Annotated in this window: 53 protein-coding genes and 1 pseudogene (1 of these 54 only partly in view); 36 read left to right on the top strand and 18 right to left on the bottom strand. The window is 67.9% G+C overall.

What is annotated here, in order from left to right; translation table 11 throughout:
- Together WS45_RS36410 and WS45_RS10530 are read left to right on the top strand one after the other, a co-directional pair.
- Positions 1-366: pseudogene (locus WS45_RS36410) on the top strand (highly repetitive protein); the annotation flags it as partial.
- A 376-nt stretch (positions 367-742) separates the two neighbouring features.
- Entirely contained in the window at positions 743-1,141 is a 399-nt protein-coding gene (locus WS45_RS10530) for a carboxymuconolactone decarboxylase family protein (RefSeq protein ID WP_059699730.1), read from the top strand.
- Between the two features lie 40 nt (positions 1,142-1,181).
- Here the strand turns inward: WS45_RS10530 and WS45_RS10535 are convergent, their stop codons facing one another.
- From WS45_RS10535 to WS45_RS10545, 3 genes are read right to left on the bottom strand one after another with little or no spacing between them, the layout of a single operon-like run.
- Positions 1,182-2,168 (bottom strand): alpha/beta fold hydrolase, encoded by a 987-nt coding sequence (locus WS45_RS10535; RefSeq protein WP_059531914.1) that lies wholly within the window; start codon positions 2,166-2,168, stop codon positions 1,182-1,184.
- A 7-nt stretch (positions 2,169-2,175) separates the two neighbouring features.
- Positions 2,176-3,738 (bottom strand): flavin-containing monooxygenase, encoded by a 1,563-nt coding sequence (locus WS45_RS10540; protein ID WP_059699732.1) that lies wholly within the window; start codon positions 3,736-3,738, stop codon positions 2,176-2,178.
- A complete protein-coding gene (locus WS45_RS10545; protein WP_059689452.1) occupies positions 3,735-4,637 on the bottom strand; it encodes an SDR family NAD(P)-dependent oxidoreductase in 903 nt (300 codons plus the stop codon). The genes WS45_RS10540 and WS45_RS10545 overlap by 4 nt, the downstream gene beginning before the upstream one ends.
- An 88-nt stretch (positions 4,638-4,725) precedes the next feature.
- Between WS45_RS10545 and WS45_RS10550 the strand changes: the two genes are divergently transcribed.
- Positions 4,726-5,382 (top strand): TetR/AcrR family transcriptional regulator, encoded by a 657-nt coding sequence (locus WS45_RS10550; RefSeq protein ID WP_059699734.1) that lies wholly within the window; start codon positions 4,726-4,728, stop codon positions 5,380-5,382.
- Between the two features lie 63 nt (positions 5,383-5,445).
- Here the strand turns inward: WS45_RS10550 and WS45_RS10555 are convergent, their stop codons facing one another.
- On the bottom strand, positions 5,446-6,390 hold the full coding sequence (locus WS45_RS10555) for a LysR family transcriptional regulator (RefSeq protein ID WP_059699736.1): 945 nt from the start codon (positions 6,388-6,390) through the stop codon (positions 5,446-5,448).
- Positions 6,391-6,516: 126 nt separating this feature from the next.
- On the opposite strand from WS45_RS10555, the gene WS45_RS10560 reads away from it, so the two are divergent.
- From WS45_RS10560 to WS45_RS10615, 11 genes are all read left to right on the top strand, one after another.
- A complete protein-coding gene (locus WS45_RS10560) occupies positions 6,517-7,161 on the top strand; it encodes a glutathione S-transferase family protein (protein WP_059531899.1) in 645 nt (214 codons plus the stop codon).
- 31 nt (positions 7,162-7,192) lie between these two features.
- Positions 7,193-9,283: a pyridoxamine 5'-phosphate oxidase family protein gene (locus tag WS45_RS10565; RefSeq protein WP_059700552.1), complete on the top strand. Its 2,091-nt coding sequence runs from the start codon at positions 7,193-7,195 to the stop codon at positions 9,281-9,283.
- Between the two features lie 124 nt (positions 9,284-9,407).
- Positions 9,408-9,611: a DUF2970 domain-containing protein gene (locus tag WS45_RS10570; protein WP_059531896.1), complete on the top strand. Its 204-nt coding sequence runs from the start codon at positions 9,408-9,410 to the stop codon at positions 9,609-9,611.
- A gap of 608 nt (positions 9,612-10,219) precedes the next feature.
- Positions 10,220-12,451, top strand: a complete 2,232-nt coding sequence (locus tag WS45_RS10580) for a TonB-dependent siderophore receptor (protein ID WP_059699741.1) — start codon at positions 10,220-10,222, stop codon at positions 12,449-12,451.
- Between the two features lie 59 nt (positions 12,452-12,510).
- A complete protein-coding gene (gene pnuC, locus WS45_RS10585) occupies positions 12,511-13,122 on the top strand; it encodes a nicotinamide riboside transporter PnuC (protein WP_059531890.1) in 612 nt (203 codons plus the stop codon).
- A gap of 36 nt (positions 13,123-13,158) precedes the next feature.
- Complete coding sequence (locus WS45_RS10590) at positions 13,159-14,367, top strand: phosphotransferase enzyme family protein (protein WP_059699745.1); 1,209 nt, start codon at positions 13,159-13,161, stop codon at positions 14,365-14,367.
- A 228-nt stretch (positions 14,368-14,595) separates the two neighbouring features.
- The gene (locus WS45_RS10595; protein WP_059699746.1) at positions 14,596-15,900 is read left to right on the top strand and encodes a TolC family protein; all 1,305 of its coding nucleotides are present in this window, start codon (positions 14,596-14,598) and stop codon (positions 15,898-15,900) included.
- A 26-nt stretch (positions 15,901-15,926) separates the two neighbouring features.
- Positions 15,927-17,396, top strand: a complete 1,470-nt coding sequence (locus tag WS45_RS10600) for an efflux RND transporter periplasmic adaptor subunit (RefSeq protein ID WP_059699748.1) — start codon at positions 15,927-15,929, stop codon at positions 17,394-17,396.
- Positions 17,397-17,452: 56 nt separating this feature from the next.
- Positions 17,453-20,665 carry an efflux RND transporter permease subunit gene (locus tag WS45_RS10605; RefSeq protein ID WP_059699750.1) on the top strand — a complete coding sequence of 1,071 codons (3,213 nt, stop codon included), beginning with the start codon at positions 17,453-17,455 and terminating at the stop codon, positions 20,663-20,665.
- Positions 20,665-21,348: a heavy metal response regulator transcription factor IrlR gene (gene irlR, locus WS45_RS10610; protein ID WP_059466657.1), complete on the top strand. Its 684-nt coding sequence runs from the start codon at positions 20,665-20,667 to the stop codon at positions 21,346-21,348. The genes WS45_RS10605 and irlR overlap by 1 nt, the downstream gene beginning before the upstream one ends.
- Positions 21,345-22,772: a heavy metal sensor histidine kinase gene (locus tag WS45_RS10615; protein ID WP_059699753.1), complete on the top strand. Its 1,428-nt coding sequence runs from the start codon at positions 21,345-21,347 to the stop codon at positions 22,770-22,772. The genes irlR and WS45_RS10615 overlap by 4 nt, the downstream gene beginning before the upstream one ends.
- 94 nt (positions 22,773-22,866) lie before the next feature.
- Here the strand turns inward: WS45_RS10615 and WS45_RS10620 are convergent, their stop codons facing one another.
- The gene (locus WS45_RS10620) at positions 22,867-23,157 is read right to left on the bottom strand and encodes a DUF4148 domain-containing protein (RefSeq protein WP_059531872.1); all 291 of its coding nucleotides are present in this window, start codon (positions 23,155-23,157) and stop codon (positions 22,867-22,869) included.
- Positions 23,158-23,256: 99 nt separating this feature from the next.
- Here WS45_RS10620 and WS45_RS10625 point away from each other — a divergent pair, with 99 nt between their 5' ends.
- Positions 23,257-23,700 (top strand): hypothetical protein, encoded by a 444-nt coding sequence (locus WS45_RS10625; protein ID WP_257140330.1) that lies wholly within the window; start codon positions 23,257-23,259, stop codon positions 23,698-23,700.
- A 204-nt stretch (positions 23,701-23,904) separates the two neighbouring features.
- Here the strand turns inward: WS45_RS10625 and WS45_RS10630 are convergent, their stop codons facing one another.
- Positions 23,905-25,065, bottom strand: coding sequence for a porin (locus WS45_RS10630; RefSeq protein ID WP_059699756.1), 1,161 nt, complete (start codon positions 25,063-25,065; stop codon positions 23,905-23,907).
- A 246-nt stretch (positions 25,066-25,311) separates the two neighbouring features.
- Between WS45_RS10630 and WS45_RS10635 the strand changes: the two genes are divergently transcribed.
- From WS45_RS10635 to WS45_RS36070, 3 genes are read left to right on the top strand one after another with little or no spacing between them, the layout of a single operon-like run.
- Positions 25,312-25,656, top strand: a complete 345-nt coding sequence (locus WS45_RS10635) for a DUF4148 domain-containing protein (RefSeq protein WP_257140408.1) — start codon at positions 25,312-25,314, stop codon at positions 25,654-25,656.
- Positions 25,657-25,689: 33 nt separating this feature from the next.
- The gene (locus WS45_RS10640) at positions 25,690-26,187 is read left to right on the top strand and encodes a hypothetical protein (protein ID WP_257140331.1); all 498 of its coding nucleotides are present in this window, start codon (positions 25,690-25,692) and stop codon (positions 26,185-26,187) included.
- On the top strand, positions 26,187-26,312 hold the full coding sequence (locus WS45_RS36070; RefSeq protein WP_257140332.1) for a hypothetical protein: 126 nt from the start codon (positions 26,187-26,189) through the stop codon (positions 26,310-26,312). The genes WS45_RS10640 and WS45_RS36070 overlap by 1 nt, the downstream gene beginning before the upstream one ends.
- Before the next feature lie 35 nt (positions 26,313-26,347).
- Here WS45_RS36070 and WS45_RS10645 read toward each other — a convergent pair whose 3' ends face one another.
- The 4 genes from WS45_RS10645 to WS45_RS10660 all read right to left on the bottom strand — a co-directional run bounded on the left by WS45_RS10645 (position 26,348) and on the right by WS45_RS10660 (position 30,509).
- Positions 26,348-27,643, bottom strand: a complete 1,296-nt coding sequence (locus tag WS45_RS10645) for an O-acetylhomoserine aminocarboxypropyltransferase/cysteine synthase family protein (protein WP_059531860.1) — start codon at positions 27,641-27,643, stop codon at positions 26,348-26,350.
- A gap of 189 nt (positions 27,644-27,832) precedes the next feature.
- The gene (locus tag WS45_RS10650) at positions 27,833-29,056 is read right to left on the bottom strand and encodes an RtcB family protein (RefSeq protein ID WP_059699760.1); all 1,224 of its coding nucleotides are present in this window, start codon (positions 29,054-29,056) and stop codon (positions 27,833-27,835) included.
- A gap of 50 nt (positions 29,057-29,106) precedes the next feature.
- Positions 29,107-29,868: a class I SAM-dependent methyltransferase gene (locus tag WS45_RS10655; RefSeq protein WP_059699762.1), complete on the bottom strand. Its 762-nt coding sequence runs from the start codon at positions 29,866-29,868 to the stop codon at positions 29,107-29,109.
- A gap of 14 nt (positions 29,869-29,882) precedes the next feature.
- Positions 29,883-30,509, bottom strand: a complete 627-nt coding sequence (locus WS45_RS10660; protein WP_059531846.1) for a LysE family translocator — start codon at positions 30,507-30,509, stop codon at positions 29,883-29,885.
- A 207-nt stretch (positions 30,510-30,716) separates the two neighbouring features.
- Here WS45_RS10660 and WS45_RS34870 point away from each other — a divergent pair, with 207 nt between their 5' ends.
- Positions 30,717-30,839, top strand: a complete 123-nt coding sequence (locus WS45_RS34870; protein ID WP_373559425.1) for a hypothetical protein — start codon at positions 30,717-30,719, stop codon at positions 30,837-30,839.
- Positions 30,840-30,928: 89 nt separating this feature from the next.
- On the opposite strand, the gene WS45_RS10665 is transcribed toward WS45_RS34870, so the two are convergent.
- The 4 genes from WS45_RS10665 to WS45_RS10680 form a co-directional block, all read right to left on the bottom strand.
- Positions 30,929-31,426: a hypothetical protein gene (locus tag WS45_RS10665; protein WP_059531843.1), complete on the bottom strand. Its 498-nt coding sequence runs from the start codon at positions 31,424-31,426 to the stop codon at positions 30,929-30,931.
- A 213-nt stretch (positions 31,427-31,639) separates the two neighbouring features.
- On the bottom strand, positions 31,640-32,977 hold the full coding sequence (gene argG, locus WS45_RS10670; protein WP_059531840.1) for an argininosuccinate synthase: 1,338 nt from the start codon (positions 32,975-32,977) through the stop codon (positions 31,640-31,642).
- A gap of 329 nt (positions 32,978-33,306) precedes the next feature.
- Entirely contained in the window at positions 33,307-34,377 is a 1,071-nt protein-coding gene (locus tag WS45_RS10675; RefSeq protein ID WP_059699764.1) for an FUSC family protein, read from the bottom strand.
- A 150-nt stretch (positions 34,378-34,527) separates the two neighbouring features.
- The gene (locus tag WS45_RS10680) at positions 34,528-36,060 is read right to left on the bottom strand and encodes a GGDEF domain-containing protein (protein WP_059531833.1); all 1,533 of its coding nucleotides are present in this window, start codon (positions 36,058-36,060) and stop codon (positions 34,528-34,530) included.
- A 597-nt stretch (positions 36,061-36,657) separates the two neighbouring features.
- Here WS45_RS10680 and WS45_RS10685 point away from each other — a divergent pair.
- The 4 genes from WS45_RS10685 (at position 36,658) to WS45_RS10700 (ending at position 40,813) form a co-directional block, all read left to right on the top strand.
- On the top strand, positions 36,658-38,193 hold the full coding sequence (locus tag WS45_RS10685) for an amino acid permease (RefSeq protein ID WP_059531830.1): 1,536 nt from the start codon (positions 36,658-36,660) through the stop codon (positions 38,191-38,193).
- Between the two features lie 263 nt (positions 38,194-38,456).
- Positions 38,457-38,702, top strand: a complete 246-nt coding sequence (locus WS45_RS10690) for a DUF3717 domain-containing protein (protein ID WP_006761486.1) — start codon at positions 38,457-38,459, stop codon at positions 38,700-38,702.
- A 239-nt stretch (positions 38,703-38,941) separates the two neighbouring features.
- Positions 38,942-39,859, top strand: coding sequence for a LysR family transcriptional regulator (locus tag WS45_RS10695; RefSeq protein WP_059448822.1), 918 nt, complete (start codon positions 38,942-38,944; stop codon positions 39,857-39,859).
- Between the two features lie 111 nt (positions 39,860-39,970).
- Positions 39,971-40,813, top strand: coding sequence for an alpha/beta fold hydrolase (locus tag WS45_RS10700; RefSeq protein WP_059700554.1), 843 nt, complete (start codon positions 39,971-39,973; stop codon positions 40,811-40,813).
- A 51-nt stretch (positions 40,814-40,864) separates the two neighbouring features.
- On the opposite strand, the gene WS45_RS10705 is transcribed toward WS45_RS10700, so the two are convergent.
- Both WS45_RS10705 and WS45_RS10710 read right to left on the bottom strand, forming a co-directional pair.
- A complete protein-coding gene (locus WS45_RS10705; RefSeq protein ID WP_059531827.1) occupies positions 40,865-41,218 on the bottom strand; it encodes a hypothetical protein in 354 nt (117 codons plus the stop codon).
- Between the two features lie 253 nt (positions 41,219-41,471).
- On the bottom strand, positions 41,472-42,092 hold the full coding sequence (locus WS45_RS10710) for a TetR/AcrR family transcriptional regulator (RefSeq protein ID WP_059699767.1): 621 nt from the start codon (positions 42,090-42,092) through the stop codon (positions 41,472-41,474).
- 94 nt (positions 42,093-42,186) lie between these two features.
- On the opposite strand from WS45_RS10710, the gene WS45_RS10715 reads away from it, so the two are divergent.
- Positions 42,187-43,428 (top strand): glycosyltransferase, encoded by a 1,242-nt coding sequence (locus WS45_RS10715; protein ID WP_059699769.1) that lies wholly within the window; start codon positions 42,187-42,189, stop codon positions 43,426-43,428.
- A gap of 16 nt (positions 43,429-43,444) precedes the next feature.
- On the opposite strand, the gene hutC is transcribed toward WS45_RS10715, so the two are convergent.
- Positions 43,445-44,140, bottom strand: coding sequence for a histidine utilization repressor (gene hutC, locus WS45_RS10720; protein WP_059466626.1), 696 nt, complete (start codon positions 44,138-44,140; stop codon positions 43,445-43,447).
- 494 nt (positions 44,141-44,634) lie between these two features.
- On the opposite strand from hutC, the gene WS45_RS10725 reads away from it, so the two are divergent.
- From WS45_RS10725 to WS45_RS10750, 7 genes are all read left to right on the top strand, one after another.
- Positions 44,635-45,408 (top strand): ABC transporter substrate-binding protein, encoded by a 774-nt coding sequence (locus WS45_RS10725; protein WP_059531821.1) that lies wholly within the window; start codon positions 44,635-44,637, stop codon positions 45,406-45,408.
- A gap of 175 nt (positions 45,409-45,583) precedes the next feature.
- Positions 45,584-46,273, top strand: a complete 690-nt coding sequence (locus WS45_RS10730) for an ABC transporter permease (protein WP_059531818.1) — start codon at positions 45,584-45,586, stop codon at positions 46,271-46,273.
- Positions 46,270-46,983 carry an ABC transporter permease gene (locus tag WS45_RS10735; RefSeq protein ID WP_059531814.1) on the top strand — a complete coding sequence of 238 codons (714 nt, stop codon included), beginning with the start codon at positions 46,270-46,272 and terminating at the stop codon, positions 46,981-46,983. The genes WS45_RS10730 and WS45_RS10735 overlap by 4 nt, the downstream gene beginning before the upstream one ends.
- 33 nt (positions 46,984-47,016) lie before the next feature.
- On the top strand, positions 47,017-47,784 hold the full coding sequence (locus WS45_RS10740; protein WP_059511632.1) for an ABC transporter ATP-binding protein: 768 nt from the start codon (positions 47,017-47,019) through the stop codon (positions 47,782-47,784).
- Between the two features lie 69 nt (positions 47,785-47,853).
- Positions 47,854-48,288 (top strand): cupin domain-containing protein, encoded by a 435-nt coding sequence (locus WS45_RS10745; protein WP_059531811.1) that lies wholly within the window; start codon positions 47,854-47,856, stop codon positions 48,286-48,288.
- A 270-nt stretch (positions 48,289-48,558) separates the two neighbouring features.
- The gene (locus WS45_RS35630) at positions 48,559-48,696 is read left to right on the top strand and encodes an HHHH-motif protein (protein WP_167359252.1); all 138 of its coding nucleotides are present in this window, start codon (positions 48,559-48,561) and stop codon (positions 48,694-48,696) included.
- A gap of 68 nt (positions 48,697-48,764) precedes the next feature.
- Positions 48,765-49,232, top strand: a complete 468-nt coding sequence (locus tag WS45_RS10750; RefSeq protein WP_059531808.1) for a DUF3761 domain-containing protein — start codon at positions 48,765-48,767, stop codon at positions 49,230-49,232.
- Positions 49,233-49,355: 123 nt separating this feature from the next.
- Here WS45_RS10750 and WS45_RS10755 read toward each other — a convergent pair whose 3' ends face one another.
- A complete protein-coding gene (locus WS45_RS10755) occupies positions 49,356-50,714 on the bottom strand; it encodes a polyhydroxyalkanoate depolymerase (protein WP_059699771.1) in 1,359 nt (452 codons plus the stop codon).
- Positions 50,715-51,017: 303 nt separating this feature from the next.
- On the opposite strand from WS45_RS10755, the gene WS45_RS10760 reads away from it, so the two are divergent.
- The 5 genes from WS45_RS10760 to WS45_RS10780 form a co-directional block, all read left to right on the top strand.
- Positions 51,018-51,680 (top strand): glutathione S-transferase family protein, encoded by a 663-nt coding sequence (locus WS45_RS10760; protein WP_059700556.1) that lies wholly within the window; start codon positions 51,018-51,020, stop codon positions 51,678-51,680.
- 235 nt (positions 51,681-51,915) lie between these two features.
- Entirely contained in the window at positions 51,916-53,163 is a 1,248-nt protein-coding gene (locus tag WS45_RS10765) for a Crp/Fnr family transcriptional regulator (RefSeq protein WP_059700558.1), read from the top strand.
- A gap of 23 nt (positions 53,164-53,186) precedes the next feature.
- The gene (locus WS45_RS10770) at positions 53,187-53,951 is read left to right on the top strand and encodes a flagellar motor protein (protein WP_059699772.1); all 765 of its coding nucleotides are present in this window, start codon (positions 53,187-53,189) and stop codon (positions 53,949-53,951) included.
- Between the two features lie 18 nt (positions 53,952-53,969).
- Positions 53,970-54,647, top strand: a complete 678-nt coding sequence (locus WS45_RS10775; RefSeq protein ID WP_059699773.1) for an OmpA/MotB family protein — start codon at positions 53,970-53,972, stop codon at positions 54,645-54,647.
- A gap of 149 nt (positions 54,648-54,796) precedes the next feature.
- Positions 54,797-56,526 carry the 5' portion of a methyl-accepting chemotaxis protein gene (locus WS45_RS10780; RefSeq protein WP_059699775.1) on the top strand. 133 nt of this gene lie beyond the right edge of the window, so 1,730 of the gene's 1,863 nt are visible here — the first part of the coding sequence; it begins with the start codon at positions 54,797-54,799; its stop codon lies beyond the right edge, outside the window.

Consider the following 56,526-nt stretch of genomic DNA (forward strand, 5'->3'; position numbering starts at 1 on the left):
GTGCCCGACGTACCGGAGGTGCCCGACGTACCGGAGGTGCCCGACGTACCGGAGGTGCCCGACGTACCGGAGGTGCCCGACGTACCGGAGGTACCCGAGGTACCGGAAGTGCCCGACGTGCCGGAGGTGCCCGAGGTGCCGGAGGTACCCGACGTGCCGGAAGTGCCCGACGTACCGGAACTGCCTGACGTGCCGGAAGTACCCGACGTACCGGAACTGCCCGAAGTGCCAGAGGTACCCGAAGTCCCGGACGTACCCGACGAGCTCGGTTTGATCGACGGCGTGACCGGCCCGTCGACCGAGCCGCAGCCGTACAGCGAGAGCAGCGACAGGACGGCCAGCGATACGGCCGACTTCTTTAAGTAATGGTGCATGGAGGCCTCGACATTGGAAGTTGTGTCCGGGCCATTACTGCAAATTCCGCGCCATGACATCTTTCGCGAAACGCGCCAGCGCTTTGTTGCGGGAATCGGGAATATCGACGCGAATTAAACGGAGGAATGGCGCTTTCGCGAGACGGAGCCCCCGGACGTGCCGGCGCACTCGCCGTGATGTTCCCGTAAGGAACCGTAACGCCGGGCCGGATGTTACGTAGCGTTCGACCGACGTTCCGCATGTGACGTGGCCGGCCACGACCCGAGGACACGGTCTTTGACGAAACGCCCGCGCGCCGCGAACATGAAGCGGACCCATCCGGCCGCGGGCAACGCCGAAGCGGCCACGACTTCAGACAGGACACGACATGAGCGAACAGGACAGGGAACAGGGCAAGGCGCGCCGCACCGAGGTGATGGGCGAGGCGTTCGTCGAGCGTGCGATGCGCGACCTCGACGGTTTTTCGCGTCCGTTGCAGAACTGGCTGAACGAGCACGCGTGGGGCAGCACGTGGCAGCGCGGCGGGATCGACCTGAAGACGCGCAGCCTCTGTACCTGCGGGATGCTGGCCGCGCTCGGCCGCAGCACGGAACTGAAGGGCCACGTGCGTGGCGCCCTCAACAACGGCGCGAGCCTCGTCGAGATCCGCGAGGTGCTGCTGCACAGCGCGTTGTACGCGGGCGCGCCGGCGGCGGTCGAGGCGTTCCGCAGCGCGCGCGAGGTCATGACGGAACTCGGGCTGTCGCTGCCCGACGACGAAGGCTGACCGGCGCGCGGCGCGTCGCGGCCGGCAGGCCCGCGGCGGATCAATGCGCGACGTGCGCGCTCTGCGTTGGCGTCTCGACCGGCGCGGCGGCGACTTCGAGCAGCCAGTCCGCCGTTGCGTCCGGAATCGTGACCGGCAGCATGTGCCCGCCTTCGACGACTTTCAGCCGCACGCGCGCCGACTTCTGCGCGAGCGCCTCGCCGTGCGTACGCCAGTTCAGGATCGGATCGGCGCGACCGTACAGCACGTCGACCGGCAACGCGAGGTCCGCGTAGCGGCGCTCCATCGCGGGGAGGTCGACGGGCGCCGACAGCAGGTCCGTCGCCGTTGCGTAGAACACGTGCGGCCGCATCCCGAGCAGCCCGCCGCCCTTCACCGGGAAGTCGCGCGGCACGGCTTCCGGCGCGAACACCTGGCTCACGGCCTTGCGGCCGGTCAGGATCGTCAGCGGGATCGCGAAGGTCCACGACACGAAGCGGCGCACCAGCGGCGACGGCAGCATCAGCGGCTTGAACGGCGCCGGCGGCTCGGTCTGCTCGTGCGACAGCGGCGCGATCAGCGCAAGCCGGCTCACGCGCTCCGGATGGTTGAGGCCGACCGCGAGCGCGATCGCGCCGCCAAGCGAGTGGCCGACGAGCACGGGCCGATCGAGCTTCAGCGCGTCGATGAACGCGGCGATCGTGCGGGCCTGCGCGAACACGTTCGCCTGCGAACCGGCGCCGCGCAGCGAGCGGCCGGCGCCGGGCCGGTCGACGAGGATCACGCGATGATGCTGCGCGAGCCGCGTGAGCGGCAGGTACGCGAAGTTGCGCCATTGCCCGGCGAGCCCGTGCACGAACACGAGCGGCGGGCCGCTGCCGTATTCGACGTAATGGATGTGGTCGCCGCCGATGTCGACGAAGCGGCCTTCGGGCGGAAACGCGCGCGTCACGCGGCGCGCGACGTAGCCGGAAAACAGCGCAAGCGCGGCGAGCACCGCGACGACGCCGAGCAGCACGTTCTGGATCAGGTGGAGCGTATGGCTCATGTCGGCCTCAACGGGTTTCGAGTATGGGGTCGGCGACCGGCGCGGCGGCCGGGCCGGCTTTCGCGCGGCGTTCGAACTGCATCGCCGAATCGGCGAGCCCGCTGAACTTCAGCGACGCGAGATCGAGCACGTAGTTCTGATGGAATTTCCAGGGCTTGCGGTGCCCCTGCTTCGGCAGGATGCCGGCCGCGCGCTGGATGTAGCCCGAGCTCAGGTTCACCGCCGGCACGTCGCCGAGATCACCCGCGCCGAGCCGCGGCACGCAGGTGTCGTAGCCGTTCGCGCGCATGTGGTTGAGCAGCCGGCACACGTAGCGCGCGATCAGCTCGGCCTTCAGCGTCCACGACGCGTTCGTGTAACCGAACGACGATGCGAGGTTCGGCACGTCGCTGTACATCATTCCCTTGTAAGACACGGTCTGCGGCAGATCGACCGCGCGGCCGTCGACCGTGACGCGCGCGCCGCCGAGCATCTTCACCTTCAGTCCCGTCGCGGTGACGATCACGTCCGCGTCGAGCTGCTGGCCGCTCTTCAGCTTCAGGCCGGTCGGCGTGAAGCGCTCGATCTCGTCGGTGACGATCGAGGCGCGGCCCGCGCGGATCGACTTGAACAGGTCGCCGTTCGGCACGAGACACACGCGCTGGTCCCACGGCATGTAGCGCGGCGTCAGATGCTTCGCGACGTCGAAGCCGGGGCCGAGCTGCTTGCCGGCCGCGCGGATGATGAACCGTTTCGTCTGCTCGGGCTTGCGGCGCGACACGTTGTACAGGTACATCGTCAGCAGTACGTTCTTCATGCGCACGATCCGGTGCGCGAGGCTCGACGGCAGCACGCGGCGCAACGCGTTCGCGATCTTGTCGCGTGCGGGCAGCGACACGATGTAGGTCGGCGAGCGCTGCAGCATCGTCACGTGTTTCGCATCGGCCGCCATCGACGGCACCAGCGTGACGGCCGTCGCGCCGCTGCCGATCACGACGACGCGCCGGTCCGCGTACGACAGGTCCTTCGGCCATTGCTGAGGATGAACGATTCGGCCTTCGAACGATTCCATGCCGTCCCAGTCGGGCAGGTAGCCGCCGTCGTAGTCGTAATAGCCGCTGCACATGTAGAGGAAGCGGCACGTGTAGACCAGCGTGTCGACCGCGCCGTCCCGCGTGCGCTCGATGTGCACCGTCCAGCGCGCGCGGTTCGAATCCCAGTCGGCCGCGACCACTTTCTGGCCGTAGCGGATCGTCTGGTCGATGCCATACGCGCGCGCGGTGTCGCGGATGTAGTCGAGGATCGTCTGGCCGTCCGAGATCGCCTTGTCGCTGTGCCACGGGCGGAAGCTGTAGCCGAGCGTGAACATGTCGGAATCCGAACGGACGCCGGGATAGCGGAACAGGTCCCAGGTGCCGCCGATCGCGTCGCGCGCCTCGACGATCGCCACGCTCGCATACGGGCAGCGCCGCTTCAGGTGATAGGCGGCGCCGATGCCGGACAGGCCGGCGCCGACGATCAGCACGTCGAGGTCGCGGCTGTCGCCGCGGGCGGACGGCACGTCGCGCCGCTCGGTCGTCGTCGAGGTCATGCGGGATCCTTGGTCGGGGTGGTCGGGAGCGCGGCCGGCGCATGGATGCGCTCGAGATTGCGCGCGCGGGCGCGGCGCACGTGGCGCAGCACCAGCCGCTGGTAGCCGGCGCCGAGCAGGCGCGCGAGCTTGTCGAGGCGGCGGGCATCGGCGCCGACCAGCACGCGGCGCGCGTTGCGCTCGACGCCGGCGAGGATCTGCCGCGCGGCATCGTCGGCCGTCGTCGCGTTGATCAGGCGGTTCGCCTGACGGCGGTGGGTCGCTTCGTCCTGGCCCGTGAGCGCGTGGATGCTGGTGTCGACGCGGCTCGCGTCGACGATGTTGGTCGCGACGCCGCCCGGATGCACGCAGGTCGCGCTGACGGGCGCGCCGTCGAGTTCGAGCTCCATCCGCAGCGCCTCGGTGAAGCCGCGCACGGCGAATTTGGTCGCGTTGTACGCGCTCTGCGTCGGCATCGCGACGAGCCCGAACAGGCTCGACGTGTTGATCACGTGCCCGTCGCCCGACGCGCGCAGATGCGGCAGGAACGCCTGCGTGCCGTGCACGACACCCCAGAAATTGATGCCGACGATCCATTCGAGATCGGCGATGCGCGCGGTCTCGGCGCTCGCGGCCAGCGACACGCCCGCGTTGTTGAAGACCAGGTTGACCTTGCCGTGTTCGGCGCGCACGTCATCGGCCCACGCGAACACCGCATCGCGGTCGGCGACGTCGAGCCGCCGCGTGCTCGTGCGCACGCCGTGCTTCGCGCACGCGGCCGCCGTGCCGGCGAGCCCGACTTCGTCGACGTCGGCGAGCGCAACCTCGCAGCCGCGCCGCGCGAGCTCGACCGCGAGGCTGCGGCCCATGCCCGAGCCGGCGCCCGTGATCGCGGCGACCTTGCCGGAAAAACCCTTCATTCGTCGTTCCTCCCGTTCCGCTTGCGCTGCGTCGGCGGCGCGCCTATTGTGGTGTTATTCGTCACCACTTTAGTTTTCGGGTGTCCTGATGTCAAATAGCGAAATGGAGAAAGCACTCGAAACGGAAAAACGGGGCCGGGCATACGGCGGCGTGGCGCCCGAGGTGCGGGCCGCCGAGCGGCGCGATGCGCTGATCCGCGCGGCGACGCGCGTGTTCGGCACGGTCGGCTTCCGCAAGGCGACCGTGCGGTCGATCTGCCAGGAAGCGAAGCTCAACGATCGCTATTTCTATGCGGCGTTCGACAGTACCGAGGATCTGCTGCGCTGCACCTACCTGCATCACGCGCAGCAGCTGCACGACGCGGTCGCGCGGGCGGTGGCGGCGCGCGGCGGCGATCTGCGCGAGCGCATCGACGCGGGGCTCGCCGCGTTCTTCGGATTCCTGCGCGATCCGTGCGCGGCGCGCGTGCTGCTGCTCGAGGTGATGGGCGTGAGCGCGGATACCGACATGACGTACCAGCGGATACTGATCGACTTCGGCAAGCTGATCATGGCGATCGGCACGGCGCGCGAGGCCGTGACGCCTGCCGAGCGCACCGAGCAGCGGCTCGTCGGGCTCGCGCTGGTCGGCGCGATGACGAACGTCGGCGCGGCGTGGCTGCTCACCGGGTATCGCGACCCGGAGGCGCAGATGGTCGCGAGTTGCAGGAAGGTGCTGCTGGGGACGTTGCGCGAAGCGGGCTAGGATGCGGCGACGATCGGACTTGCGCGATTCTCATCCGGTTGCGTCGCGGAGCCATCCGACGCTTCAGCCCCTCGAGCGTTTCGATCGTGCCGGCGTCACCGACCGCGCTTCTCCGATTCTCGCCTTCATCGCATCGATGAACGCACGCACCTTCGGCGAAGGCAGCCGCGTCGACGGATACACCGCGTGAATCCCGGCCCGCGCCGAGCGCCATGCGGGTAGCAGCCGGACGAGCCGGCCGGCCGCGACGTCCTCCGCGATCGAGAAATCCGTCAGGAGCCCGAAGCCGCCGCCCGCGAGCGCGATCGCACGACAGGCCGTCGCCGTGTTCGACACGACGGGCGCGACGCAGCGCACCGACGCATGGCCGCCGCTCGCGTCGAGAAGTTCGAGCGTATGCGGGCGCGACAGCGTCGACAGCATCACGAACGGCAGCGCGGCGAGCGCATCCGGGGCGCGCGGCAGCCCGTGCCGCGCGACGAACGCCGGGCTCGCGACCAGCCATTTCTCGTACTCGCCGAGTTGCACCGCGCGATAGTTCGAATCCGCGAGGCGGCCGATGCGGATCGCGACGTCGAGATTGTCCGCGACGAGATCGACGACGCGATCGTTCGCGATCAGCTCGACGTCGAGCCCCGGATGCGCATCGCGCAGCGCGACGACGGCCGGCGCGACGACGAGCGCGCCGTAGTCGATCGGCACGCTCACGCGCAGCGTGCCGCGCAGCGGCCCCGCGTCGGACGACACCGCGTCGAGCGCGCTTTCGGTCGCGCGCACGATGTCGCGGCACGCGTCGTAGAACGCGCGCCCCGCATCGGTCACGCTCAGCCGCCGCGTGGTGCGCACCAGCAGGTTCGCGCCGACCTCGGACTCGAGCCGCTGCATGTGCGTGCTGACGACCGTCTTCGCGAGGCCGAGCCGCTCGGCCGCGGCCGTCAGCGAGCCGGCATCGACCACCGCGACGAAGATCGCCAGCCGGTTCAGGTTCACGTCGCGAAGATCGGCCATCGTCGATTGTCCTATGGAAAAGGATAATGTTTCAGCGATTATCCGTCTTCTGGACACGAACGGCGAGCGCTACGCTGGGGCCGTTCGTCGCCGATTCCCGGCGGCGCGAGATCCAGGAGCCTCTCCATGCCAGCCGCCAGCAAGCCCGCCCGTCCGGTTCGTGTCTATTCGTTCCCGCTGTCGGGGCATGCGCATCGCGTGCGGCTGTTCCTGTCGCTGCTGGGGCTGCCGTTCGACACCGTCGACGTCGATCTCGCGGCCGGCGCGCAGCGCGAACCCGCATTCCTCGCGCTCAATCCGCTCGGCCAGGTGCCGGTGATCGACGACGACGGCACCGTGCTCGCCGATTCGAACGCGATCCTCGTGTATCTCGCGAAGCGCTACGGCGACGCGCACTGGCTGCCCGACGATGCCGCCGGCGCGGCGACCGTGCAGCGCTGGCTGTCGTACGCGGCCGGGCCGATCGCATCGGGGCCGGCGGCCGCGCGGCTCGTCACCGTGTTCAGCGCGCCGCTCGATCACGACGCGGCCAAGCGCACGGCCGCGAAGGTGCTGGCCGTGATCGACCGGGAACTCGCCGGCAAGCCGTTCGCCGCGGGTGCGCAGCCGACGATCGCCGACGTCGCCGCTTACACATACATCGCACACGCGCCGGAAGGCGGCGTGTCGCTCGAACCGTATCCGCACGTGCGCGCGTGGCTCGCGCGCGTCGAGGCGCTGCCGGGCTTCGTCGCGATGCCGCCGACCCGCGCCGGCCTGCTTGCCGCCTGACGCGAAGCCGCGCCTTGACCGGGAGAACGCGATGACCACGCCGACCGCCGCCGTACCGGGCTGGGAACTCGACGTCGCGCCGTTTCACGCGGGCGAGCTTGCCGTGCAGCAGCGCGCGGGCGTGACGGAGGCCGCGGGCACGGCCGGCCGGCGCGGGATTCGCCGCTTCATGCCGGACCAGCACCGGACGTTCTTTGCGCAGTTGCCGTTCTTCGTGCTCGGCGGCGTCGATGCGCACGGCCAGCCGTGGGCGACGCTGCGGGTCGGGACGCCCGGTTTCGTGACGGCGCCGGACGCGCGCACGCTGCGCATCGACGGCGATGCGCTGCCCGACGATCCGCTGGCCGGCGCGTGGCAGCCGGGTGCGCCGCTCGGCGGGCTCGGGATCGAGTTCGATACGCGCCGGCGCAATCGCGTGAACGGCGTCGTGCGCGCGACCGACGGCGGCGCGCTGACGATCGCGGTCGAGCAGAGCTTCGGCAACTGTGCAAAGTACATCCAGGGCCGCAAACCCACGTTCGTCGCGCGTGAAGCCGGGGCGTCCATTGCGTCCGACATATCGGACCGGCTAAGCGACGCGGATCGCGCGCTGCTCGCGCAGGCCGATACGTTCTTCGTCGCGAGTGCGAACACGTCGGCCGACGCGGGCGCCGCGCGCGGCGCGGACGTGTCGCATCGCGGCGGCATGCCGGGCTTCGTGCGCGTCGACGACGCGCACACGCTGACGACGCCGGATTTCAGCGGCAACCGCTTCTTCAACACGCTCGGCAACCTGCAGCACGATCCGCGCGCGGGGCTGCTGTTCGTCGATTTCGACAGCGGCGATCTGCTGTATGTCGCCGCGCGGGCGGAGATCGTGTGGGACGGGCCGCTCGTCGCGTCGTTCGATGGCGCGCAGCGGGTCGTGCGGTTTCACGTGCGGGAAGTGCGGCGCATGCGCGCGGTGTTGCCGTTCAGGTGGTCGGCGGTCGAACGCGCGCCGCAGTTCGCGGCGATGGCGGCGGGCGCGGTTGCGGCGGGCGGGCAGGTGCCGTCCGCACTCGCATCGGCAACGGCACTCACGTCCGCGCCTTCATCGGCAATCGCATCGGCTCCCGCATGGCGCCCGCTGCGCATCGCGAAGATCGTCGACGAGGCGCGCGCGATCCGCTCGTTTCATTTCGAAGCAGCGGATGGCGACGCGTTGCCGACGTACGAAGCCGGGCAGCACCTGACGCTGCGCGTCGCGCTGCCGGGCAGCGACGCGCCGACGATCCGCAGCTACACGCTGTCCGATGCGCCGGGCGCGCCACGTTACCGGATCACCGTGAAGCGCGAAGGACGCGTGTCGGCGTGGCTGCACGATCATGCTCGGGCAGGCATGACGCTCGACGCGCAGATGCCGCGCGGCCGCTTCACGTTCGACGTCGCGAGCCCGCGTCCGGCGGTGCTGGTGTCGGCCGGCATCGGCATCACGCCGATGATCGCGATGCTGCGCCGCGCGCTGGCCGACGACAAGGCGTCGCGCCGCGTGGTGTTCGTGCACGGCGCGCGCTATACGGCCGACCGACCGTTTGCGGCTGAATTGACGCGCATCGCCGACGCGGACGCACGCGTGTCGCTGCACTGGTTCGACAGCCGGCCGCAGCGCGACGGCGCGGCGCGACCGGGGCGCATCGACATCGCGCAACTGAAGCGCATCCTGCCGTTCGACGACTACGATTTCTACCTGTGCGGGCCGTCCGCGTTCATGCGCGATTTGTACGACGGGTTGCGCGCGCTGAACGTGCCGGACGAGCGTATCCGTTTCGAGGCGTTCGGGCCGTCGAGCGTCGTGCGTAACACGACCCGTGCGGCAGCAGCGCCCCCAGTGGCGAGCGTGCCAGTCGTATTCCGGCGCACGGGCCGCGAAGCTGCATGGACACCCGCCGACGGCACATTGCTCGAATTTGCCGAAGGCCAGGGCGTGGCGGTGCCGTCCGAGTGCCGTTCCGGGTCGTGCGGCACGTGCGCGACGCGCATGCTGTCCGGTGCGGTCGATTACGTGCAGTCGCACGATGCGCCGGTCGAACCCGGCTGCGTGCTGCTGTGCGTCGCGCAGCCTGCCGAAGGGGCCGTGACGCCGCTCGTGCTCGAGCGCTGAACGCACCATGCGACATGCCGCCGCAGATGGCCTGCTGCGCGAAAAGCGCGCGCAACTGCTGCTTTTTTCGGATGCCGGTCGGGTCGACGATAGCGTCAACCGATTCGATGAAAGGAGCACAACCATGAAACTGCTCGGCATGATCAAGCTGGTCCTGTGGAGTTTCTTCGGCGTACGCAACAGCAAGGCGCACGCCGCCGATCTCGCGAACGTCAACTACACGTTGCTGCCGTTCGTGGCGATCGTGCTCGCGGTGCTGGTCGGCGCGGTGATCTACGGCGTGGTGCACCTGGTCGTCGATCCGACCGCGACGATGCAGGGGTTCTGACCGACCGCCGAATCGCGAGCGGGCGAACGTTCCCGCTCCGGTATCCGGCCGCGTGACCGTGCCGGCCATCGAGGTGCCCGCGCACGACGCCAGTCACGCGCACCTCGGCGCCGTCGCCGTGCCGCATGAATCGCGCGGTGTCCGTTCCCGCCTCCCACGCCTCCGATTTGCCCGATTCCAGGGCGGTCAGCCCCGCCCGGGGTAAAATGCGCGCCGCGCCGCGATGTCGCGCGCGACGGGCATGCCGCCGTTCCAGCGAACGGCGCGCGCAAGTACGTCGCGCCCGTAACGGGGCGTTCGAAGCTTCCCCCCGCATGACAAGCCGCGTGCGATGCAGCCGGCCGCCCGACACGCCCCCGACGAACCGGTCGGCGGCTGCGTCGGTGCCCGGCGCGTCACCGTCATCCGATGTCCCATCCAGCGCTTTCCCGATCGATCGGCACGCATGCTGCCCGATCGTCCGATTCGTCTGATGAATGTCGTGTCGACGTTCGCGCCCGGCGTCCGCTGGGCCGCCGCGGGTTCTTGCGCGAGGTCGCGCTTCGCGGCTGCATAACGCGTTTCGAGTGTTTCGACAGGATCGAGTGGCGAGTTTTCCATCCAGAACAATGACGGTGAATAGAACAACAGCGGCGCCCGCACGGCGGCGGCGCGCGAAGGTCGGGCTTGGCGTCGGTCTCAGCATCACGCTTTTCGCGGCGCAGGCCGCCGCGGCACAGGGCGACGCGCCGGCATCCGACGCCGATGCGGCCCGGGCCGCGACACTGCCGACGATCACGGTCAGCGGCGAGCGCGGCGGCTCGTTTCGCGTGCGCGAGGCGTCGGTCGCGGGGCTCGACGATGCGCCGCTGCGCGACACGCCGGCCTCCGTCAACGTCGTCACGCGGGCGCTGATCGACGACCAGCAGGCCAAGCGCCTGAGCGACGTGGTGCGCAACGATGCGTCGGTCGTCAACGACTATGCGCCGGTCGGCTATTTCGAAGGCTTCGCGATCCGCGGCTTTCCGGTCGATCTCGCGAGCGCGATCCGGATCGACGGGCTGACGGTGTCCGGTGAGCAGAACGTGCCGCTCGAGAACAAGGAGCGTGTCGAGATCCTGAAGGGACTGGCCGGCATCGACAGCGGCGTGGTCGCGCCGGGCGGCGTGATCAACTTCGTGACGAAGCGCTCGGCGAACGTCGCGAGCGTGACGACCGGCGTCGACAGCCGCGGCTCGACGTCGGCGGCCGTCGATCTCGGCCGCCGCTTCGGCCCCGACAATCAGTTCGGCTTCCGGATCAATGCCGCGAAGGAGAACATGCATTCGTACATCGACGGCACCAACGGGCGACGCACGTTCGGCTCGATCGCCGCCGACTGGGACATCAGCCCGCGCGCGAGCCTGCAGCTGAACGCGGAATTCCAGCAGTGGATCCAGCGCTCCGCGCCCGGCTACCAACTGCTCGGCGGCACCGTCGTGCCGTCCGTCAACACGACGTCGAAGGCGCTCGGCACGCAGCCGTGGGCGAAGCCGGTGACGACCGATGCGCTGAACCTGAACGCGCGCTTCGACTACCAGTTCAACGACGACTGGAAGGCCTACGTCGCCGCCGGCCGCAGCCGCACGATGATCGACGACAACAGCGCGTTCGCGTACGGCTGCTATTACGCGGCGAGCTGCGCGGCCGGCACGACGTCGCCGTTCTTCTTCGGCGCGAACGGCGACTACGACGTGTACGACTTCCGCAGCCCGGGCGAATACCGCCGCAACGACGACCTGCGCGCGGTGACGACGGGCAGGTTCGCGACGGGCCCGCTGCGCCACGAGCTGACGCTCGGCGTGAGCGTGCAGCGCCGCGTCGTACACATGGCGAACGCCGTGTACGACTACGTGGGCAGCGAGAACATCTATGGGCCCGACGTCGCGTTCACGCCGTCGCCGAACACGGCCGGGCCGTCGTATCCGCAGCTCGACGCGTGGCAGTACGGCGTGTTCGGGCTCGACCGCATCAGCATCGGCGAGCACTGGCAGGTGCTCGCGGGCGGCAAGGAAGTGCTGTTGCGCCAGCGCAGCTGGAACAGCCTCGACGGCGACGCGACGCACACCGACCGCTCGGTGTTCCTGCCGCAGGTCGCGCTCGTCTACAAGCCGGTGAACGTGCTGTCGCTGTACGCGTCGTACAGCAAGGCGCTGTCGCTCGGCGACCAGGCGCCGGTGCGCGCGACCAACGCGTATGCGTTCCTGCCGCCGGTCGAATCGCATCAGTTCGAACTCGGCGCGAAATACGACTGGCTCGACCGGCTGAGCCTCACGGCCGCCGTATTCTCGATCAGCAAGCCGTTCCAGTTCGCCGATCCCGATGCGTCGGGCACGAGCTATACGTTCGTGCAGCGCGGCACGCAGCGCCACCAGGGGATCGAACTCGGCGCGGCCGGGCGCGTGACCGAGCGGCTCGGGCTGACGGCCAGCGTCGCGGCGATTCGCGCGCGCGCGTACGATTCGGGTTCGCCGGCGTACGAGGGGCACCAGATCATCAACGTGCCGGCGCTGCGCGCATCGCTGTATGCGGACTACGCGGTGCCGGGCGTCGCCGGTCTGAACGTGCTCGGCGGCGTCGAGTACAGCGCCGCGCGCTATGCGAACGAGGAAGGCACCGCGCGCGTGCCGTCGTGGTTCGTGTTCAATCTCGGCGCGCGCTATACGACGAAGATCGCGGGCCATCGCACGGTGCTGCGCGTGTCGGTGGACAATCTGTTCAACAAGTTCTACTGGCGCGACGCGGGCGAGCAGCAGGGCGACGCGTACCTGTTCCCGGGCGCGCCGCGCACCGCCCGCGTATCGTTGACCTATGATTTCTGATCGTCCGGATCCGGCCGCGTGATGCGCGGCCCCGGCAGCCAACCAGGAGAGCACAGACGATGTCCCCACTCGAAATCGCCGGCGTGATCGTCAGCGCGCTCGCGATCTGGCTGACCGCGAAACGGCGCATGCTGTGCTGGCCGGTCGGGCTCGCGTCGGTCGCGCTGTACGGCTGGATCTTCTTCGACGCGAAGCTGTATTCCGACATGCTGCTGCAGGGCGCGTTCGCGGTGTTGCAGGTGTACGGCTGGCGCCGCTGGATCGCGCAGCGTACGCTGGAGGCGAGCGGCGGCGCGGCGCCGGCCGGCGATGTCGCGCCCGTCACTGGCGTGCGGCCGCGGCAGATGCTGCCCGACCTGATCGCGGCCGTCGTCGGCAGCGCGCTGCTCGGCGGGATGATGGCGCGCTGGACCGACGCGGCGCTGCCGTTCGTCGATGCGTCGCTGACCGCGTTCAGCCTCGTCGCGCAATACTGGACCGCGCGGCGCTACATCGCGTCGTGGGGGTTGTGGATCGTCGTGAACGTCGTATACGTCGGGATGTTCGTGTTCAAGGAACTGTATCTGACGGCCGGACTCTATGCGCTGTTCATCGCGCTCGCCGTCATCGGCTGGCGCGACTGGAGCCGGACGGCCGACGCGCTGCGCGCGACGGCGAGCCCGGCGGGCTGATTCACGGGCCGATTCAACAACGGAGCTGCGTCGTTCATGACATTTCCTCTCGAGCCGAACGCGCCTGCGTCGCGTGACGCCGTCGACGCGCGGGACGTCGCACCGCCGCAATTCGGCGTCGACGGCGAGCAGGCCGAACGCGACTGGCCGCTGATGACGCACGACGAAGTCGCGGGCGTGCTCGCGCGGATCGATGGCGTCGGCGCGCCGGCGCGGCTCACGTGGCACAGCCCGCGGCCGTTCTCGGCGGCCGTGCTGGTGCACACGACGGACGAGCGCACGCTGTTCGTCAAGCGTCATCACGTGAGCCTGCGTGATGTCGCCGGACTCGAGGAAGAGCATCGCTTCATCGCGCATCTGCGTGCACGCGATGTTCCGGTCGCCGACGTGCTCGCCGGTCGCGACGGCGCGACCGCGTTCGCATCCGGCGACTGGACCTATGAAGTGCACGTGGTCGCGCCGGGTGTCGATGCGTATCGCGGCGTGATGTCGTGGCAGCCGTTCACGCATCCTTCGCATGCATACGCGGCCGGCCGCGCGCTGGCCGAACTGCATCGCGCATCGGCCGGCTACGATGCGCCGGCGCGGCCCGTGCGCACGCTGTTGTCGAGTTTCCGCGTACTGTCGTCCGCCGATCTGGCGGGTGCGCTCGAACGCTGGGTCGATGCGCAGCCGCTGCTGGTGCGCGCGCTCGGCACGCGCGACTGGCGCGGCGACGTAGCGGATGCGATCGGCCCGTATCATGCGCGCCTCGTGCCGCTGCTTCCCGCGCTGCCGCCGCTGTGGACGCACGGCGACTGGCACGCGTCGAACCTGTTGTGGACCGATGCCGGCCCCGGCGCGCGGGTGCGCACCGTGCTCGACTTCGGCCTGTCCGATCGCACGTGCGCGGTGATGGACGTCGCGCTGGCGATCGAGCGCAATACGATCGACTGGATGGCGCTGGCCGATGCGCGCCGCATCGAATACGCGCACATCGATGCGCTGCTCGACGGCTACGAATCGCTCGAACCGCTGAGCGACGATGCGTATGCGGCGCTGGTCGCGATGCTGCCGATCGTGCATACGGAGTTCGCGCTGTCGGAAGTTGCGTATTTCGGGTGCATCATCGAGGCCCCGGCGATCGTCGACGTCGCGCACGACGGCTACCTGCTCGGGCACGCACGCTGGTTCGGCGAACGCGACGGACGACGACTGCTCGACTGGCTGGCGCAACGCCGGCGCGCGAAGCGGGGCAGCGTGTAAAGCTGCGCGCCGGCCGTCGTCGAGCCGGCAATGTTGTTTTCCTTCCGTGCGGCGATCGCACCGCACATTCACTGAAATCATCCGATCCACGAAGCGGACCCTGCTCCCGCAGGACGCCGCACGTCCGCACGTCGTCGCATCCAACATGACGGAAATGTCATCTTCGGCTCATGTTCGCACTGCACCCGATCCGTAGCATCGGTGCGAACCGTTATCGCAGAACCGAACATGCTCAAGCTCACCCTCGCCGTGGCCGTCGTCTTCGCGACGGCCGCGACGGCCAATGCGCAATCGCTGCAGGTCGCGGCCCCGGTCTTGGCCTCGACGGCTTCCGCTGTCGCACCGCCGTCCGACGCCGCTTCTTCCCCATTGCTGACGCTGTCCGACGCGCTCGCGGCAGCGGCCCGCAACAACCCGGCGTTGCGCGGCGCGCGCGCGGACGTCGACGCATCGGCCGGCGCGCTGATACAGGCCGGCGCGCGTCCCAATCCGGAAGTGTCGTTCCTGCAGGAAGGCTTCAGCCGTGCGGAGCGCACGTCGACCGCGCTGATCAACCAGACCATCGAACTCGGTGGCAAGCGCCGCGCGCGGCTCGATGTCGCGTCGTACGGCCGCGAGGCCGCGAACGCGTCGCTCGACGAGCAGGGCGCCGCCGTGCGCGCCGATGTGGTCGCGGCGTTCTACGGATTGCTTGCCGCGCAGCGGCAACTTCAGGTCACCGAAGAGTCGGCCGCGATCGCCGCGCGCTCGGCGGACCTCGCGGGCCGCCGCGCGCAGGCCGGCAAGGTGTCGCCGGTCGAGGCGACCAAGGCGCAGGTGGCGGCGGCCGGCGTCCAGATCGAGGTGGCGACCGCGCGCGGCCGTGTCGACGTCGCGCGCGAGAAGCTGAATGCGGTGATGGGTGAAGCGCGCAGCGACCGCCGCGTCGCGCTCGGCGATCTGGAAGTGGTGCCAGCGGTCGAGCCGCTGTCCGCGCTGACCGCGCAGCTCGACGACGCGCCGCTCGCCCGCGTCGCGCGCGCGCAGATGCTGCGCTCGAACGCGGCCGTGTCGCTCGAACGCGCGCGGCGCATTCCCGACGTGACGGTCAGCGCGGGCATGAAGCGGGTGACGACGGGCGGCGTGCCCGACAACCAGGCGGTGGTCGGGGTGTCGATTCCGATTCCGCTCTTCGATACGAACCGTGGCGCCTTGCTCGAAGCGACGCACAAGGCCGAGCGCGCGAATGCCGATCTCGACCGCGAGCGCACGCGGCTGCGGCTCGAACTCACGCAGGCGTACGCGAATTTCGACGCGGCCGCGCAGGAAGCGCGGCGGCTGAAGACCGACATCCTGCCCGGCGCGCGGCTCGCGCTCGATGCGATGTCGCGCGGCTACGAGCTCGGCAAATTCAGCTTCCTCGACGTGCTCGACGCGCAGCGCACGTTGTTCCAGGGGCAATCGCAATACGTGCGCGCGCTCGCCGACGCGCATGCGGCCCGCGCCGACATCGGCCGGCTCGTCGGCACGCCGCTCGCGGGCGTTGCGCAATAGCCGCGCTTCTTACCTGAAGGATCATCATGTCACGCAGCAGAATCTTCATCATTGCGGCGGCCGTGCTCGGCGGCGTCGGGATCGTGCTCGGCGCGCTCGCCGTCACGCGAGGCGGTGCGTCCGTGCCCGCGGGCACCGAAGCCGCGCAGGCGGCCGACGGCGTCGGCACCGGCTCGCACGGCGGCGTCGTGCTCACGCGCGGCACATTGTCCGTCGAGGTCGTGATGACGGAAAAACCCGGCGACGCGCGGCTCGTCGTCTATCCGTTCGTCGACGGCAAGCCTGCGACCAAGGGCGTTGCCGTGTCCGGCACGCTGGTGCGGTACGACCGCTCGCACGAACCCATGCGTTTCGACGCCGCGGGCCAGAAGTTCGTGTCGGCGCAATCGATCGCGAAGCCGCACGTGTTCGACGCGACGATCGACGTCAAGGCGGGCAACGAGGCCGCGTCGTTTCCGTTCGCGCGCGCGGACGGCGCGATCGCGCTGACCGATGAGCAGTTGAAGACGTCGAAGATCGCGCTCGCGAAGGCCGGCCCCGCGCAGATCGCCACGCCGTTCCAACTGCCGGGCGAGATCAAATTCAACGAGGATCGCACCGCGCACGTCGTGCCGCGCGTGGCCGGCATCGTCGAACAGGTGTCGGTGTCGCTCGGGCAGAACATCGCGAAGGGGCAGGTGCTGGCCGTGATCGCGAGCACCGATCTCGCGGACCGTCGCAGCGAACTGCTGACCGCCGAACGCCGGTTGTCGGGCGCGCGCGCGACCTATGAACGCGAACGCACGCTGTGGCAGGAGCGCATCTCGGCGGAACAGGATTACCAGCAGGCGCAGGTTCAGTTGCGCGAGGCCGAGATCGCCGTGCAGAACGCGCGGCAGAAACTGGCCGCGCTGAACGCGCCGGCCGGCGCGGGCGCGCTGAACCGCTACGAGTTGCGCGCGCCGTTCGCGGGCACGATCGTCGAGAAGCATGCGACGCCCGGCGAAGCGATCGCCGCCGACGCGAGCATGTTCGTGATCTCCGACCTGTCGACGGTGTGGGCCGAGATGGCCGTGCCCGCGCAGCGGCTGAACGACGTGCGCGTCGGCCGCGACGCGACGGTCAGCGCGACCGCGTTCGAATCGCGCTCGAACGGCCCGATCGCTTACGTCGGCTCGCTGCTCGGCGAACAGACGCGCACCGCGCCCGCGCGCGTCGTGCTGCCGAATCCGGACGGCGTGTGGCGGCCGGGGATGTTCGTGAACGTGTCGGTCGACGCGGGCAAGCAGGCCGTGCCGCTCGCCGTCGCGAGCGACGCGCTGCAGGACGTCGACGGCGTGCCGTCGGTATTCGTGCGCTCGCCGAAGGGCTTCGTCGCACAGGCCGTCGAGACGGGGCGGCGCGACGACCGTGCGACCGAAGTGCTGAAGGGGCTCAAGCCGGGCCAGGAATATGTGGCCGCGAACAGCTTCGTGCTGAAGGCCGAGCTCGGCAAGGGGAGCGCGGAACATGAATGAGCGTCACGTATCGAAGGCCCACGCAGTGGACGTTCCCCGCTTCGAGGAATCCCGCCATGTTTGAGCGCCTGATCCGCTTTGCGATCGCGCACCGCTGGCTCGTGATGCTGGCGATCGCGGCCGTGGCCGCGCTGGGCGTGTTCAGCTACCAGAAGCTGCCGATCGACGCGGTGCCCGACATCACGAACGTGCAGGTCCAGATCAACACGGCCGCGCCCGGCTACTCGCCGCTGGAGGCCGAGCAGCGCATCACGTATCCGGTCGAGACCGTGATGGCCGGCCTGCCGGGCCTCGAGCAGACGCGTTCGATTTCGCGCTACGGTCTGTCGCAGGTCACCGTGATCTTCAAGGACGGCACCGACATCTACTTTGCGCGGCAGCTCGTCAACGAACGCATCCAGGAAGCGAAGGACAAGCTGCCCGCCGGCATCGCGCCCGCGATGGGGCCGACGTCGACCGGCCTCGGCGAGATCTACCTGTGGACCGTCGAGGCCGACGCGGCCGCGCGCAAGCCCGACGGTACACGCTACACGGCGGCCGACCTGCGCGAGCTGCAGGACTGGGTCGTCCGGCCGCAACTGAGAAACGTGCGCGGCGTGACCGAGGTGAATTCGATCGGCGGCTACGTGAAGGAATACCGCGTCGCGCCGAACCCGGCGAAGCTGATGTCGTACGGGCTGACGCTCGCCGACGTCGTGCGCGCGCTCGAACGCAACAACGACAACGTCGGCGCGGGCTACATCGAGAAGCGCGGCGAGCAGTACCTGGTGCGCGTGCCGGGCCAGGCGCGCACCGTCGACGACATCGCGAACATCGTGCTGACCAACGTCGGGGGCGTGCCGGTGCGGATGAAGGAGGTCGGCCTCGTCGACATCGGCCGCGAGTTGCGCACCGGCGCCGCGACGTCGAACGGCGAGGAGGTCGTGCTCGGCACGGTGTTCATGCTGATGGGCGAGAACAGCCGCTCGGTCGCGAAGGCCGTCGCCGCGAAGATGGCGGACGTGAACCGCACGCTGCCGGCCGGCGTGAAGGCGATTCCCGTCTACGACCGCACCGTGCTCGTCGAGAAGGCCGTCGCGACGGTGAAGAAGAACCTGCTGGAGGGCGCGATCCTCGTGATCGCCGTGCTGTTCCTGTTTCTCGGCAACATCCGCGCGGCGCTGATCACCGCGCTCGTGATCCCGCTGTCGATGTTGATGACGTTCACCGGGATGGTCAACGCGAAGGTCAGCGCGAACCTGATGAGCCTCGGCGCGCTCGACTTCGGGATCATCGTCGACGGCGCGGTCGTGATCGTCGAGAACTGCGTGCGACGGCTCGCGCATGCGCAGGCCGTCGCGGGCCGGCCGCTGACGCGCGACGAGCGCTTCGCGGAAGTATTCGGCGCATCGCAGGAGGCGCGCCGCGCGCTGATATTCGGGCAACTGATCATCATGGTCGTGTACCTGCCGATCTTCGCGCTCACGGGTGTCGAAGGGAAGATGTTCCATCCGATGGCCGTCACCGTGGTGATGGCGCTCGCGGCGGCGATGGTGCTGACCGTCACGTTCATTCCGGCAGCCGTCGCGCTGTTCATCGGCGAGCGCGTCGAGGAAAAGGAAAACCGGCTGATGGGCTGGGCGCGGCGTGCATACGAACCCGTGCTCGCCGCATTCATGACGCGCCCCGCGCGCGTGATGCTCGGCGCCGGCGCGATCGTGCTGGCCACGCTCGGGCTCGCGACGCGGCTCGGCAGCGAGTTCATCCCGAGCCTGAACGAGGGCGATCTGGCGGTCGCCGCGCTGCGCATTCCCGGCACGAGCCTGTCGCAATCGGTCGAGATGCAGAAGGCGATCGAGAAGACGCTGAAGGCGCGCTTCCCGGAAATCGAGCGCGTGTTCGCGCGCACCGGCACGGCCGAGATCGCGGCCGATCCGATGCCGCCGAACCTGTCGGACGGCTACATCATGCTGAAGCCGACCGACAAGTGGCCCGATCCGAACAAGCCGCGCGATCAGTTCGTGCGCGAGATCGAAGAGGCGCTGGCGGAACTGCCGGGCAACGCGTACGAGTTCTCGCAGCCGATCCAGCTGCGCTTCAACGAGCTGATCTCGGGCGTGCGCAGCGACGTCGCGGTGAAGATCTTCGGCGACGACATGACCGTACTGAACCAGACCGGCGAGCAGATCGCGGCCGCGTTGCAGAAGGTGCCGGGCGCATCCGAAGTGAAGGTCGAGCAGACCACCGGCCTGCCCGTGCTGACCGTCAACCTCGACCGCGACAAGCTCGCGCGCTACGGCGTGACGGTCGCCGACCTGCAGGATACGGTGGCCGCGGCCGTCGGCGGGCAGAAGGCGGGGACGCTGTTCCAGGGCGATCGCCGCTTCGACATCGTCGTGCGGCTGCCGGACGAGCTGCGCTCCGACATCGAGGCGATCAAGCGTCTGCCGATCGCGCTGCCCGCGCCGGCCGCGGGTGCCAGCGCGCCGCTCGCGCAGGCGCCGTACGTGCCGCTCGCGGAACTCGCGACGATCGAGGTCGCGCCGGGCCCGAACCAGATCAGCCGCGAGGACGGCAAGCGGCGCGTCGTCGTCAGCGCGAACGTGCGCGGCCGCGACGTCGGCTCGTTCGTTGCCGATGCGCGCGAGCAATTGCAACAGGACGTGCGCGTGCCGGCCGGCTACTGGGTGTCGTGGGGCGGCCAGTTCGAGCAGTTGCAGAGCGCGAGCGAGCGGCTGAAGCTCGTCGTGCCGCTCGCGCTGTTCATGGTGTTCGTGCTGCTGTTCGTGATGTTCAACAACGTGAAGGACGGGCTGCTGGTCTTCACCGGCATTCCGTTCGCGCTGAGCGGCGGCGTGGTGTCCTTGTGGCTGCGCGGGATTCCGCTGTCGATCACCGCGGCGGTCGGCTTCATCGCGCTGTCCGGCGTCGCGGTGCTCAACGGTCTCGTGATGATCTCGTTCATCCGCAACCTGCGCGACGACGGGATGCCGCTCGACGCGGCCGTGCGCGAAGGCGCGCTCACGCGGCTGCGGCCCGTGCTGATGACCGCGCTCGTCGCGTCGCTGGGCTTCCTGCCGATGGCATTCGCGACCGGCACCGGCGCCGAGGTGCAGCGCCCGCTCGCGACGGTCGTGATCGGCGGTATCCTGTCGTCCACGGCGCTGACGCTGCTGGTGCTGCCGGTGCTGTACCGCGTGAGCCACGCGGTGTCGTGGCGCGCGGTATTGCGCGGCGGGTTCGGCGCGGGCGTGCTGCGCCGGCTGGGTTTCTTCAAGGGTAATGCGTGATGCGAATTCTGATTGTCGAGGATGAACCGAAAACCGGCGCCTATCTGCGCAAGGGCCTGACCGAAGCCGGCTATGTCGTCGACTGGGTGGAGGACGGCATCACGGGCCAGCATCAGGCCGAGACCGAGGAGTACGATCTGCTCGTGCTCGACGTGATGCTGCCGGGGCAGGACGGCTGGACGCTGCTGCAGAACCTGCGTCGCAGCAAGTCGACGCCCGTGCTGTTCCTCACCGCGCGCGACGACGTCGGCGACCGCGTGAAGGGGCTCGAACTCGGCGCCGACGATTATCTGGCCAAGCCGTTCGACTTCGTCGAACTCACCGCGCGCATCAAGTCGATTTTGCGGCGTGGCCAGCCGCGCGATTCGAACACGCTGCGCGTGGCCGATCTCGAACTCGACCTGACGCGCCGCAAGGCCACGCGGCAGCGCGACACGATCCTGCTGACCGCGAAGGAATTTGCGCTGCTGTGGCTGCTGATGCGTCGCGAAGGCGAGATCCTGCCGCGCGCGACGATCGCGTCGCAGGTGTGGGACATGAACTTCAACAGCGATACGAACGTCGTGGATTCCGCGATTCGGCGACTGCGCTCGAAGATCGACGACGCCTACGAACCGAAGCTGATCCACACCGTGCGCGGGATGGGCTACGTGCTCGAAGTGCGCGACGGCGCGGCCAAATGATCGCGCGCCTGCTGCCGCGCACGCTGCGCGGACGCCTGACCGCGCTGATCATCCTGTCGACGTCGGTGATCCTCGCCTCGAGCGGCGTCGCGCTGTACGAGGCGTTGAGCAATCGCATCGAGACGACGGCGGCCGAGCAGATGGCCGGTATTTCGACCGCGCTGGGCACGCACCTGGCGGAAGCGCGTTCGACGGCCGACGTCGCGCGCAACCCCGATATCTGGATCGACCAGTTGCATGGGCATCCGAACATGGACCTGGCGATCTACGATGCGGCCGGCACGCGCATCGTCGGCACGCCGGGATTCCGGACCTACGCGCCGCTGCTGTCGACGGACGCGGGCCGTATTCCGGTATTCGTCGCGCCGCCCGGCGTGCGGCATCAGTATCTGGTGATGACCGTGCCGCTCGCCGGCGCGGGCGCGCCCGTCGTGCGCGTCGCGGTGCAGTACGACCGCAGCGCCGACGTGCTGCTGCTGCGCACGCATGCCTATACGATCGTCGTGATCGAGGTGTTCGGCGTCGTGCTGGCGGCCGCGATCGCATACGGCATAGCGGCGCTCGGGCTGAGCCCGTTGCGGCGCTTCGCGGCGCGGGCCGAGCAGATGTCGACGAGCCGGCTGGCCCATCCGCTGCCGGAACTCGATACGTCAGGTGAACTGAAGGAACTGGAGCATGCGTTCAACGGGATGCTCGCGCGCCTGAACGAATCGTTTACGCGGTTGAGCCAGTTCTCGTCGAATCTCGCGCACGACATGCGCACGCCGCTCACGAACCTGCAGGCGGCCGCGCAGGTCGTGCTGTCGCAGCCGCGCGGCGCGGACGAATATCGCAGCGTGATCGAGTCGAGCATCGACGAGTATCAGCGGCTGTCGAGGATGATCGAGGACATGCTGTTCCTCGCGCGCTCGGAGCAGGCCGGCACGTCGATCGACGTGCGGCGGCTCGATGCGGCCGAGGAGGCCTCGCGAGTCGCCGGCTACTACGAGCCGCTCGCGGAGGACGCGGGTGTGTCGGTGAAGGTCGACGGCTACGCATGGGTCGATGCGGATCTCACGCTGTATCAGCGCGCGTTGAGCAACCTGCTGTCCAATGCGCTGGCGTATGCGCCGCGCGGCAGTGTCGTGACGATCGATTGTTCGGAACAGGCCGGCGCGACGACGATCGCCGTATCGGATACGGGGCCGGGCATCGATGCGCAGCACGTCGCGCGGATTTTCGAGCGCTTCTATCGCGTCGATCCGTCGCGGCACAATTCGGCGTCGGGGACGGGCCTCGGCCTCGCGATCGTCCGGTCGATCATGGACAACCATGGCGGCGAATGCGGGGTCGACAGCGTTCCCGGCCGGCGCACGACATTCTGGCTGCGCTTTCCGCAGCGGCCGCCGGGTGCGCCGAAGACGATGCCGGCGGCCCATGCTTGAGATCGCACGCCGGCACGGCCGCGCGTTCGCCGCGATACGGCGGCGCGCGGCACGCTGCCCGCGATCGCGCGGCAGCGCCCGCGCCTGACCGGCATCAGCGGGTCGCGAGGCTGTCGTGATTGTCGGCCTGCGGCGCCTTCTCGCCGGCATGCACCGAAATCCCGTGAAGCTCCTTGTTGCGCGCGACGATCTCGCCGGTCGGCGGGTACTGCGTCTTGCTCGTCGGCACCACGCCGTCGTGCTGCGCCTGCTTCAGTTCGTTGATGACTTCCGCGCGGGTCTTGCCCTGCATTTGTGTTTGCGTTTGCGCGAATGCGGCTTGCGTGGCGATGCCGAGCGACAGCGTCGCGGTGACGAACAGGGCAGCGAGTTTTACCGTTTTCATGGAGCTCTCCTTGATGAGGCCGCCGGGTGGCGATCCATGGAACCAGTATGCGAAAGCAGCCGAGCGTGACCGTGATCGGCAGATGAAAAATCCGTCAGATTGCGCGGCGGCGTGTCCAACGTGCGGGCCCTGGCCGACATGACGCGATCGTCATGTTCGGGTCATGCGTGCGATGAACGGAAAGCGGAGCATGTCGCTTGCCGACGGCCGATGGTGTCGTCGGCATGCGCGCCGTTCGCCGCGCCGGCATGGAAGGCGGCCGGCTTCGTTTCGACTTTCATTCCGGACCAAACAGTGGATCGTCCCGCCATTCGCCTGTCGTTGCTTGCGTTGCTGATTGCCCCGTTGGTCGCCGGTTGCGCGTCGTCCCGTCCCGATGCTGGAACGGTCGGATCGTCCGCACCGAAGGCCGCGCGCAATGCGGTGCCCGCCGGCCTGACGCCCGGCGAGCAGATCGACTATGCGGGACATCGCTGCGGCAATCCGAACTTCCACGTGAAGACGCATCCGTGCCTGTTCCCGAAGCGCAACGTCACGCCTTGATCCGTCGTACTGACGAAAAAAAGCCCGGCACTCACGGTGTCCGGGCCGAACGCGTGATCGTGCCGTGCGACAGCGATCCGCTTGCGTGGATTGCAACGGGCATTGCCCGTCACGCATTCGATGGTAGCGACACGATGCATCGCGAACCTGATCGGAAGATGAAATTTTCGTCATGCGCGTGCCCGCGCGTTGCCGCTGCCCCGATCAGAAACGATGGCGCAGCCCGAGATTGACGATCCCTTGCGTGCGCGTGCCGCCGTAGCCATAGGAGCCGATCGACGCCTGCGCCGTCTGCGTGCCGCCGTCGAGCGTGCGTTGCTCGCCGTTCGCGCGTTGCCACGCGCCGACCGCATAGAGATCGGTGCGTTTCGACAGCACGTAGTCCGCGCCGGCCGACACCTGATGGTAGGTCGCGCGCGTATCGCCGCGGGCTTTCGTGTAGCTGTAGCCGACGCCGACGAGCAGGCTCGCGCTCGCCTGATAGTTGAAGAAGCCGCGCGCGGTATCGTATTTCTGCGTGCTGCGAAACGCCGACATCGCATCGGCCTTGTACTGCGCGTTGCTGTAGTCGATGCCGACCGCGAAGGGCGCGAAGCTGTAGCGCAACGCGCCGCGTGCGATGCCGATCGACTTCGCGGAGATGTAGCCGCCGTTGACCAGCGATCCGTCGAACGTGCCGTCGGAGGTGCCGTTCCAGCCGGTCCGGATGCCGTCGGCAAGCGGCGACTTGTTGGCCGTGTAGTAGTAGCCGCCCGCGACATCGATCGGGCCGTTGCCGTACGAAAGCCCGGCCGACCAGGTTTGTCCCGCGCCCGTCTTGCCGGCCACGCCGCCGAGCGCAACCATACCGACGAACTGGAACCCGGCGATCACGGGGGACGTGTACTTCACTGCGTTGTCGGTTCGCGACGACGTGTCGTAGTTGTCGACGTCGCCGGGCGTCGCATACACGCTGCCGAAGTAGAAATCGCCGGTAATCGGCCATGCGACATCGGCAAGCGCGTCGTACTGGCGGCCGATCGTCAGCGTGCCCCAGCGCGAGCTGTCGAGACCGACGAACGCCTGCCGGCCGAACATCCGGTTGCCTTGCCCGAGCGCGCCGGTATTCGGATTGAAGCCGTTCTCCAGCGTGAAGATCGCCTTCAGCCCGCCGCCGAGGTCTTCCGCGCCTTTCACGCCGAAGCGGTTCCCGAGCAGGTTGCCGTTGCCCAGGCCGACGAGATTCTTGCCGTCTGCATTGGCATTCCAGACGTACGTCAGCGACGTATCGAACAGGCCGTAGAGGCTGACTTCCGACGCGTGAACCGCGTGGGCGGTCGTGAGCAGCGCACCGGACAGCATGACGAGCCGAGATGGAGTGTTCATGTTGGGTCCCTGAGGTTCGAGTTGATCGTTTCGTGCGTCCGTCGATCGCGCCGCCGCGCGTTCCGTGTGCGGGCGACGAATATGGCGAACGTGCAGGCGATTCTGGGAACCGTTCGAATCGCGACGGTGAGGGACAAATGAGGAAAATGTCATTCACGCGTCATGTGAGTCGAAGCATCTCGTCGATTTGCTTCGCACTGCGATTCAGGGCGTGGCATGCGATGACGAAATCGTCATCCCGTGTTCATGATCGCGCACCGCCATCGGATCAATCTTGGAACTCACGTTACCCATTCCGGACAAGGAGCGAAGCTCATGAACATTCGACGACCCCTGATTTCGATCGCCGTTGCCGCGCTGTCGATCGCCGCTTTCTCGCAGTCGGCCACCGCGCAGTCCAGGACACGACAGGAAGTGCGCCAGGAACTGCTGCGTGCCCGTCACGACGGCGTGATCCCGAGTCCGAAGCACGACTATCCGCCGAGCCCGGCCACCATCGCCCGCAATCAGGAAATCCATCGCGCGACGGTGCATCGCGGCGAATCCGCGCCGGTCGTCGATGCGCATGACAACGGCTTGGCAGTGCGTTGATATTTTTTCGAGGAGGAACGGACGATGCGCAACATGATGAAAGCGATCGTACTGGCTGCGTGCCTGACGGCGACGGCCGCAACGGCGGCCGGCTGGCCGGAGCGCGCGCTGTCGCATGCGCCGGAACACGACGTCGGCCGCCGCGCGAGCGAACGGATGCGCTGCGAATTCGCGGCCGTGCCGGCGGGCGAGTGGAGCGCGACGTTCACGCGCGGGCAATGCGAAGTCGGCAACGGGCGGCTGACGTTCCTGCCCGCCGATGCGGGCGCCGTGCCGGCGCCGCTCGCCGAGCAGCGGATCGTGCTTCGCGAGGTGCGTACCGCGTCGCATCAGTCGCGCAAATTGAAGGAGCAACTGCAACTGACCACGCGCGACGAAGTGATCGCGCTGAACGTGCTGACCGACGACGGCAGCCGCAAGTCGCGCGAGCATGCGATCGACCTGTGGGCCGCATTGCGCAACGAGGGCGTGACGCCCGTCAACGGCACACGCATCGTCGAGACGTATCCGACCGCCGCGACGACGTGGTGATGCTCGCGCGTCAGCCGGCCTTCGCCGAACCTTCGATCAGGAAGAACACGATGCCGCCGGTGAAATGCCGGATGACGCACGACGGCTTCGTGCCGGGCGTCGTTCCGGCATCAACCGGGGATTGAACACCTTGAGCGGGCGTGTGCACGCCTGCGCCAGGTCACACTTGCGCGAGCGCCTGGTCGAGATCGGCGAGGAGGTCGTCGATGTGCTCGATGCCGATCGACAGCCGCACCGTTTCCTCCTTCACGCCGGCCTTCGCGAGTTCGGCCGGCGACAGTTGGCGGTGCGTCGTCGAGGCCGGATGCGTCGCGAGCGATTTGGTGTCGCCGATGTTGACGAGCCGCGTGAACAGCTTCAGCGCGTCCTGGAACTTCGCGCCGCCGTCGCGGCCGCCCTTCACGCCGAACGTCAGGATGCCGGGCGCGCGGCCCGACAGGTAGCGCGCGACGAGCGGATGATCCGGGTGATCGGGCAGCCCCGCGTAGTTCACCCACTCGACGTGTTCGTGGCGCGCGAGATGCTGCGCGATTTTCAGCGCGTTGTCGCTGATGCGCTCGACGCGCAGCGCGAGCGTCTCGATGCCCTGCAGGATCTGGAACGCGTTGAACGGCGAGATCGCCGCGCCCATGTTGCGCAGCGGCACGACCCGCGCGCGCCCGATATAGGCGGCCGGCCCGAATGCTTCGGTGTACACGACGCCGTGATAGCTGACGTCGGGTTCGTTGAGCCGCTTGAAGCGGTCCGCGTGCTGCGCCCACGGGAACTTGCCCGAATCGACGATCGCGCCGCCGAGGCTCGTGCCGTGGCCGCCGAGATACTTCGTCAGCGAATGCACGACGATGTCCGCGCCGTGTTCGAACGGGCGCAGCAGATACGGCGACGGCACCGTGTTGTCGACGATCAGCGGGATCCCGTGACGATGCGCGACTTCCGCGAGCGCGGCGATGTCGGTCACGTTGCCGAGCGGGTTGCCGACCGATTCCGCGAAGATCGCCTTCGTGCGCGCGTCGATCAGCGGCTCGAACGATGCCGGGTCGCGCGGATCGGCGAAGCGCGTCGTGATGCCGTATTGCGGCAGCGTATGCGCGAACAGGTTGTAGGTGCCGCCGTACAGCGAACTGGCGGACACGATGTTGTCGCCGGCTTCGGCGATCGTCTGGATCGCGTACGTGACGGCCGCCTGGCCCGACGCCAGCGCGAGCGCGCCGATACCGCCCTCGAGCGCGGCGATCCGCTGCTCGAGCACGTCCGTCGTCGGGTTCATGATTCGCGTGTAGATGTTGCCCTGGACCTTCAGGTCGAACAGGTCCGCGCCGTGCTGCGTGTCGTCGAATGCGTACGCAACGGTCTGGTAGATCGGCACCGCGACCGCGCGCGTGGTCGGGTCGGGACGATAGCCGCCGTGCACGGCGATGGTTTCGAGTCGCCAGTTCGAAGTGGCCTGATCGGTCATGGGTGCTCCGGTCTGTTGTTGTCGTGGTCGAGCGATTATAGGAGCAGGTGCGCGGCCGCCTTTAGAACGAATGGTTGGTTGCTTATGCGGCCGCCGCGCTTGCGGCGCACGGCGCATCCTCGAAGTCGGCACGCTCGGCGGCGGGGACGGGTTTTCGATCTCGATCGTCGGCGCGTGACGCGCGCCGCGCTATCCTTTCACGCACACCACCTGACGCAGCGTGTGCACCACTTCGACAAGGCTGCGCTGCGCCGCCATCACCGCGTCGATGTCCTTGTAGGCCATCGGGATCTCGTCGATGACACCCGCGTCCTTCCGGCATTCGACACCGCGCGTCGCGCTCACCTGGTCGCCGACCGTGAAGCGGCGCTTCGCCTCGGTTCGGCTCATCGAGCGTCCGGCGCCGTGGCTGCACGAACAGAAACTCTCCGGATTGCCGAGCCCGCGCACGATGAAGCTCTTCGCGCCCATCGAGCCCGGAATGATCCCGAGCTGCCCCTTCTGCGCGGACACCGCGCCCTTGCGGGTCACGAGCACGTCCTCGCCGAAGTGGCGTTCGCGCTGCACGTAGTTGTGGTGGCAGTTCACCGCATGCTCGTCGACCGCGAACGGTTTCGCGATCACGCCGCGCGCCGCGCCGATCACCGCCTCCATCATCGCCTGCCGGTTGCGGCGCGCATAGTCCTGCGCCCAGCCGACCGCCTCGACGTAATCGTCGAAGTGGCGGCTGCCCTCGGTGAAATACGCCAGATTGCGATCCGGCAGGTTCGCGATGTGCTGCCGCATGTCGGCCTGCGCGAGCTCGATGAACAGGCTGCCGATCGCGTTGCCGACGCCGCGCGAGCCGCTGTGCAGCATGAACCACACGCGTCCGGCCTCGTCGATGCACACCTCGATGAAATGGTTGCCCGTGCCGAGCGTACCCAGATGCGCACGGTGGTTCGTCTTCTCCAGCTTCGGATACTTGTCGACGATGCGCTGAAAGCCCGGCAGCAGCGACTTCCACGATTCGGTCACGGCGGGCGGCGTGCGATCGCCCCATGCTCCGGGATCGCGGCGCCCCGGCACGCGGCCGTGCGGCACCGCGCGTTCGATCGCGCCGCGCAGCCCGCCGAGCGAGTCCGGCAGGTCCGCTGCCGTGAGCGTCGTGCGCGCCGCCATCATCCCGCAGCCGATATCGACGCCGACCGCGGCCGGAATGATCGCGCCTTTCGTCGGAATCACGCTGCCGATCGTCGAGCCCTTGCCGAGGTGGACGTCCGGCATCACCGCGACGTGCCTGAAGATGAACGGCATCTGCGCGGTGTTGCGCAACTGCGCGCGCGCATCGTCCTCGACCGCGACGCCTTGCGTCCACATCTTCACCGGCTTGCCGTTCGACAATTCCATCACCTGGAATTCGTCGCTACTCATTTGCTTCACCCTTCATTCCACTATTCGCGTCCGGCGCGGCATTCAACCGCTCACGCGTGGCAGATTGCAATGATCTCCGCGCTGGCCGCGTCGTCGAACGGCGCGCCGTGCCAGTCGCCGCACCATTCCGCCGACGTGAAGCCGGCGGCCGCCACGCGCGCCCGCAGGTCGGGCTGCGCGATGAAGCGCAGCAGGCTCGCGTTCTTCACACGCGTATTGTCGCGCTGAAAGTGGTAGACCGTGTCGAACGACACGATCGGGTCCTCGACCGCGGTTACCGCATGGTGCAGCTCGACGCTGCCGAACTCGGGCGAATCGATGCGGGACGCGGATGACTGCGGCGTCCAGTCACGCCACGGCTCGACACGCGGGTTGCGGGTGTCGAACAGGAAGCGGCCGCCGTCGGCCAGCACGCGCCGCACGCCGCGCAGCGTCGCGTCGATGTCCGCGTCGGTCAGCAGACACTGGAACGCGTGTCCGGTCATCACGACGGCATCGAACGGCGCGCCGGGCGGCAGGCCGCCGAGATCGCACGCGAGCCAGCCGACCGCGCCGGCGCCGGGCTGGCGTCGCGCATGGTCGATCATCGCGGGCGCGGGATCGATCGCGACGACGTCGTGCCCGGCCGCCGCGAGCCGGCGCGCGAACGTGCCGGTGCCGCAGCCGAGATCGAGAATCCGTTGCCGCGTGGCGCCGATGCGCGATGTGTAGAACGCGAAGTCGCGATCGCCTGCGTTGAACCGGTCGTAGACCGCGACGAGGCGCGGGTCGGTATAGAGGATTTCGCCGGCGGTTGCCGCGTCGGACGTCATGCGAAACGCGCGCGTCAGCGTTGCTGGACCGCGACGCGCAGCCCGAGCGCGATGAAGATCGAACCGATGATCTTCCCCTGCCAGCGCGTGAGCCACGCAAGCCGCTTCACGAGGCGGCCGAGCGGGCGGATCGAGCACGCGATCAGCGTCGTGTAGAGCGAGCTGAGCACGACGAAGATCAGCCCGAGCACCGCGAACTGCACGAACGTCGAGCCGCGTTCCGGATGCACGAACTGCGGCATGAACGCGAGGAAGAACAGCGCGGTCTTCGGGTTCAGCACTTCGGCGGGGATCGCCTGCAGGTATGCCTTCAGCGGCGTGACGGGCGACACTTTCGGCAGCGACGGATCGGACGGCCTGTCGAGCAGCGCGCGCACGCCGAGGTAGATCAGGTACGCGGCGCCGACCAGCTTCACGACGTTGAATGCGAGCGCCGACGTCATCAGCAGCGCCGACAGCCCGACCGCCGCGAACAGCGTGTGAACGAAGTCGCCGCTCGCGACGCCGAGCCCGGTCAGGATGCCGGTCTTGCGGCCGCCCTGCACGGTGCGGCTCAGCACGAGCAGCACGGCGGGGCCGGGAATCAGGAACAGACCCAGGACGACGGCGGTGAAGGTGGTCAGCGTGGTCAGGTCGAACATGGCGGCTCCGGCAAGGTTGGCGCAGCGCGGGGGACGACGCGGCGGCGCGAATGTTCCGATCATTCACTGCTCGATTCGCCAGAATATCAGCGTTTCGGGCATCGATGCCCGCTCCGGTCGCCGCCCGTCATCCGTCACCCGCCCGGCTCCCCCGCCAGAAAATCCACGAACGCCCGTATCCGGCGCCGACGCGGCCGCGGGATCGCGATGATCAATTCGATCGGCAACTTGCGCGGTTTCGTCGGGCTGTTCGCGATCGGCTGGCTCAAGCACGCGAAGGGTGGGTATGCCGCAAGGCTTTACGTGGTGGCGGGCACGCTCTGTTGCTGAGTCGCAAGGGTGCGCGCGAGCACGCCGTGTCGGGAGGTGACAGCATCGTTGAAGGCAGGACTTGCCGGACGCAGCGGTCGAAGGTTCCGCTATGCGCCCGATGCGCGGACGTTTTGCACGATCTCCAACGCACATGCATCGGCCGACGCCTTCGACGTATCGATCACGCAATCGCTGAACGCACGTGCCGCATAGCCTTCCCGATACATCTCGGCGATACGTTGCCGCTCCCAGTCCGTCAGCGCCCGCGTGCCGCGATCCGACGACGCGATCGCCTCCGGTGGCGCGAGCGTCACGACGAACAGCCGCGCATCGCGTGCATCGCAGGCCGCGCGCAGGCGTTCGAATTCCGCCTCGCCGATCGGGTAAGCGGTCACCAGGTGGCGTTCATTGGCCTGCGCGACCTGCGTGACGAGACGCGTCAGCGCGATCGCCCACTGCACGTCGAACGGGGCGTCTCCGGGCGCGTCGTGATCGTCGCCGTCGATGAAGCGTGCATCGGGCAGCAGGCGTGCGAGTGCGCGACCGATCGTCGTCTTGCCGCTGTTGATCGGGCCGTTCAGGTGAATGACGATGAGGGAGGTCATGAGCCGAGTCTGAATTCGAACGACTCGCAGCTTGCCATGAACGCAGCAGCGTTGCAGCGCCGTTCGCGGGCGACGCGAACGTGATGCGATAGCGGGAAATGCAGGAAGGGGAGAGGCGGAAGGGAAACGGCAAGCCGCGCATGCGACGACGCATACGCGGCTTGCCCCGCCGGGGCGCGTATCGGCTACGCGCCCGGCGTCGAACGAGGCGGCTTACTCGCCGCTGTCGCTCTTGATCTGCGGCAGCGCCGAAGCCTCGCCCGGCGTCAGCAGGCCGACTTGCGAATACACGCGCAGCTTGTCGCGCGTATCGGTGATGTCGAGGTTGCGCATCGTCAGTTGGCCGATCCGGTCGCGCGGCGAGAACGTCGATGCCACCTTCTCCATCGACAGGCGTTCCGGCTGATACGTGAGGTTCGGCGACTTCGTACTCAGGATCGAGTAGTCGTTGCCGCGGCGCAGTTCGATCTTCACTTCGCCGGTGATCGCGCGCGCGACCCAGCGTTGTGCCGTTTCGCGCAGCATGATCGCCTGCGGGTCGAACCAGCGGCCCTGATACAGCAGGCGGCCAAGACGGCGGCCGTTCTCACGGTACTGCTCGATCGTGTCTTCGTTGTGGATGCCGGTGACGAGACGCTCGTACGCGATGTACAGCAGCGCGAGGCCCGGGGCTTCATAGATGCCGCGGCTCTTCGCCTCGATGATGCGGTTCTCGATCTGGTCGCTCATGCCGAGGCCGTGGCGGCCGCCGATGCGGTTCGCCTCGAGCAGCAGCTCGACCTGGTCCTTGAACTCGACGCCGTTCAGCGCGACCGGCTGGCCCGCTTCGAAGCGCACCGTCACTTCCTCGGCGGCGATCTTCACGTCGTCGCGCCAGAACGCGACGCCCATGATCGGGTTCACGATCTTGATGCCGCTTTCGAGGCTTTCCAGATCCTTCGCCTCGTGCGTCGCGCCGAGCAGGTTCGAGTCGGTCGAATACGCCTTCTCGGCCGACATCTTGTATGCGAAGCCGGCCTGGTTCATGAATTCGGACATTTCGGCACGGCCGCCGAGTTCGTCGATGAACGTCTGGTCGAGCCACGGCTTGTAGATCTTCAGATCCGGGTTCACGAGCAGGCCGTAGCGGTAGAAGCGCTCGATGTCGTTGCCCTTGTACGTGCTGCCGTCGCCCCAGATGTTGACGCCGTCTTCCTTCATCGCGGCGACGAGCATCGTGCCCGTCACGGCGCGGCCGATCGGCGTCGTGTTGAAATACGTGACGCCGGCCGTCGTGATGTGGAACGCGCCGCTTTGCAGCGCGGCGATGCCTTCGGCGACGAGCTGCGCGCGGCAGTCGATCAGGCGGGCGCCGGCTGCGCCGTATTCGATCGCGCGTTTCGGGATCGCGTCGTAATCGTCTTCGTCGGGCTGGCCGAGGTTTGCCGTATATGCGTACGGGACGGCGCCCTTCAGTTTCATCCAGTGCAGCGCGGCGCTGGTGTCCAGGCCGCCGGAGAAGGCGATACCGACCTTCTGGCCGGTCGGGAGGCTTTCGAGAATCGTGCTCATAGGAATTACCGTGGATTGAAGCCGGTGGGATCGTATTTCGCGGAATATGCGAGTATCGGCTGTCCGGGAAGTTGGGGCAAGACCTGATTTTCGCGCCAATACGTCGTCGGGCCTGTCGCGGCGGGCCCGGCGGGCGGTTAACCGGCCGGAGAATCCGGCGGGAACCGGCCGCGGGCGGCTGTCGAAACCGGCGGAAACGCGGCGGCGCGCAGGCCCGGTTTCCGGGGCCGGATCGGCTGACGAGCACGGTCGCCGTCGACGGGATGCCGGTCCGTCTTCATGAAAGATATTTGAAAGTATTGCCGACGTTTCCCGCCATCCGCCGGTCTTCAGATATTCCACGCCTGCGCGGTATCGAGCAGTTTCTCGCGCAACTGATCCACTTCGCCGGCCAGCTTGGACGTGATCGACACGTAGCCCGACAACTGCGGCGGAGGCAGGTCGTGCGGCGGCTCGGCCGGCCGGCGGCGGGCCGCGAGCCGGCTCGGCGTGCCGAACTTGAGCGCGCGGCTCGCGCCGACGAGCGTATCGCGGATGCGCCGGTTCACGGCCTTCATGTCGTTGCGCATGTATTCGCGGGCGGCCAGGTCGTCGCGGGCCGGCACCATGCTCGACAGGATCTCCAGGTAGCCGATGCACAGGCGCAGGCTGCGCTGGATCGCCTCGAGGTGCGTGACCGAGATCTCGCATTCCTTCGACACCGACGGCATCAGCGAACGCAGCTGCACCAGCAGCGCGCTCAGCGCGGCCATTTCCTTCAGGTGCGCGTCGTCGCTCACGTGGCGGTCGCCCGCGAGGCGCGTATGCACGGCCGCGCACGCGCGCAGCGCGTCGGCGAGCTTGTAGCGCCACGAGTAGGTCGCGTAGAGCGGCAGCGCGAACGAGAACGCCAGCGCGATCGCGATGCCGGCCAGCACGTTCACCGCGCGCCACAGGCCGTCGACGATCTCGTTGTCGCCGTGCCCGGCGACGATCACCATCGTGATCGCCGACAGCAGCGCGATGTAGCCGGCCTTGCCGATCGCGTGATAGGCGCAGACCCCGCACGCGATCGCCATCAGCAGGTAGATCGCGAGCGGCGCGTGCAGGACGGAGTAGAGCAGGATCAGCCCGAGCCCCGCGAGCGCGCCGATCGACGTGCCGAGCGCGCGCTCGGCCGCCTTCTTGCGGATGTTGCCGTGGTGCTGCAGCCCGCCGACGACGATCAGCACGGTGATCGTCGACCATTCGCCGTGCGGCACGCGCAGCCCGGTGGACAACGCGATCGACACGAGGATCGCGAGCGCGACGCGCGCCGCATGGATCAGCTTCGCGTGCCGGTAGCGGCGGTAAGGGTCCAGCAGGGGACGGAGGGCGTGGCGCAGGAGCGGCGGCAGTCGGGCAGGGAGCTGGGCGGTCATGACGGTGCGGGGGTGGCCGGCGGGGTGGCCGGAATACGCGCGGGCGGCCAGCGCGGGCCGGCGCCGCGCCGCACGCGCAGCTGACGTAACGCTAGCCGAACGCGCGCGGGCTGTCCACGGCGGCGCGGCGCGGGTGCCCCGGCGGCGGCGTCACGCGTCGGCCGTGCTTGCCTCGGCGTGCGACACGCGATTGCGTCCGCCGGACTTCGCGCGGTACAGCGCCTCGTCGGCCTGCCGCAGCAGCGTCGCGGCGTTGACGCGCCCGCCGGTGGCGGTCGCGGCGCCGATGCTCGCCGTCACGTGCCCGTACGGGCTGCGGCCGTGCGCGATGTCGAGCCCGGCGATCGCGCGGCGGATCCCTTCGGCGACGGTCGCCGCGCCCCGCGCATCGGTGTCGGGCAGCGTGACGACGAATTCCTCGCCGCCGTAGCGCGCGACGTGGTCGCTGTCGCGGCGCAGGCAGCGCGACGCCGATTGCGCGACGCGGCGCAGCACGTCGTCGCCGGCGAGGTGGCCGTAGTAGTCGTTGAACGCCTTGAAATGATCGACGTCGACGAACAGCACCGACAGCGGGCGGCCGCTGCGCGACGCGCGCTGCGCTTCCTTCGCGAGCACCGTGTCGAACGTGCCGCGGTTGTCGAGCCCGGTCAGTGAATCGGTGTGCGCGAGCCGGTACAGCTTCGACTCGGCGATCTGCCGGCGCCTGAGTTCGCGCGACAGCGCGAGCGAGCCCCACGCGATGAACACGGTAAACAGGCCCATCAGCACGGCGGTCCAGATCGTGCGATGGCGCCACGACGCGTAGATGTCGATCTCGGCGGGCGCGACGTCGACGATCAGCGGCAGATTCGCGAGATGCTTGTAAACATAGATGCGCCGCACGCCGTCGATCGCGCCGACGCCGGTCAGCGCGCCTTCGCTGCTGCGCTGCGCCTCGATGAAGAGCGGGGAGTCGTGAAGGTCGAGGCCGACCACGCGCGCATCGAACGGCAGGCGGGATACGAGCACGCCGTTGTCCTCGACGATCGCCGCGCTGCCGTGCTTGCCGACCGCGAGACCGTCGAGCAGCGCGCGGAAGTAGTCGATGCTGAGCGTGCCGACGACGATCCCGCCGAAGCGGCCGTCGGCCAGCGTGATCCGTCGGCTGAGCGCGATCGTCAGCGCACCGCCGCGCAGGCGGGACGCATAGGGCCGGCTGATGTAGAGGCCCTGGGCGAGCCGGTCGCGATGCACGGCGAAATATTCGCGGTCGGCGAAATTGCCTTGCCGCGGCGGCGATGCCGCCGAATCGATCACGATATTGCCGTGCGGATCCATCACGAAAATGGCGCCGAGATACGCGCCGCTCGCGGCGCGGTCGAACAGCAGCCGGTGACGCTGGTGCGGCGGCAATGCCATCAGTTCCGGATCGGCGAGGCCGTCGACGACGTTTTGCAGCGACAGATCATACAGTTCGATATTGCGGGAAATATCGCGCTCGATCAGCAGCATCAGGTTGCGCGCATTTTCGACCGCATGGTCGTATGCGTCGTGGCGTGCCTCGATTAAAAGCGACGTCGAGAGCCCCCAGCTGAACAGCAGCAGCACGATGCCCGCGACGAGCACGCCGCGGGGCGACAGAATGCGTGCCACGGCCGACGCGGTATGACCGCGCAGCTTGGCGAGCGGCGTGTGTGGCTTCATCCTCGGGGGCGGGGGGCGGAAATTTGCGTCGTCGACGATTCCGCGCACTGATTAATTCGCATTAATCGGGATTATCTCGCGAATTCCCGAATTTCGTCGCGCGATGCAAAACATGCATGCATCGTTCACGATTTGGAACGATTACACATCATTACCGTGAACCTGCGTGCCAAACTGATTTGAATCAATTACGGGTCGCCGATATTTTGTCTGATTATTGACGATGAATGCCGTTCGATTTGTCGGTTTAATACAGGATCCGACGATTGCGCCGGCGCGATTGCACATTGCACGGTGCGCCATCGCGGATGGCCACCGAATGGCACGACCTGTGCCGCGCCACCCGCGGCTGTGCCGTCGTCTCGTCGCCGCGCCGCATCCAACTTGTTGATTCTGCTGCGTCTGCATGCGGCGGCGGGGCGGCCGGCGCTCAGCTGTCCGCGCGGCGAATCAGGTAGAATCCGCGCTTCGCCGCAGGCGCCCGGCACGCAACGCGTATCGGGGCCGCATCGAATGCATCGCCGCAGGCGGCGCGCCGCGCCCCGATCCCGCATGCGCCGGCTCCGGATGCCGGCCCGCTCAACGTTCGTCTCGTTTATGTCCGCACTTCCGAATTCCGACCAACCCGGTTCGTCCGCGAACCCACCCAAGCTTCATCGCGCGCTGAAGGCGCGCCATCTGACGATGATCGCCATCGGCGGTTCGATCGGCACGGGCCTGTTCGTCGCGTCCGGCGCGTCGATCTCGCAGGCCGGCCCCGGCGGCGCGATGGTCGCGTACATGCTGATCGGCCTGATGGTCTACTTCCTGATGACGAGCCTCGGCGAAATGGCCGCGTTCATGCCGGTGTCGGGCTCGTTCGCGACCTACGGCGCGAAATACGTCGACGAAGGCTTCGGCTTCGCGCTCGGCTGGAACTACTGGTACAACTGGGCCGTGACGATCGCGGTCGAACTCGTCGCCGCGCAGCTCGTGATGCACTACTGGTTCCCGGACGTGCCGGGCGTCTGGTGGAGCGCCGCATTCCTCGGCGTGATGTTCCTGCTCAACGCGCTGACCGTGCGCGGCTTCGGCGAAGCCGAATACTGGTTCGCGCTGATCAAGGTCGTCACCGTGGTCGCGTTCATCGGCGTCGGCCTGCTGATGATCTTCGGCATTCTGAAAGGCGCGCCGGGCAACGGCTGGGGCAACCTGACGATCGGCGACGCGCCGTTCGCGGGCGGCCTGCCGGCGCTGATGGGCGTCGCGATGATCGCGGGCTTCTCGTTCCAGGGCACCGAGCTGATCGGTGTCGCGGCCGGCGAATCGGAGAACCCGCGCACGACGATCCCGCGCGCGGTGCGTCAGGTGTTCTGGCGGATCCTGCTGTTCTACGTGCTGGCGATCTTCGTGATCGGCGTGCTGATTCCCTATACCGATCCGAACCTGCTGAAGAGCGACGTGACCGACATCGGCGTGAGCCCGTTTACGCTCGTATTCCGCCACGCGGGCCTCGCGTTCGCGGCCGGCGTGATGAACGCGGTGATCCTGACGGCCGTGCTGTCGGCCGGCAACTCGGGCATGTACGCGTCGACGCGGATGCTCTACAACCTCGCGACGGAAGGCCGCGCGCCGAAGCTGTTCGCGAAGCTGTCGCCGGGCGGCGTGCCGCGCAATGCGCTGTACGCGACGACCGCCGTCGGCGCGCTGTGCTTCTTCACGTCGCTGTACGGCGACAAGACGGTGTACCTGTGGCTGCTGAACACGTCGGGGATGACGGGTTTCATCGCATGGCTCGGCATCGCGATCAGCCACTACCGGTTCCGCAAGGGCTACGTGACGCAAGGCTACGCGCTCGACCAGCTGCCGTACCAGTCGAAGTGGTTTCCGTTCGGCCCGCTGTTCGCATTCGTCCTGTGTCTCGTGATCGCGCTCGGCCAGGACTACCAGGCGTTCCTCGCGAACCGGATCGACTGGGCGGGCGTGGCCGCGACCTACGTCGGTATTCCGCTGTTCCTCGTCGTGTGGCTCGGCTACCGGTTCCTGAACAAGAGCCGCTTCGTGCGCTACGAGGACATGGAGATCGCACCGTGGGTCGCCGCGAACCGCGGCGCGCAGCTGCAGCGCGTGGAGAACCGCGAAACCGTGGGCTGATGCCGGCGCGGCATGCGGCCGCGCGATGGCGCAACGAAACGGGAAGCCGCGCGCTTCCCGTTTTTTTTGTCCGCTTTTCCCTGCACGGGGTCAAAGCCGGTTATATTGCCCGACCCTACCGGGCCACGGCCCGGCCGGCGCGACGAGCGCGGCGCGGATCGGGCATCCGGCGCGCGCCAGTCGCGGCGGCCGGCGGCGCCCGGCGTTTTCATCGCTCCGCCGCGGCCGGCACGGCCTGCGGAGCGCGCAACCCAGAGGAATCCATGAGCGCATCACCCGCCGAGCGGAAGGCCGGACCCGTTTCCATCGTGCGAATCGAAGCCGCGATCAACGCGTGGCGCGAAGTGTATCCGCCGGCGCCGGACGGCGAAGACGGCTACGCGCTCGACGCCGGCAGCAACTGCCTGGCCGAGCTGTACGGCGCGATGATCTGCTATCGGCTGCCGGACGTGCCGCTCGACTCGCTGAGCGACGCGCAGCGCGATGCGCTGTACGCGACCGAGGCGTGACGCGCGGTCGAGACGCCGCCGCGACGCGGCGTCGATGAAGCAACGGGAAGCCTGACGGCTTCCCGTTTTGCTTTGCGCGGTGCCGGACGCCGGGGCGGCGCCGCGCTGCTCGCGCCGGTATCGGCGCGGGCTGAGGTATCGTCATGGCATCGGGATCGGGCGATCACGGGACGACCGGCGCGGCACGCATGCGCGCGGGGCCGAATGAACGTCCGTTGCCGGTCCGGGAGGGATCGAACATGGAGTTGAGACACCTCCGCTACTTCGTCGCGGTTGCCGAGGAGCGGAATTTCACGCGCGCGGCCGAGCGCCTGCACATCGCGCAGCCGCCGCTCAGCCGGCAGATCCAGCAGCTCGAGGAGGCGCTCGGCGTGCCGCTGTTCGAGCGCAACGCGCGGCCGCTGAAGCTGACCGACGCGGGGCGGTTCTTCTATTCGCACGCCGTGCAGCTGCTCGCGCAGACCACCGAACTCGAATCGATGACGAAGCGCGTCGGCAAGATCGAGCGCAGCATGTCGGTCGGGTTCGTCGGCTCGACGCTGTACGGGATGTTGCCGAAGATCATCCGGCGCTTTCGCAGCGAATATCCGGCCGTCGAGCTGAGCCTGCACGAGATGTCGACGATGGACCAGATCAAGGCGCTGAAGGAAGGGCGCATCGACGTCGGGTTCGGGCGCATCCGTCACGAGGATCCGAGCGTGCGGCGCGTCGTGCTGCGCGAGGAGCGGATGATCGTCGCGCTGCCGGTCGGTCACGTGCTCGACGGCGCGAAGCCCGTGCTGTCGCTGCACGATCTCGTGAACGACACGCTGATCATCTTCCCGAAGGCGCCGCGGCCGAGCTACGCGGACCAGGTGCTCGCCGCCTTTCACGATCGCGCGTTGCAGCCGCGCAAGATCTACGAGACGCGCGAACTGCAGATCGCGCTCGGACTCGTCGCGATGGGCGAGGGCGTGTCGGTCGTGCCGCACAGCGTGTACGGCCTGAAGCGCGACGACATCAGCTACAAGCCGCTCGACGATCCGAACCTCGTGTCGCCGATCATCATGAGCATGCGGATGCTCGACGAATCGGAGGACATCCGCGCGATGCAGGCGCTGATCTACCGGCTGTACGACGAGTCGCAGATGGAGTATCTGCCGCCGCAGCCCGAATGAGCGTGCGGGCGGTGGGGCTTGCTTGACGCCGCGCGCGTCGCCGGGCCACCATCGTCGGCATTCGATGCGGCCCGCCCGCGTGCGGCCGCCTTCATGCAGACGACGACACACATGACTGACATCGTGACCGAGGAGACCTGGGTCGAGACGCCGCAAGGGCGGCTCTTCGCGAAGCGCTGGCGCGGTGTGCCCGCGCAGGCACCGGCCGCGCCTGAGCCGGCCGCACCTGAGCCGGCCGCGCCTGAGCCGGCCGCGCCGATCGTGCTGCTGCACGATTCGCTCGGCTGCGTCGAGCTTTGGCGCGACTTCCCCGCGCAACTCGCGCGCGCCACGCGGCGCGACGTGATCGCATATGACCGGCTGGGCTTCGGCCGGTCCGATCGTCATCCGGGGCAGCTCGGCATGACGTTCGTGCGCGATGAGGCCGATCATGGATTCCATGCGCTGCTCGAGCGGTTCGGCATCGATGCGTTCGTGGCGTTCGGGCACAGCGTCGGCGGCGGGATGGCCGTCGGATGCGCGGCCGCGTATCCCGCGCGTTGCCGCGCACTGGTGACGGTCTCCGCGCAGGCGTTCGTCGAGGATCGCACGCGCGACGGCATTCGCGAGGCGGCGCAGCAGTTCGACGCGCCCGGCCAGCTCGACCGGCTCGCGCGTTATCACGGCGACAAGGCCGAATGGGTGCTGCGTGCGTGGGTCGATACGTGGCTGTCGCCGGCGTTTCGCGACTGGTGTCTCGACGACGACCTGCCGCGCGTGCGTTGCGCGACGCTCGCGATTCACGGCGAGCAGGACGAATACGGGTCCGACGTGCATCCGAAACGGATCGCCGCGCGCGTCGCGGGGCCGTCGTCGTTCCTGCTGCTCGATCGATGCGGACACATGCCGCATCGCGAGCGGACCGACGACGTACTCGCGGCCGTGGCGACGTTCCTGCGCGACGCGCTCGCCTGAACGCCAGCGCGCCGGCGTGCGATGCGACCGGCGGGCCGAGCCCGCCGGGGCTCAGAACGACAGCTGGATTGCGAGGTCGATCGCGAGAATCGCGATCGAGCAGCCGATGCCGAGAACCACGTTCGGCAGCCGGTGTTCGAAGTCGCGATTGTCGCGGCGCATCGCGGCACCGAGCAGGAAGATCGCCTCGACGACGATCTGCAGTCCGACGAACAGCAGCATCAGCAGATATTCGTAACCCATCTGCTTGTACGCGGCGAACTGCATCCCGTGATCGCGGATCCATTGGCCGACGCGCAGCAGTTCGTAGACGAACAGCAAGGCGGGAAACAGGTAGCTGATGAAATACGTCGGCGCGGTGGCGTGCCGTAGTTCGAGGTGGAAGTGCTGATGCGTGGTAGCCATCAAGAAGCCCTCCTTGCAACGCATGATTGCGGTCGCGACGGCGGCGCGACGACGTGCGGACTAAGGGATTGCCCGAGGCATCGTGCGCGGTCGTACGGCACCAGCATACTGCTGCGCGGGAAATTTGGCATCCCGTCCGTGCGATCGTTGTAAAAACCCCCTCCGCATCATGCAATGCGTTCAACGGTCGTCGCGCGCGATGCGCGTTCGACGCGGACGCACGTTCCTGACCGGACGTCGCCTGCGCGACCGCTCACGCTTTCGCGTGCGCGCCTTCGACGAACAGCTTCGCGATCGACCGGAATTCCCGCTTCAGCGACAACCCGGGCACCGTCAGCCAGCGCAGCATCGCCGCGAGATAGAGGTGATGAAACCACGTGGCGAGCTGGTCGGCCGCCAGCACCGGGTTCAGTTCGCCCGCCTGCTGTCCGGCCGCGATCAGTTGCTGCCACACGAGCGCGATGTCGCCGCCGCCGTCCTTCCCGCTGTCCGCTTCCACCACGCCGATGCTCAGGAGCCGATGCCGCAGGTATGCGAGCAGATACACCGGATGCTGCTCGCACCATGCGGCCGACGCGTCGAGCACGCAGGCGATCCGCGACGCGAAGGTTCGCCGTCGCGCGACGTCACGCTGCAGGTGTGCGAGGTCGCGCGCGAGTTCGCCTTCGAGCCAGTGCGCGAGCACGGCCTCCTTCGTCGGAAAGTGGTTGTACAGCGTACGTTTCGCGACATCGGCCTGCGCGGCGATCTGTTCCATCGTCACGGCATCGTAGCCGTGCGCATCGAACAGGCGTGCGCCGGTGTCGGCGAGATGCGCGAGCATCTGGATGCGCTTGCGTGCGCGGCGGCCCGGATCGTCGGTCGTCGTCGGCATGGTTCGGTATCGACTTAAAGTGCACGAATTGCATTAGTATACGACGTGCATTTTTATGAATCCACTCGCCTGCATCGTGCAGGAGGAACCACGCATGAAGCTCGTCATCGCCACCTACGGCACCGAAGGCGACACGCGCCCGCTCGCGGCGCTCGGCCGCGCGCTGCTGGATGCCGGCCATGAGGTGCGGTTGCTGGCCGACGCCGCGACGCTCGGTTCGGCCGCCGCGCTCGGCGTGCCTTGCGCGCCGCTGTCCGGCGACATCCGCGCGGCGATCGCGCCGGATGGCGCGTTGTCCGACGCGGTGCGCGGGCGCGGCGGTTTCAACGACACGTCGAAGGCGCTCGCCGCGATCGCGAATACGAATACGGCGGCGTGGATGCGCGAAGTCGCGGCCGCGTCGGCCGGTTGCGATGCGATCCTGGTGTCGGGGCTGGCGTCGTTCGTCGGGCTGTCGATCGCCGAGTATCGCGGCGTGCCGGCGATCGGCACGGGGATGATCCCGATCACGCCGACCGTGGCGTTCGCGTCGCCGTTTCTGCCGCCCGGCAAGGTGCCGCGCTGGCTGAATCGCGCGAGCCACAGGTTCGTGAACGCGCTGCTGTGGCACGCGTTCAGGAAGGCGACCAATGCAGCGCGCGCCAGCGTGTGCGGACTGCCGCCGCGCCGGCGCGTATGGACCGATCATCCGATGCTGTACGGCGTGTCGCCCGCGCTGCTGGCCGATCCGGCCGACTGGCCGTCGCATGTGCTGGCATGCGGTCAGTGGCGCGCCGACGCGCCGGCGTGGACGCCGCCGCCCGAGCTGTCGAGCTTCCTCGATGCGGGCGATCGGCCCGTGTATATCGGCTTCGGCAGCATGGCCGGGTTCGACCGGGGCGCGATGGTCGACGCGCTGCTGCAGGCGCTCGACGGCCGGCGCGCGCTGTTCCATCCGGGCTGGAGCGGCATCGATGCGTCGATGCTGCCCGCGCACGTGTGCGTGATCGGCGAGACGCCGCACGACTGGTTGTTTCCGCATGTATCGATGGCGATCCATCACGGCGGATCGGGTACCACGCATTCGGCCGCGCGGGCGGGGATTCCGTCGATCGTCGTGCCGTTCGCGGGCGATCAGTTCTTCTGGGCGAGCCGGCTGCAACGCCTCGGTGTGGCCGATGGGCCGGTGGCGGGGCGGCGTGTGGACGCCGCGGCGCTCGCACGCGCGATCGCGTTCGCGGCACGCGCCGACACGCAAGCGCGTGCCGCCGAACTCGGTGCGCGGATCGCGCGGGAAGACGGGGTGCGGCTGGCGGTCGGCGCGATCGAGCGCTGGGGGCGCGCCGGCGTGCGCTGAACGCGGCCGCCCCGCGTCAGAAATGCCCGGTGAACCGGTAGCGGCTGCCCGGATGCCACAGATTGGCCACCGACGCGACCATCCCTTGCGACCACGTGCGCCGATGCAGCAGCAGGCACGGCTCGCGTTCGTCCGTCGTCAGGTGGCGGCGCGTTGCCGCATCGGGCATCGCGGCCTCGATCCGGTATTCGACCCGCTGCAGCGGCGCGACGCGCGTCAGGTACTGGTTCGGCGTCGTCGTCGTGAAGTCCTGCAACGCATATTCGGGCGCGCAGGCCGGGTTGACCCAGCGCTCCTCGAGCTGCACGGGCGTGTCGTTCTCGAAGTGCAGCACGCGCGAATGGAAGATCGGGCTGCCGGTGTCGAGCTGCAGCTCGTCGGCGAGCTTTGCGTCGGCGACGGCCGCGCCGACCTCCAGCACCTGCGCACGATACGCATGGCCGCGCGCGGCGACTTCATCCGAGATGCTGCGGATCGCGACCAGCGTCGATTCGTATTTCGGCGACGCGACGTACGTGCCCGAGCCGCGCGTGCGCGTGAGCACCTGTTCGGCCGTCAGCTCGCGCAGCGCGCGGTTGACCGTCATCCGCGCGACGTTGAATTCGCGCGCGAGCTCGTTCTCCGACGGCACCTGGTCGCCTTCCGCCCACTCGCCCGCATGAATGCGCGCGAGGATGAAGTCCTTGATTTCCTGATAGATCGGTGTGGTCATTGCATTGCTGTTCAAGAGACGGCGGCCGCGTGCCGTCGCAGGCCGGCCTTCGTGCGGTGTCCGGGCGGAGTGTACCGGGTTCGACGCGGTGCGGGCCCGACTGTGGGCCCGGGATTCGGGTAATTCCGGCCTGCATCCGGCGCGCCGGTCGAGGGGGCGCGAGGGCCATACGGACCTCGGTCGCCGCGTCGGCGAGCGCGACAGGCGAAAAAGTATAGACAAATGTGGACGCGCCGACGACGCACGGAATCCGCACAGAAAGCTGGATTTCATCTGCATGTAATCTGTAGCGAATTGAAATATAAGGGAAATTCGCTCATGGAAACAATCAACCGACAATTAGAGATAAACACGGATTGCTGGCAGTGACCTGAAAAAGGCAAAGTTGTATGTACAACTTCGGAAGTCGACAGACGGGCGGCTCCCGGGTTGGAAGGGTTCGCGGCGGCGACGCCGACGGGACCCGTGCCCAGTTCGCCTAAGACAGGAACGCCATGAAGAAACTCGCGCTCAGTATTGCCCTTGCCTGCCTCGCGGTCGGTGCCCACGCCAAGGATTGGTCGACGATCCGGTTCGGCGTCGACGCCAGCTATCCGCCGTTCGAATCGAAGGACGCAAGCGGCAAGGTCGTCGGCTTCGACGTCGATCTCGGCAACGAGATCTGCGCACGGCTGAAGGCGAAATGCGTGTGGATCGAGAACGACTTCGACGGGATGATCCCGGCGCTGAAGGCGAAGAAGTTCGACGGCGTGCTGTCGTCGATGTCGATGACGCCGGCGCGCGCCGAGCAGATCGCGTTCTCCGACAAGCTGTTCAACACGCCGACGCGCCTGGTCGCGAAGAAGGGCGCGAACCTGCAGCCGACGGCCGAATCGCTGAAGGGCAAGTCGGTCGGCGTCGAGCAGGGCACGATTCAGGAGACCTACGCGAAGGCCTACTGGGCGCCGAAGGGCGTGCAGGTCGTGCCTTACCAGAACCAGGACGGCGTGTACCAGGACCTGATGTCCGGCCGCCTCGACGCCGCGCTGCAGGACGCGGTGCAGGCCGACCTCGGCTTTCTGAAGACGCCGCGCGGCGCGAACTTCGAATTCGCCGGCAAGGACATCGACGATCCGAAGACGCTCGGCAACGGCGCCGGCATCGGGATGCGCAAGGACGACGCCGACCTGAAGGCGAAAATCGACCACGCGATCGCCGACATGATCAAGGACGGCACGTACAAGAAGCTCGAGAAGAAGTACTTCGCATTCGACGTCTACGGCGGCTGATCGTCCATGCGGCGTGCGTCGGCTGCGGCGCGCGCCGCGTCGGTTGCCGCGTGCAACCCGCTTCGCATGATGCGTCCGGCTTGATGAGCAAGTCGCATCAGGTAGTGCGCAGATATCGTTTGATGCGCGGTTAATGGCTATTGACAATCCAGCCACTTCGTTCTGGATCCCTTATATGATATTCCAAGGATTTGGCCCGCTGTTGTGGGCCGGCACGGTCGAGACCGTGAAGCTCGCGGTGCTGTCGCTCGCCGCGTCGCTCATACTGGGCCTCGCGGGCGCGGGCGCGAAACTGTCGACCAACCGCGCGCTGAAGTCGGTCGGCACGTTCTACACGACGCTGATCCGCGCGGTGCCCGATCTCGTGCTGATGCTGCTGCTGTTCTACGGGATCCAGATCCTGCTGAACGACGCGACCGACCTGCTCGGCTGGGATCAGATCGACATCGACCCGTTCGTGGCCGGCGTCGTGACACTCGGCTTCATCTACGGCGCGTACTTCACCGAAACGTTCCGCGGCGCGTTCCTCGCGGTGCCGCGCGGCCAGCTCGAAGCGGGTTTCGCATACGGGATGAGCGGCTGGCGCGTGTTCCACCGGATCCTGTTCCCGCAAATGATGCGCTTCGCGCTGCCGGGCATCGGCAACAACTGGCAGGTGCTCGTGAAGGCCACGGCGCTGGTATCGATCATCGGCCTCGCCGATGTCGTGAAGGCGTCGCAGGACGCCGGCAAGAGCACGCTCGATTTCTTCTTCTTCACGCTCGCGGCGGGCGCGATCTACCTCGCGATCACGACGGTGTCGAACGTCGTGCTGCACCACCTCGAGAAGCGTTATTCCGCGGGCGTCCGGAGGCTTGCACTGTGATCGAACTCGTCAGCCAGTACTGGCAAAGCTATCTCTACACCGACGGCTACCGCTTCAGCGGTCTCGCGATCACGCTGTGGCTGCTGGTCGTGTCGATCGCGCTCGGCTTCGCGCTGGCCGTGCCGCTCGCGATCGCGCGCGCGTCGTCGAACCGCTGGATCTCCGGCCCCGTGTGGCTCTACACGTACGTGTTCCGCGGCACGCCGCTCTACGTGCAGCTGCTGATGTGCTACACCGGCATCTACAGCCTGCAGGTCGTGCACAACCACGTGCTGCTCGACACGTTCTTCCGCAACGCGATGAACTGCACGCTGCTCGCGTTCGTGCTGAACGAATGCGCGTATGCGACCGAGATCTTCGCGGGCGCGATCAAGGCGACGTCGGCCGGCGAGATCGAGGCCGGGATGGCCTACGGGATGTCGCGCTTCAAGCTCTATACGCGCGTCATCCTGCCGTCCGCGCTGCGCCGCTCGCTGCCGAGCTACAGCAACGAAGTGATCCTGATGCTGCACGCGACGACGCTCGCGTTCACCGCGACCGTGCCCGACATCCTGAAGGTCACGCGCGACGTCAACTCCGCCACGTACATGTCGTTCCAGGCCTACGGCATCGCGGCCGTGCTGTACGCCATCGTCGTGTTCGCGCTCATCTGGGCGTTCCGCAAGCTCGAGACGCGCTGGCTCGCGTACCTGTCGCCGCGCGGCCATTAACGCACTCGCAAGATTCGCAAGGAAGGACCAAGCATGTACAAGCTCACCGTTGACAACCTGCACAAGAAATTCGGCGACAACGAGGTGTTGAAGGGCGTGTCGATGAAGGCGAAGGCCGGCGACGTGATCAGCATCATCGGCTCGAGCGGCTCCGGCAAGAGCACGTTCCTACGCTGCATCAACTTCCTCGAGCAGCCGTGCTCGGGGCAGATCACGATCGGCAGCGAGCCGATCGAGACCACGCGCGACCGCAACGGCTCGCTGCGCGTGGCCGACCAGAAGCAGCTGCAGCGCATGCGCACGAAGCTGTCGATGGTGTTCCAGCACTTCAACCTGTGGGCGCACATGACGGTGCTCGAGAACGTGATCGAGGCGCCGATGGCCGTGCTCGGGATCGGCAAGGAAGAGGCCGTCGCGCGGGCGCGCAAGTATCTGGAGAAGGTCGGCCTCGCGCCGCGCGTCGAAGGCATGTACCCGTCGCACCTGTCGGGTGGCCAGCAGCAGCGCGTCGCGATCGCGCGTGCGCTCGCGATGGAACCGGAGGTGATGCTGTTCGACGAACCGACGTCGGCGCTCGACCCGGAACTCGTCGGCGAAGTGCTGAAGGTGATGCAGAAGCTCGCCGAGGAAGGCCGCACGATGGTCGTCGTCACGCACGAGATGGGCTTCGCGCGCAACGTGTCGAACCACGTGATCTTCCTGCACCAGGGGAAGATCGAGGAAGAGGGCGATCCGCGGGAGATTCTCGTCAATCCGAAGAGCGAACGGCTCGGGCAGTTCCTGTCGGGGCGGCTCAAGTAAGCGGACGTGCCGCGGCCTGGAACGCTAAATGCTTGTCCCGGATGACTCTTTCGATCGAGGAGCGCCGCGATGAGCACGCCGACCCCTACCGCGTTTTCCCACGTGAGGCCGCAGGACACCGCGTATCAAGGCGAAGGCCTGCGCGACTTCTTCCTGTATCGCGATCTCGGCATCGCGGCCGCGACGAACGGTAAGGTCGTCGCGCAACTCGTCCGGGCGAATCATGCACCGACGGCGGGCACCGGCTGGCACCGTCACGAGGCCGAGTTCCACATCGTGATCATGCTGAAGGGCTGGGCGCGCTTCATGTACGGCGAGCGCGAGACGCTGGTGAACGCCGGCGACTGCGTGCACCAGGCACCGGGAATCGTGCATTACCTGTTCGACTATTCGCCCGACATGGAGTATCTGGAGATCGTCGGGCCGGCCGATTTCAAGTCGATCGACGTCGAAGGGCCGTGCGAAGTGCCTGCGCCGACGCCGTGGGGCGACGCAGGCGCGTAGCCGCCGTCGTTTCGCATGCGAGGCATCCACGTGCCTGGGAAATACCGCCTTCGGGCGGTTTTTTTATTGGCCTTCAGTCATTCGACATCCGAAGCGTTCGTCATGTAAGGAATTGGAAATGACAGACAGGCGTTTGTCAGCCTCGTGTGACGTTTCGTTACACGCCGTCAAAGATCGTCAATTCGATGCGGGTGCGGTGCACGGCACATCGGGGGCCGGCGTTAAGGGGATAACAGCCGGATCACCGGCTGGCTTACCCAGGAGAATGTCATGACCCGCATCGCGAAGATCCTGACCGTGACGGCCGTCGCGTGCGCCGCTCTCGTCCCGGCGCTGGCCGAAGCCCATTCGCACCGCGTGTGCCATTTCGATCACCACCATCACCGCGTGTGCCGCTGGGTCCGTTGACCCGTGGCGCGGTATTCCCGGCATCGCGTCGGGACGTTTTTCCCATTCAGGCAAATCAGGAGAGGACTATGAAAAAGACGATGTTGATCGCCGCGCTCGTCGCGGGCATGGGCATGTCGATCGGTGCGTTCGCACAGGTTCCGGCCAGCGCGCCGGCCGGCACGACCGGGCTGTGCAAGGATGGCTCGTTCTACTCGGGCGCGTCGAAGAAGGGCGCATGCGCCGGTCACAAGGGCGTGAAGACGTGGTACGGCGCATCGTCGGCTGCCGCGGCCAGCGCACCGGCCGCAGCCCCCGCGACCGCAGCTTCCGCTTCCGCCGCATCGGCTGCCGCACCGGCGAAGAGCGCGCCCGCGACGACCGCGGCAGCGGCGCCCGGCGGCGGCGCGGGCAAGGTGTGGGCCAACGACAGCACGAAGGTCTACCACTGCTCGACCGACAAGTACTACGGCAAGACGAAGCACGGCAGCTACATGTCGGAAGCCGACGCGAAGGCGAAGGGCTACCACGCGTCGCACGGCAAGGTCTGTTCGTAATATCGACGGCATGCGCGAGCGTTGCCGCTCGCGCACTGACCGGCATCGCGCCCCGCCATCCGTGCGGGGCGCTTCGTTTTCAACGCCGACGTGCCGCGCCGATCGCTGCCGTACCGCGCGGGTTCAGTGCACGCGATCGGATTGCGTCGCGGTCGCCGCCGCATCGCGATCGGCCGCGCGCGCGTCGAGCAATGACCGCAGCGTCACGTAGTGCGCGCCGCTCGCGCCGCCGTCCGTATCGGCGGTGCGATCGTACGGCTCGTTGTCATGGATCGTCGCCCGCACGATCGGATAGATCTGCGTTTCCCAACGGCTGCCGTTGAACACGCCATAGTGGCCCACGCCCGTCTGCACGTGGTGCGTTTTCAGGTACGGCGGCAATCCCGAACACAGCTCCTGCGCGGCCATCGTCTGGCCCACGGCGCAGATGTCGTCCTTCTCGCCCTCGATCGTCAGCAGCGCGGTGCGGTGGATCGCGGCCGGTTCCACCAACCGGTCGCCGACCAGCAGCTCGCCGCGCGCGAGCGCGTATTGCTGGAATACTTTCTCGACCGTTTCCAGATAGAACTCCGCGGTGAGATCGGCCGTCGCGAAGTATTCGTCGTAGAAGTGGCGCAGCGTGTCGGCTTTCGCGGGGTCGCCTTTCGCACGCTCGTAGTAGAGGTCGGCAAACGAAGCGGCATGGCGGTCGGGATTCATCGACATGAACGCGCCGACCTGCACGAAGCCCGGGTACACGCAACGCTGCGCCCCGACGAAGCCGGTCGGCACGACGCTGATCAGGTTGCGCGCGAACCATTCGATCGGCCGGCTCGTGGCGAGCGCGTTGACTTTCGTCGGATTCACGCGGCAGTCGATCGGCCCCGCCATCAGCGTCAGGCTCGCGGGCTGGGTCGGATCGCCGGCGGCGGCCATCAGCGCGACCGCCGACAACGCGGCGACGGTCGGCTGGCAGATCGCGAGCACGTGCGCGTCCGGGCCGATCTGGTGAATGAAATCGATCACGTGCCAGACGTATTCGTCGAAGCCGAATCGCCCGGCCGAAAGCGGGATGTCGCGCGGGTTGTGCCAGTCGGTGATGTACACGTCGTGATCGGCCAGCATCGTGGCGACCGTACCACGCAGCAGCGTCGCGAAATGCCCGGACATCGGCGCGACGATCAGCACGCGCGGCTGGCGCGCAACCGGCCGCGCCTTGCGGAAATGCAGCAGCGTGCCGAACGGCGTGGCCGCCGCGGCTTCCTCGACGATCGGCACCGATTCGCCGTCGACGACGACCGACGCGATGCCGAACGGCGGGCGCCGGTGCGAGAACGCGCAACATTCGAGCAGTTCGCACAGCGCGTCGACCATGCGTCCCGTCGGCGTCGACGTGGCGGCCGGCCACTGTGACATCGTCGCGCGCGTGACGGCCGCCCATGCGCGCGCCGGGCGCAGGCATTCCGCAGACCATTGGTAGTACGGATAGGCAAGCAGGTTCATGTCCGTCGCTCGTTGCGTCACGTTGCATGGAGCGAGGCAAGCCGTGTGCCAGCAGGCGGCTGGCACGCGCGTTGCACGCGGTTCTCGAACGCGGCGACGGACACGGCGATACATGCGGTCCCCGTGCAGCCGGGCGACCGAACGCCGCGCGCTGCCGCTGCGGTTCGGGGTAACGGCCGTGCCTTTGCACCAGGCGGCGGTGCGCCACTTCGGCGAACGCGCCGCACTGGCGTGGTGCGGTTCGCGTGGCGCGGCGTGCGCTTTCGGTGCAGGGGCACGAACGGCAATCAGCGGGAGAGCGACATGGAAGCTACCGGGCGGACGACGTTGACCATCAGCAGCCGCAACTACTCGTCGTGGTCGATGCGCGGCTGGCTGCTCGCGAGGCTGAGCGGCCTCGCGTTCGAGACCGTCAGCGTGCCGATCGACGCGGCATCGCGCGCGGAGTTGCTGCTGCTGTCGCCGTCGATCCTCGTGCCGTGCCTGACGCACGACGGCAGCACGGTGTGGGACACGCTCGCGATCGCCGAATACCTGAACGAAATCCGGCCGCAGGCGCGGCTGTTGCCGGACGACCGGCATGCGCGCGCGCATTGCCGGTCGATCTGCGGCGAGATGCATTCCGGTTTCAGCGCACTGCGCTCCGCGCTGCCGATGAACCTGCGCGCGCATTTCCCCGGTTTCCGGATCTGGTCGCGTGCGCAGCACGACATCGAGCGCATCGTGACGATCTGGCGCGATTGTCTGGACGCGTACGGCGGCCCCTGGCTGTTCGGCGAGCGGATCGGCGTCGCCGATGCGATGTACGCGCCGGTCGTCACGCGATTCCTGACCTACGACGTGAAACTCGAACCCGATATCGCCGAGTACTGCATGCGCATCCTCGCGCATCCGTTCGTCGCGGAGTGGATCGATGCCGCGAAAGCGGAGCACGAAGACATCGACGAACTGGACATGGAGTTCTGACGCGCGACGCACCTTCGTGCGTTGAATCGGACGCCGGCACGTCCATCGAAACGAACCGCCGCCGCAACTGCGCAACTCGCAAACGTTTTACGTTGATTTTCGCTGGAAACGAGGACGAATTCCCTAAAGGATGCCGGCGCCGATGACGTTAAACGGGCACGGGGACGACTGTCGATCGCATGCATGCGACATGCGACGCGCAGTCCGCAACAACCAGCGCAGCAGGGGAACCAACTTGAACCGTCAGCAATCTTGGACGCGTACGGCCGCGCCCGGCGAGATCATCTACTCGGAGGGCTTCGCCGGCGAGCCCGTCATCTTTCTGATCGCCGACGGCAAGGTCGAGCTGTCGACGCGCTGCGAAGACAAGCGTGTCGTCGTCGCGACGCTCGGGCGCGGCGAGTTCTTCGGCGAATCCGCGTTGCTCGCTTCCGAGCCGCGCGCGCATACGGCGAAGGCGCTGTCGTTCTGTCAGCTCACGGTCGTGCCGGCCACGCTGCTCGACGAGGAAATCGAGCACGTGTCCGCGCTGCTCCGTCATGTCGTGCGCACGATGATCCGGCGCGTGAAGCGCAAGGACGACCAGCTCGCGACCTATACGCACGCGGATTTCATGCCGGGCGTGCTGTCGTATGCGCATGTGCTGTCGCTGATGGCGGGCGCCGACACGCGCGGATCGGACGACGCGTGGTCGCGGCGGCCGATGCAGGCGCAAGCGGCCGAGGCATCGGTGCCGCTCGCGGACGTGATTCGCCGCTGTCGCGCGATCGCCGGCCATTCGCGCCCGCACGTGCTTGCGATGCTGCGCCGCATGGAGAAGCTCAATCTCGTCACGATCGAAGCCGCGCAGGCGGACCATGCCGGCGGCACGGCCGATTACACGGCGTCATCGGATGCGCGCCAGGTCGTCACGTTCGATGCCGCGCGCGTGGTCGATCGCGCGCAGCAGGTCGCCGATCACGATCTCGACCTGTCGATCAACAGCGAGCTGGAACTGATCGAGCTGGCCGATCTCGAAGCGCTGATCGGCGTCGACCGGAAGCTGCTGCTCAACAAGCTGTCGCACGGCGAGATCGCCGACGAGGTGTTTGCGTTCCGCAAGTCGAAGGTGCTCGGTTACGTCGAGCAGAAGGGCGTCGCGTATTTCTCGCGGCGCAGCCCGCGCGCCGGCGGCGACGTGCGCGCGCTCGAGGATATCGTGTGGGTCGACCAGCGCACGCTGTTCGACGTGATCAGCGCATTCGATACGTACGATCTCGCGAAGCTGATCGCGAGCCTCGACGATCGCGCGGTGGCCGACAAGCTGTTCTCCGTGATGACGGAAGCGCGGCGCAACGAGGTGTCGTGGGTGATGCGCCGCGAGCTGAAGCTCGACCCGATCGAGATCGAGGAGATCGAACGGCGCGTGCTCGATGCCGTGCGCGCGGCCAAGGCGCCGGCGGCAGGCGCGGCACCCATGCCGCTGGCTTCATCCGACGCGTGACGCGCAACCCGACGGAGACACCCATGGACTTGTTGACCCTGGCCGGCGTGCTGCTCGGCGGCGCGGCCATCGTGTTCGGCTTCGCACTGGAAGGCGGAAATTTTTCGACGCTGTTCCAGTTCGAGGCGCTCGTGATCGTGCTCGGCGGTACGCTCGGCGCGGTGATGATCCAGAACACGTGGGCGCGGTTCTTCGATGCGGTGAAACAGTTGCGGCTCGCGTTCGTGCGTGCGCAGGAGGTCGACCGCAAGCACCTGACCGACCTGCTGGAGTGGGGCGATCGCGCGAAGCTCGACGGGTTGCTCGCGTTCGAATCGATGGACGTGAGCGGTATCCATCCGTTCGCGCGGCGCGGGCTCGAACTGCTCGCGAACGGCGTGTCGACCGCCGTGCTCGAGGACGCGCTGCACCGCGAGCTCGACGCATACGAGCGCAGCCGGCTCGCGGCCGCGCGCGTGTGGCAGCAGGCCGGCGGCTATGCGCCGACGTTCGGCATTCTCGGCTCGGTGCTCGGGCTGGTCCAGGTGACGAGCCATATTCTCGAACCGGCGCAGCTCGGACCGGGCATCGCGGTCGCGTTCATCGCGACGCTCTACGGCCTCGCGTTCGCGAACCTCGTGTTTCTGCCGCTCTACGGCAAGCTGCGCGCGCAGATCGACAGCGAGTTGCGTTTCCGCAAGCTGTATCTCGACGGCCTGCTCGCGATTTCGCGCAAGGAATCGCCGCATACGATCGAGACGCGGCTGACCGGCGACGTGCGCGGCCGCGCGGCGGAGTCCCTCGCATGACGCACCGGGAGCTTCGACATGACCGCCCGAACTGACGGCGCGCGGGCGGGCTCGCTCGCCGCCGATCGCGACGACGAAGGCGAAGGCACGCAATCCGGACGCTGGCTGATTTCCTACGCGGATCTCATCACGACGCTGATGGTGCTGTTTCTCGCGCTGTACGTGCTGCAGCTCGCGAAATACAACGCGCTCGACGCGCGCTACCAGACGCTCGCGCGGCACGACAGCGGGACCGCCAGCGCGCCCGGCGCGGCGATGCCCGAGCCTGCACCCGCCTGGCTGGCATCGCTCGACGCGCTGAAGTCGAGCGGCCGCATCTCGCTCGTGCGCGCGCCGCACGGCATCGAGATCGGCATCGACGCGAAGGTTCTGTTCAACGTCGGCGACGCACGCTTGCTGCCCGATGCGACGCCGGTGCTCGGCCAGATCGCGCAGGCGCTGAGCGAACATGCGACCGGCGACATTCTCGTCGAAGGGCATACCGACAGCGTGCCGATCGCGAATGCGAAATACGAATCGAACTGGGAGCTGTCGTCCGCGCGGGCGGGCAGCGTCGTGCGCTATCTGGCCGATCGCGGCGTCGCCCCGCACCGGCTCGCCGCGATCGGGCGGGCCGATACGCAGCCGCTCGTCGCGGGCGACGATGCGGCCGCCAGGGCGCGCAACCGGCGCGTGACCATCTTCGTCGCATATTGAGCGTGCGAACCTCGCCAGGCGCGCGACGGTTACCCGCCAACGACATATCCGATCTCGCATGACGAACATGTGAACCCGGCGATGCGATTCCGCGCGCGCCTGCCGATAACCCAAGCTGGCTCAGACCGAGCGGTTATCGAGGGTTCCCCATGCATTTCTGGCGCAAGCTGTCCATTCAGAACAAGCTGATTCTCAGCATGACGAGCTGCCTGCTCGTGTTCGTCGCGATCTCGAGCGGGTTGAGTGTCCGTTTGATCGGCAACGCCGTGCGCGAGCGCGTCGTCCGCGAAGGGCTGCCGACGGCCGTGAGCGGCATCCGCGCCGACGTGCAGCGGCAGCTGGCCGGGCCGATCGCCGCATCGCGCGTCCTTGCCCGCGATGCGTTCCTGCTGCAATGGGAAGCCGACGGCGAGCCCGACGCCGGCACGCGCAACTGGATCCAGCTGGCGAGGAACGTGAAGGACGAGCAGAAGGCGGCGTCCGTGCAGTGGGTGTCCGTGAAGAGCGGCAACTACTACAACGAGGCCGGCCTGCAGCGGAAGGTCACCGACAACGATCGGTGGCTCGCGACCTTCCTCGCATCGGGCAAGACCTACGACGTTAACATGGACCGCGAGGTTACGGCCGGCGGCTACATGATGTTCATCAACAGCCGCGTGGAACTCGACGGCACGCCGGTCGGCGCGACCGGCATGAGCCTGTCCGTCGACGCGCTCGCGAAGGGCATCGCCGCGTACCGGATCGGCGATACCGGGTTCGCATACCTCGTGCGGCCCGACGGCGCGATCATGATGCATCGCGATACGTCGCTGATCGACGGCAAGCACTTCCTGAAGGACGAACCGGGGCTGCCCGGCGATGCATCGTCGACGCTGCTGGCCGGCCAGCCGTATGCGTACCTGAGCTACGACGGCGACGGCGGTGCGCGCTTCATCGCGACGTCGTTCATTCCGGAGCTGAATGCGTACGTGGTCGTCGAAGTGCCGCAGGCCGAACTGCTCGGCCCGGTGACGCGTGCGATTCGCAGCGCGGCGCTGGTCGCCGCGGTCGCGGGCCTCGGCGTCGCGCTGGTCGTGATCTGGCTGGTCGGGCGCGCGATCGCCGCGCCGATCCGCCGCGCGGCGACGCTGCTGTCGGAGATCGCGAGCGGCCAGGGCGACCTGACGCGCCGGATGACGGTCGAGAGCGAGGACGAGATCGGCCAGCTGTCGGACGCGTTCAACCGCTTCGTGTCGTCGTTGTCGACGCTCGTTCACCGGATTCGCGCGGCGTCCGCGTCGATCGCGACCGGGTCCGCGCAGATCGCGTCGGGCAATGCGGACCTCAGCGAGCGGACCGAAGGGCAGTCGAGCAACCTCGAGCGGACGGCTTCATCGATGGAGGAAATCACGGCGGTCGTGCGCAACAACACCGAAACCGCGACGACGGCCGCGAAGCTGATCACCGGCGCATCCGTTGCGGCGATGCGCGGCGGGCACGTCGTGGGCGAAGTCGTGACGACGATGGAGCAGATCAGCGATGCGTCGCAGCGCATCTCCGAGATCATCGTGATGATCGACAGCATCTCGTTCCAGACGAACATCCTCGCGCTGAACGCTGCGGTCGAGGCCGCACGCGCCGGCGAGCAGGGCCGCGGGTTCGCGGTCGTTGCGTCGGAAGTGCGCAATCTCGCGCAGCGCAGCGCGCAGGCGGCGAAGGAAATCAAGGCATTGATCGAACACAGCGCGGGGACGGTGGACGCCGGGTCGCGGCTCGTCAGCGAGGCAGGGAAGGTGATGAGCGACGTCGTATCGCAGGTGCAGGGCGTCAGCGCGATGATGAGCGAGATCGCCGAAGCGAGCCTGGAACAGAGCGCCGGCATCGACCAGATCGGCGACGC

Source organism: Burkholderia sp. RF2-non_BP3 (genome assembly GCF_001522185.1).
GTDB classification, from domain to species: Bacteria; Pseudomonadota; Gammaproteobacteria; order Burkholderiales; family Burkholderiaceae; genus Burkholderia; species Burkholderia diffusa.

Coding starts and splice junctions, on each gene's coding strand:
- WS45_RS10530 (WP_059699730.1), top strand. CDS start 743: ATGAGCGAACAGGACAGGGAACAGGGCAAGGCGCGCCGCACCGAGGTG.
- WS45_RS10535 (WP_059531914.1), bottom strand. CDS start 2,168: ATGAGCCATACGCTCCACCTGATCCAGAACGTGCTGCTCGGCGTCGTC.
- WS45_RS10540 (WP_059699732.1), bottom strand. CDS start 3,738: ATGACCTCGACGACGACCGAGCGGCGCGACGTGCCGTCCGCCCGCGGC.
- WS45_RS10545 (WP_059689452.1), bottom strand. CDS start 4,637: ATGAAGGGTTTTTCCGGCAAGGTCGCCGCGATCACGGGCGCCGGCTCG.
- WS45_RS10550 (WP_059699734.1), top strand. CDS start 4,726: ATGTCAAATAGCGAAATGGAGAAAGCACTCGAAACGGAAAAACGGGGC.
- WS45_RS10555 (WP_059699736.1), bottom strand. CDS start 6,390: ATGGCCGATCTTCGCGACGTGAACCTGAACCGGCTGGCGATCTTCGTC.
- WS45_RS10560 (WP_059531899.1), top strand. CDS start 6,517: ATGCCAGCCGCCAGCAAGCCCGCCCGTCCGGTTCGTGTCTATTCGTTC.
- WS45_RS10565 (WP_059700552.1), top strand. CDS start 7,193: ATGACCACGCCGACCGCCGCCGTACCGGGCTGGGAACTCGACGTCGCG.
- WS45_RS10570 (WP_059531896.1), top strand. CDS start 9,408: ATGAAACTGCTCGGCATGATCAAGCTGGTCCTGTGGAGTTTCTTCGGC.
- WS45_RS10580 (WP_059699741.1), top strand. CDS start 10,220: ATGACGGTGAATAGAACAACAGCGGCGCCCGCACGGCGGCGGCGCGCG.
- pnuC (WP_059531890.1), top strand. CDS start 12,511: ATGTCCCCACTCGAAATCGCCGGCGTGATCGTCAGCGCGCTCGCGATC.
- WS45_RS10590 (WP_059699745.1), top strand. CDS start 13,159: ATGACATTTCCTCTCGAGCCGAACGCGCCTGCGTCGCGTGACGCCGTC.
- WS45_RS10595 (WP_059699746.1), top strand. CDS start 14,596: ATGCTCAAGCTCACCCTCGCCGTGGCCGTCGTCTTCGCGACGGCCGCG.
- WS45_RS10600 (WP_059699748.1), top strand. CDS start 15,927: ATGTCACGCAGCAGAATCTTCATCATTGCGGCGGCCGTGCTCGGCGGC.
- WS45_RS10605 (WP_059699750.1), top strand. CDS start 17,453: ATGTTTGAGCGCCTGATCCGCTTTGCGATCGCGCACCGCTGGCTCGTG.
- irlR (WP_059466657.1), top strand. CDS start 20,665: ATGCGAATTCTGATTGTCGAGGATGAACCGAAAACCGGCGCCTATCTG.
- WS45_RS10615 (WP_059699753.1), top strand. CDS start 21,345: ATGATCGCGCGCCTGCTGCCGCGCACGCTGCGCGGACGCCTGACCGCG.
- WS45_RS10620 (WP_059531872.1), bottom strand. CDS start 23,157: ATGAAAACGGTAAAACTCGCTGCCCTGTTCGTCACCGCGACGCTGTCG.
- WS45_RS10630 (WP_059699756.1), bottom strand. CDS start 25,065: ATGAACACTCCATCTCGGCTCGTCATGCTGTCCGGTGCGCTGCTCACG.
- WS45_RS10635 (WP_257140408.1), top strand. CDS start 25,312: ATGATCGCGCACCGCCATCGGATCAATCTTGGAACTCACGTTACCCAT.
- WS45_RS10640 (WP_257140331.1), top strand. CDS start 25,690: ATGATGAAAGCGATCGTACTGGCTGCGTGCCTGACGGCGACGGCCGCA.
- WS45_RS36070 (WP_257140332.1), top strand. CDS start 26,187: ATGCTCGCGCGTCAGCCGGCCTTCGCCGAACCTTCGATCAGGAAGAAC.
- WS45_RS10645 (WP_059531860.1), bottom strand. CDS start 27,643: ATGACCGATCAGGCCACTTCGAACTGGCGACTCGAAACCATCGCCGTG.
- WS45_RS10650 (WP_059699760.1), bottom strand. CDS start 29,056: ATGAGTAGCGACGAATTCCAGGTGATGGAATTGTCGAACGGCAAGCCG.
- WS45_RS10655 (WP_059699762.1), bottom strand. CDS start 29,868: ATGACGTCCGACGCGGCAACCGCCGGCGAAATCCTCTATACCGACCCG.
- WS45_RS10660 (WP_059531846.1), bottom strand. CDS start 30,509: ATGTTCGACCTGACCACGCTGACCACCTTCACCGCCGTCGTCCTGGGT.
- WS45_RS34870 (WP_373559425.1), top strand. CDS start 30,717: ATGATCAATTCGATCGGCAACTTGCGCGGTTTCGTCGGGCTGTTCGCG.
- WS45_RS10665 (WP_059531843.1), bottom strand. CDS start 31,426: ATGACCTCCCTCATCGTCATTCACCTGAACGGCCCGATCAACAGCGGC.
- argG (WP_059531840.1), bottom strand. CDS start 32,977: ATGAGCACGATTCTCGAAAGCCTCCCGACCGGCCAGAAGGTCGGTATC.
- WS45_RS10675 (WP_059699764.1), bottom strand. CDS start 34,377: ATGACCGCCCAGCTCCCTGCCCGACTGCCGCCGCTCCTGCGCCACGCC.
- WS45_RS10680 (WP_059531833.1), bottom strand. CDS start 36,060: ATGAAGCCACACACGCCGCTCGCCAAGCTGCGCGGTCATACCGCGTCG.
- WS45_RS10685 (WP_059531830.1), top strand. CDS start 36,658: ATGTCCGCACTTCCGAATTCCGACCAACCCGGTTCGTCCGCGAACCCA.
- WS45_RS10690 (WP_006761486.1), top strand. CDS start 38,457: ATGAGCGCATCACCCGCCGAGCGGAAGGCCGGACCCGTTTCCATCGTG.
- WS45_RS10695 (WP_059448822.1), top strand. CDS start 38,942: ATGGAGTTGAGACACCTCCGCTACTTCGTCGCGGTTGCCGAGGAGCGG.
- WS45_RS10700 (WP_059700554.1), top strand. CDS start 39,971: ATGACTGACATCGTGACCGAGGAGACCTGGGTCGAGACGCCGCAAGGG.
- WS45_RS10705 (WP_059531827.1), bottom strand. CDS start 41,218: ATGGCTACCACGCATCAGCACTTCCACCTCGAACTACGGCACGCCACC.
- WS45_RS10710 (WP_059699767.1), bottom strand. CDS start 42,092: ATGCCGACGACGACCGACGATCCGGGCCGCCGCGCACGCAAGCGCATC.
- WS45_RS10715 (WP_059699769.1), top strand. CDS start 42,187: ATGAAGCTCGTCATCGCCACCTACGGCACCGAAGGCGACACGCGCCCG.
- hutC (WP_059466626.1), bottom strand. CDS start 44,140: ATGACCACACCGATCTATCAGGAAATCAAGGACTTCATCCTCGCGCGC.
- WS45_RS10725 (WP_059531821.1), top strand. CDS start 44,635: ATGAAGAAACTCGCGCTCAGTATTGCCCTTGCCTGCCTCGCGGTCGGT.
- WS45_RS10730 (WP_059531818.1), top strand. CDS start 45,584: ATGATATTCCAAGGATTTGGCCCGCTGTTGTGGGCCGGCACGGTCGAG.
- WS45_RS10740 (WP_059511632.1), top strand. CDS start 47,017: ATGTACAAGCTCACCGTTGACAACCTGCACAAGAAATTCGGCGACAAC.
- WS45_RS10745 (WP_059531811.1), top strand. CDS start 47,854: ATGAGCACGCCGACCCCTACCGCGTTTTCCCACGTGAGGCCGCAGGAC.
- WS45_RS35630 (WP_167359252.1), top strand. CDS start 48,559: ATGACCCGCATCGCGAAGATCCTGACCGTGACGGCCGTCGCGTGCGCC.
- WS45_RS10750 (WP_059531808.1), top strand. CDS start 48,765: ATGAAAAAGACGATGTTGATCGCCGCGCTCGTCGCGGGCATGGGCATG.
- WS45_RS10755 (WP_059699771.1), bottom strand. CDS start 50,714: ATGAACCTGCTTGCCTATCCGTACTACCAATGGTCTGCGGAATGCCTG.
- WS45_RS10760 (WP_059700556.1), top strand. CDS start 51,018: ATGGAAGCTACCGGGCGGACGACGTTGACCATCAGCAGCCGCAACTAC.
- WS45_RS10770 (WP_059699772.1), top strand. CDS start 53,187: ATGGACTTGTTGACCCTGGCCGGCGTGCTGCTCGGCGGCGCGGCCATC.
- WS45_RS10775 (WP_059699773.1), top strand. CDS start 53,970: ATGACCGCCCGAACTGACGGCGCGCGGGCGGGCTCGCTCGCCGCCGAT.